Genomic DNA, 57,059 nt, shown 5'->3' with positions numbered 1-57,059 from the left:
CGCTCAGGATCCGTTTCACGTCGTCTGCGGTGAACGCCGATACGCCCTCCTGATAGGTGACGATCGAGGCGTTTGATGCCGCAAAGATCGGTTCGAGGTCGGCACGGGAGACGGTTTTGCGGATCTCAAGGTGATTCTCGTCAATCTGGATGACGTCCACCTCGAGGGTCTTCTGCAGGTTCTCTACGAGGTCTTCGACCGATCCGTCGGTCGAATATGCCACGACGACGGACTGGAACTCCATCTGCAGCCAGGAGCCGCCTTCAAGGTCGAGGCCGAACTGGAGGTTCCCCTCAAGCCCCTTCTCGGGGTTCGGGGGGGTGAGGTAGATGCCGACGAGGGAGCCGATCACAAGAAGGAGCAGCAGGGCCACCCGCCAGTCTTTGACGAGGTTGATGAGGGTTTCTCGGTTCATTTCTTACCCCCCCGGAGGATGTATGCTTTGAGAATCCCGGCGTTCAGCATCCAGGCGTTCATCATGTCGACGAGGAGCCCGATGATGAGGACGCTTGCGATCGCGCTGATGATCTGGATCTGCCCCAGCGTCGTGACGACCCACATGGCGGCGATGGCCGCAAGCGTCGTGGTCGTCATGATGATCCCGGTCCTGAAGGCCCCGGAGAGTTTCTCGTCGAGTTTGCCCTTACGCTTGAGGAGGCGGGTGGTCAGGAGGACGTTGCTGTCCGCAGAGTAGCCGATCAACATCAGCAGGGCTGCCGTCGTCCCGAGGGAGAGCGGGATGCCGAGGACCTGCATCGCTGCGGCGGTGATGACGATGTCCGATATGGCCGCAAAGACGATCGCACCCGACGAAATCGGGTTTCGGTAGGCGAGGAAGATCACGAGGGCCACCCCGATGAACGAGAATATCAGGGCGAGAAAGGCCTGACTCTGGAGGGTCTTTCCGAACGTTTCACCGATGTGATCCACCTTTGCATCGGGGTAGTTCGTGTTGACGAGCGCGATGAAACTCCGGTACTGGGTGTCGTCCATGGGGCCGAACTGGAGGTATTTCCCGTCGCCGACTCCTTCACCCACCGATAAGAGCGGATAGTCGGCAAAGGTGGTCTCTATCGTCTCTCTGCTGTCAGGGGTAAATATCGTGACCGCCGTTCCTCCCGCAAAGTCGATGCCCGGTGTCAGGGGCAGGCCGGTGGTGAGCGTGGTGAACCCAAGCACGGCCACGGCAAGGAGGAGAAGAACGAGGGGCAGTGCTACCATCTGCCGCGGAGAGAATTTGTTGATATCATATCTGGCAAATTCCATGCTGTATCAATGTACGATTGTGAAGGGTTAAAGGGTTGCTCATGGATATAAGGCGGGAATCGGGATCCGCCCGGATAGCAGTGCAATGTCGATACCCTGGAGAGCGGTTCCGGGGGAGTGCCTCAGGGGAGAGTTCCTCCAGGGCGTGTTCCTCCCGGGAGAGGCCCTGGAGAGCACCCCGGCACCTGCACCGGAGCGTTCCCGGGCGCGAGGGTTACCGTGACGATCCGGGGGTGAAACGGATATCAGGGCGCGTATAACCATATATTTTCAAATATCCAAGTTTATAAAGCCCCTGCTCCGGTTTCGTCAGACAATTGTCGTCCTCCTGGCAGAATCTCCATTTAACGATGGAAAAGAAAAGATATATATAAAATACCGAATCACAAGCACATATGAGATCGCCCTATGAGCTCAAAGCAGAGATAGAGACGCGACTCAAAGGTTATCTCTCGCGAGACCGGGATGGAATCCGGCATGAGCTCCTCAATCTCTTCGTTAAGGTAAAATCTCTCACCATACCCCAGATCTACGGGAAACTGCAGGAGCAGTTCTCCATCAGTTACCACTCCGTCGCATCCATGGTGGGCACGATTGCATCCCGGATAGGCATCCTGCGCGTGAGACGGAACGCGGAAGGAACGAACACCATCTACGAGTTGAAAGAGCAGTACGTGGATGTGGTGACGCGTATCCTCGTAGCCACCTGACACCCGGACACCATACCTCTTTTTTTACACTCAAAACCAACATGAATGACTACCATGCAGAGCGATATTGGGCAGTCAGGACCATCACGAAGCATATCCGTCACAGAAGACGTCCGGGCGTACATCCTCCAGAGGAAACGTGACTTCCGGGTGAGCACGTCTTGCAGCGGCGCGATCCTCCTGCCGACATCGGTGAAACCGCCGAAGGCGACCGATCTGCAGGTCCCGGTCGGCGATTATACCGTCTACATCTCGAAGTACCAGGCCCGCCACATCGATACCATTCACCGGGGCATGATTCCAATCTTCTACGAAGATATTCCTGACCATGAGTTTTGAGGAACTGGATCATACCGCCGATGTCCTCGTACGGGTGCGGGGCGCGACGATCGCCGAACTCTTCGCCGAAGCAGGCCGGGCCCTGTTTCACGTGATGTATGGTCCCTGCGAGGACCGCGGCATCGACCGGCAGGTTACCCTTGAGGCGGAGAACCTCGAGACCCTCCTCATCGACTTCCTCTCGGAACTGCTCTTCATCACCGACGTCGAGAACAACGTCTTCTGCACCTTCGACGTCGATATCCAGGGCACCCGGCTCTCCGCCGCCCTCAAGGGCGAGCCTTTCGACCCCGCGCGGCACTCCGGGGGGTCGCTCATCAAGGGAATATCCTACTTCGGGCTCGATATCGTTAAAGAAGAGGAGTCCTATGTGGTGGAGATCATCTTCGATATCTGAGGGATCCCTATGCTAGAAGGAATCAATACGGTCGGAGACCTCGAATGGGAGGTCCCCATTGGATATGTCCCGAACATGCGGGTACCGGGACGGTTCTTCCTCTCCCGGGCGCTGGCGGAGACGCTCGAAGAAGGGGCGGTCCGCCAGCTCGCCAACGTTGCCACCCTGCCGGGAATCGTGAAATATTCGCTTGCGATGCCCGACATCCACTGGGGGTATGGGTTTCCCATCGGGGGTGTTGCAGCGTTCGACAGGACGGAGGGGGTCATATCCCCCGGCGGGGTCGGGTTCGACATCAACTGCGGCGTCCGGCTGATCACGACGCCCCTGACGGAAGCAGATCTCGCCGGCAAGAAACGGGAACTGATCGAGAGGCTCTTTTCCGCCGTGCCGACCGGTGTGGGTGGAAAGAGTGCTATGCGGGTCTCGAACAAGGACCTCTCCCGGGTCATGGTCGACGGCGCCCGGTGGGCGGTTGAGCGCGGGCTCGGCACCGCCGCCGACCTCGTCCGGTGCGAGGAAGAGGGCGCGATGCCGGGCGCGGACCCGGGTGCCGTCAGCGCCAAAGCACGGCAGCGGGGCGTGCCGCAGATCGGGACGCTCGGAGCGGGAAACCACTTCCTGGAGGTCCAGGTGGCGCGCGAGATCGTCGACCCGGAAGCGGCCAGGGTCTTCGGCATCAGCGAGGGGCAGGTCTGTTTCATGGTTCACTGCGGCTCACGGGGTCTCGGCCACCAGATCGCCACCGACTACATACGGACGCTCGAGGGTGCGCTCGGGAAGTACCGGATCGAGATTCCCGACCGGCAGCTTGCCTGCGCTCCGCTGGACTCCCCGGAAGGCCGTGCCTACTTCGGCGGTATGGTCTGCGCTGCAAACTACGCCTGGGCGAACCGGCAGGTCATCATGCACGAGGCCCGGAAGGTCTTTGCAGAACTCTTTGAGATCGACTACGAGGAGATGCGGCTCGTCTACGATGTCGCGCACAACGTCGCCAAGTTCGAGCAACACGAGGTCGACGGGGCGGCACAAGAGGTCTGTGTCCACCGCAAAGGTGCGACGCGGGCGTTCGGCCCGGGCGTCCCCGGTATCCCCCGCGAGTATGCCGCCGTCGGGCAGCCGGTGATCATCCCCGGGAGCATGGGGACCTCCTCCTTCCTCCTCCACGGCACGACGGCCGCGATGCAGAAGACCTTCGGGAGCACCTGCCATGGCGCGGGGAGGGTGCTCAGCCGGTCGAAGGCGAAGAAAGAGGTCCACGGCAAAGAACTCCGGGAGCGCCTCGCAGAAGAGGGGATCCTGGTGCGCGCTCACAGCGACCTGGCCCTCGCGGAGGAGGCGCCCGAGGTCTATAAGCCGAGCCGGGAAGTGGTCCGGGTCGTGCACGAAGCCGGTCTCTCGGGGATCGTCGCCCGGCTGGAGCCGCTCGGGGTGATCAAGGGGTGACGTGCAGGACCGGGCTGCTCTGGGATCGGCCGCTTATGTTCTCGCGGCTCATCGAGGACTGCGGCGCCTGCTGCGAGGCGGTCAATCCCCATATGCTCGCTTCCCCCTTCTGGCGCGGGAGGTTCGTCTCGCTCATCGTGCCGACGGGGTTTGCAAACCCTGACTACTCAAACCTCCTCCCCGCCCTCCGGGCCGCGGCACCACGCATACGGCGTTTCGTCGAGAATGGCGGAAGGTTGCTGGTCTTCGGCGCAGGAGGGCCGCGGGAGGACGCCTACGACTGGCTCCCGTTCCCGGCGACCTATACGTTCTCGTACGGGCCGCGTGCGGTCCGGTTTACCACCGGGAGTGACTACACCTCCCTCTTCTCCGGGTACGACCTTGCCGCCGTCGAGTGCGACGGCTCTTTTTCAGCCCACGGCGGCGAGACACTTGCCGCCTCGGCTACCGGGGAGGCGCTCCTGGTCGAGAAGGCGATCGGCGATGGTATCGTCCTTTTATCCAGCATCCATGAGTATCCATCACGGGAATTCCTGAAGGAGTTCTCCTGCGGCGAGAGGGAAACCTTATTCTAGATAAACCATGATGGAAAGTAGGGAGACGACCATGGAACACTATATGATATCTGCGTCTTCGGGATCACGCGATCTCATTCCTATCATGATCACAATCCATGATCTGATCGGCCGCCTGCCCGTCACGGCACGGTCCCGGGACCATCCCGGAATCCGGATCGAGGACGGAAAGGTCATCGACGATGCCTATACGGGCCCCATCCTCGAGGAGGTCCTGGTGGAGAACGTCATAAAGCGAGTCAGACCCCCGGGAGGGCCGTATAAAGGCATCCCGGTCGCGGTGGCACCGGTGCGGGACAGCGAGGGCCGGGCTATCTGCGCCATCGGTATCGTCGATGTGACCGGCATCTTTGATCTGGCGGGTTTCATGGAGCAGAACGCGGAGATCCGGCGGCAGGTCTGCGGCCAGGATCCATGTCCGCTCCCGACCGAGTCGCCTGCAGCGAAAAGGTAATGGACATGAAGGATACGGCAATCAGCGTCTTACAGATTCTCGAAAAGTCGCCCGGCCCGGTCTCGGGCGAGCGCATCGCAGAGCAACTGGGCATCACTCGATCGGCTGTCTGGAAACAGGTACGCGAACTCCGGAGGCTGGGATACGGTATTTCGTCGTCGCGAGCGGAAGGCTACCACCTCGAAGCGACGACCGATCAACTCCTCCCGTACGAGATCCAGAAACGGCTCCGCACCCGGGTCATCGGGAAGCAGATCCGCCACTTCGAGCGCACCGCCTCCACGAGCTGGATCGCGAAGAAACTCGCCGACGAGACCGATCCCGCGCTTCTCCACGGCATGGTGATCATCGCCGAAGAGCAGACCGGCGGGGTCGGAAGGCTCGGGCGCGCCTGGGTCTCCCCTGCAGGGGGTATCTGGGCCACCATCATCCTGAAACCGAAGATCCCGCTCGACCACCTCTTCATGATCACGATGGTCGGGTCGATCGCGATCGCCCGTGCCATCCGGAAGGAGTATGGCATCAGTGCGCTCATCAAGTGGCCCAACGACATCTTCATCGGGGACAAGAAGGTCGCCGGACTGCTCCTGGAACTCGCCGCTGAGGCGGATAACGTCCATTACGGCCTCCTCGGGGTCGGGATCGATGCGAACATAGCCCTCGACGAGCTCTCGCCGCTCCTGCAGGAGACGGTCACCTCGCTCGAGGCTGAGGTCGGCCGCCCGGTCGACCGTGTGGCACTCCTTGCCCGGGTCCTGTGGGAGTTTGAACTGCGCTACCAGCAGCTCGAAGACGGGGAATACGATTCCATCATCCGCGAGTGGAAGAGCCTCTCCCTGACACTCGACCGCCGGGTGGCCATCAAGACGATCAACAAGACCTTTGTGGGAGAGGCCATCGATATCGACGAGCACGGAGCCCTGATCATCCGGAAAGACAACGGGAAGGTGGAGCGGGTCATCGCCGGCGACTGCTTCCAGCTCTAGGTCCCTGTCAACCCGTCAAAATTTTTTGGTTGACAATGTTCTTACCGTCAGCCTGCGAACCTATAGTCGACATGATGCACCGCGCCCGGATTCTTGCCAGCAGCGGCACGTTCATCGCGTTGATCGCCGCCGGGAGCTGGATATCCATCCCGCTGCCCCCGGTCCCGCTCACGCTCCAGACCCTCTTTGTCCTCCTCGCCGGGATCGTCATGAAGCGCTACGCGGTGATCCCCGTCGCTCTTTACGTCCTCCTCGGGGCGGCGGGCCTCCCGATCTACCACAACGGCACGGCGGGCCTCGGGGTGCTTCTCGGGCCCACGGGCGGGTTCCTGGTCGGCTTCATCCCCGCCGCCCTCGTCGCCGGGCTCGCCTATGAGCAGGAATCACCGGAATGGCGTATAGGAGGCCTGATCACGGCCTGTGCAATCTACCTCTCGGCCGGCGCCGTATGGCTCTCATACTCGGCCTCGCTCTCGCTTCTTCAGGCGGCCCTGCTTGGGGTCGCCCCGTTCATCGTCGGCGACGTCGTGAAGGTCGTAGCGGCATACACCATCGGGAAGCGGGTGACGTGATCCAGATCACCGGTCTTTCGCACCGGGTCCTCGAGATCCCCGATCTTGCGCTGGACGCCCGGCACATCGCCGTGATCGGAGAAAACGGGAGCGGCAAGACGACTCTTCTCTGGGTCTGCTCCGGGATCGAGGAGCCCGAAGCGGGAACGGTCCGGCTCCTCGGGAGGCCGCCGTCGGCCGTGAAGGTCGGGTGGGTGGGGGAGTTCCCCGACCGGACGCTCCTCTTCTCCCGGGTCTACGACGAGATCGCATCGACCCCCCGGTTCCACCACCGTCCCTGCCGTGAGACCGACGAGCGGGTTCGGGCGGCCGCTGAACGGGTCGGGATCCCGCACCTCGTCGGGAGGACGGTCACGGAGCTCTCCGGGGGCGAGAAGGCCCTGGTCGCGCTTGCCGCCGCCTCTGCCGACGATCCCGAGGTCTTCGTCCTGGACGAGGCCGACTCGCACCTGGACGCCGGGACGGCAGAGCGTCTCCGCGCGGTCGTGGAGGCGAGCACGGCGGCTCACGTGCTCTGGTGCACGCAGTCGATGGACACCGCGGCCGGGGCGGACTACCTTCTCTTCATGGAAAATGGCGTGGTCCGATACCATGGCACACCCGAGGAGGTCTTTGCCCGCCTCGAGGAGACGTGCTTTTACCCGACGCTCTGGAGGGTTCGCCGGTGAAGGTGGCTCTCGAGGACGTCTCCTTCTCCCGGGGTCCGTTCGCCCTCCGGGGCAGCGGCACCTTCGATCCGGGGGTGCACCTGGTCAGCGGACCGGTGGGGAGCGGGAAATCGACGCTCGCTCTCCTGCTCGCCGGGCTCCTCCGTCCCGGGGGCGGCGCCATCCGGCGGGACGGCGTCTCCTCGGCCCTGCTCCTGTTGCAGTTCCCTGAGCACCACGTCACCAGCCCGACTGTTGCCGAAGAGGTCCGGTCGTGGGGGCTTGCCCCGGACGACGTCCTTGCCCGGGCGAACCTCTCGGCGCGTGCAAACGACGATCCGTTCCACCTCTCCCGCGGCGAACTCAAACGGTTGACCCTGACCTGCACGTTCATGCGGAATCCCGACCTGTTGATGCTTGATGAACCGTTCAGTTCCCTGGACTGCACCGCAAAATGGAAGACCTGCCGGATGATCGAGGAACGCGATGCGGGTATCACCATCCTCTTCTCGCATGAGCGCGCGGTCCTCCCCCGGGTGGATGCCCTCTGGGAGATCGAGGCCGGGACCCTGACTGCCCTCGGTCGCGTCCCGGACGCAATCCCCCTCTGGCGGCACGCCCCGCCCTACCTGCGCTACGCCCTGGACCGGGGCGCCCGCCCGGAGAATATACGGCTGACCGATGCCCAGGAGGCGTTATGCAGGATCCGCGGCTGAGGCTGCTCTCCGTTGTGGTTCTCTCGCTCGCTGCATTCTCGAGCATGGCAGGCGCCGTTGTCGCCCTCGCCTGGTGGCTGATCTTCACCCCGCGTACGAAGGCCCTCCCGCGGCCGGGGGTGTTCCTCTCCTTCATCGCGATGATTGCCCTAACTGCCCTCCTCTCTGCATGGAACGGCGGGCCGGGGCTCTCCTATTTCATCAGGATGACAGTGGTCCTCCTCCTCGCCGCCTGGGCATATAGCGAGACGAAAGAAGGAGAGGCCCTTGCCGTGGCGGCCTGGGCACTCGGGGACCGGGTGGGGTTCGAGATCGGGCTCATCGCCGAGATGGGGCTCTCGGGCCTCGCGGTGATCGGGGAGGAGATCAGCCAGATGCGGGTTGCGATGGCGTTGAAGGGGATCCGGCCCGGCATCCGCTCGGTCGTGCCGCTCGCCGTCACCCTCATCGTCACCCAGATCCGGAGGTCCGAGGATATCGCCAGACTGCTGGTGATACGGGGCTACACGCTCGGCGGGCGGGTATGCCCCCGGTTTAGAACGGACTGGAAAGACGTTTTTGCATCCTTTTTGGCGGTTTCATTCGGTATTTTATCGATTTTGCCCCTACGCGACGTTTTTATATTATTAGGACGAATTTTGTAGAGGCTTTATTGATATTCTTTCAGCCCTTCGAGGTGCAAAATTCGATGTGTGCTGCCAAATTTGATACACTCAATATCACCGATACCACGCTTAGGGACGCGCATCAGTCGCTCATCGCCACGCGGCTCAGGACTGAAGACATGCTCCCTCTTGCCCGTGCCATCGACGAAGTGGGATTCTTCTCCGTCGAAGCCTGGGGCGGGGCGACCTTTGACAGCTGCATCCGGTTTCTCAACGACGATCCCTGGGATCGTCTCCGGGAACTGAAGGCTGAGCTCAAGCGCACCCCCATCCAGATGCTTCTCCGGGGTCAGAACCTCGTCGGTTACCGGCACTATCCCGATGACGTGGTGGAGAAGTTCGTCGAGGCGTCCGCACGGAACGGTGTCGATATCTTCCGGGTCTTTGACGCCTTGAACGACATCCGGAACATGAAGAAGGCGATGACCGAGGTCAAGAACGTCGGGGCGCACCTGCAGGGCGCGATCTCCTACACGACGAGCCCGGTCCACTCCGTCGCGACCTTCATCGATATGGCAGAGGAGCTCTACTCGCTCGGCTGCGACTCGATCTGCATCAAGGACATGGCCGGCCTGATCATGCCCCACGATGCTCGCGACCTGATCACCGGGATTAAGAAGGCGGCGGACGTCAAGGTCTGCCTCCACTCCCACTGTACGAGCGGTGTCGCGCCCCTGAGTTACCAGGCGGCGATCGATGCGGGCGTGGACATACTGGACACGGCGATGTCGCCGTTCGCCCTCGGGACCTCCCAGCCCCCGACGGAGAGCGTTGTCGCAAGCGTCGCCGGGACACCGCGCGACACCGGCATCGACCTGCTCCCGCTCCGGAACGTCAGGAACATCTGCCGGGAGCTGCGGGAGAAGTACGGGCCGCTCTTCTCCGAGATCGCGGACCGGGTCGACTCGGACGTGCTGATCTACCAGCTCCCGGGCGGCATGATCTCAAACCTCGTCTCCCAGTTGAAGGAGCAGGACGCGCTCGACCGCATGGACGAGGTGCTCCGCGAGATCCCGCGGGTGAGGAAGGACCTCGGCTACCCGCCGCTCGTGACCCCGACGAGCCAGATCGTCGGCACCCAGGCGGTCTTCAACGTCCTGATGGACGAGGACCGCTACCGGAACGTGACGACGGAGGTAAAAGACTACGTCCGCGGCCTCTACGGCCGCCCTCCGGCCCCGATCAGCCCAGAGGTGCAGAAATTGATCATCGGCGACGAGGAGCCAGTGACGGGCCGCCCTGCGGACCTGCTCGAGCCCATCTACGACCAGATGCGCAAGCATGCGGAGGATCAGGGGCTCGTCACCCGCGAGGAGGACGTTCTCACCTACATCCTCTACCCGAACATCGCGCCGACGTTCCTCCGGGGCGAGTGCAAGGCCGAGGTGATCCCCGAGAAGGCGGCACCCGCGCCCGCCGCGGTTGCGGAGATCCCCCGCTCCATGGAGGTGGAGGTGGACGGCGAGATCTTCTCGGTCCGGATCGTCACCGTGGACGGTGGTGCGGTCTCGGGCCCGGCGCCTGCTCCGTCGGCAAAAGAGAGGATTCCCCGCGGGGAGGTTGCCGGCGGCGTCAAGAGCAACATGCAGGGCATGGTCCTGAAGGTGATGACCGAGCGCGGGAGCACCGTCAGGAAGGGAGATACACTGATCGTCCTTGAGGCGATGAAGATGGAGAACCCCATCCGCAGCCCGCGTGACGGCACCGTAGAAGAGATCTTCGTCGCCGCCGGCGATGTCGTCCAGAACGGCGATGTGCTGATGGTCGTCAGTTGAGGCCGGCAGATGGGAAGTTTTGCGCGATGAAGTACTTTGACAAGATCCTGATCGCCAACCGCGGCGAGATCGCCATCCGGATTATGCGGGCCTGCCGGGAACTCGGCATCGATACGGTCGCAATCTACTCCGATCCCGACAAGAATGCGCTCCACGTCAAGTACGCCGACGAGGCGTTCAACGTGGGCGAGGCGCACCCCTCCAGGAGTTACCTCAACAAGGAGCGGATCTGCGATGTGGCAAAGAAGACCGGGGCCGAGGCGATCCACCCCGGTTACGGGTTCCTCGCCGAGAATGCTTCATTTTCAAAACTGGTCGAGGACGAGGGGCTGACGTTCATCGGGCCGTCATGGAAGACGATCGAGATGTTGGGCTCGAAGATCGGGGCGAAGAAGATGATGCGCGAGGCCGGCGTCCCGGTCCTCCCCGGTACGCCGGAAGGCGTCACGAGCGTTGATGCGGCAAAGGAGGTCGCCGCCGATATCGGCTACCCGGTGATCGTGAAGGCGAGCGCAGGCGGCGGCGGTATTGGCATGCACATCGCCCAGAACGAGGCGGAACTCGAGGAGGCGCTCGAGAAGGGAAGCCGGATCGCGGGGTCTGCGTTCGGGGACCCGACGATCTTCGTCGAGAAGTACCTCACGAAACCGCGCCATATCGAGATCCAGGTTCTCGCCGACGCGAAAGGGCACACCCTTCACCTCTACGACCGGGAGTGCTCCATCCAGCGCCGGCACCAGAAGTTGCTCGAGGAGGCGCCCTGCCCGATCATGACGCCCGATCTCCGGGAGCGGATGACGGCGTCGGCCATCACCGCCGCGAAGACGGCGAACTACAAGAACGCCGGCACGGTGGAGTTCCTCTACGCGAACGGCAACTACTACTTCATGGAGGTGAACACCCGGCTGCAGGTGGAGCACACGGTCACGGAGTGTATCACGGGCCTCGACATGGTGAAGCAGCAGATCGCCGTCGCCGCCGGCGAGGACCTCGCGATGGACCAGGAGGATGTCAGCATCCGGGGGCATGCGATCGAGTGCCGTATCAACGCGGAGGACCCCCTGAACGACTTCGCTGCCGATCCCGGCAAGATCGTCCGGTACCGGTCCCCGGGAGGACCGGGGATACGGGTCGACTCCGGCATCCACATGGGCTACACGATCCCCCCGCACTACGACTCGATGATCGCCAAACTCTGTGCCCTGGGCTCCAGCCGCGAGGAGGCGATCCAGCGGATGCGCCGGGCCATCTCCGAGTACGTCGTCCTGGGCGTGAAGACGACGCTCCCGCTCCACTACGCGATCATGCACGACGCCCACTTCATCGCCGGCGACACGCATACGCACTTCCTGCAGGAGGAGCATGTCGTGAAGGACCTGCGCCGCTACCTTCGCGAGGAGGAGGCACGTATGCAGACGCTGGCCGCCTCGCTCCGACAGGGAAAGGAAGTGGCGGCGATTGCCGCGGCGCTCAACGTGTATCTCCGGAAAAACACGGAATAACCCCCCTGTCTATTTTTTGGGGTGAGTCATAAGGTTTATTTGGCAATACGTCATTGTTATACTGCACTTTGTGCGCTGCGGTGGCCTAGTCGGTTAGGGCGCCAGACTCATAGGGTTTACGAGTGAACGGTGCGTCCAAGCCTGGGACATCTGGAAATCGTGGGTTCGGATCCCACCCGCAGCACTTTAACGGGATGTTTGGAATCCAATTTTAAAAAGAAGTCTTTTCCTTCGAGATTATATTCTCACGGTCCTGCTCAACTTCTAAGCATAAAGGGGTTATTCTGCAGGCTCCATGTGCCTGACCGATCACATCTAGGTGGTAGCCTCTGCCATCGTACCTGAGGATCCCGGATCCCTTCCGTCGCGGCGCCGTGTAACCTCCAAGCAGAATTGCCAGATGATATGATTATATTAACTTATACAACTAAAAGTCACTCATGCCAGGGTGTAACCAGGGATCACACAGTCCCCAGCTCAACACGATCCAGATGGTTGAAGAGTTCATCCAGGAGCACAGCGGCGAATACAAACGGCGGGCCTTGTGGGAGAACCTGCCGAAGAAAATGATGTACCAGACATTCAAGACAATCATCGAGTACCTCGAGGAGTCAGGGAAGATAGCAAGCGATTCGCGGGGGACAATCTGCTGGATTCACGACCCAGACATGGTCCGGAAGTATGCAATGCGCGAAGACTTGCGGTTCCGATGAAATGCCGAATCTATTTTGCAGACGAGCAGGTGCGGGAGGCCTTCCTGGCTCTTCAGGCCTCCCAGGATCCCGGGGACCGTCGGCTAGCTGAACTGCTGGTCCGGGCTCTCGGCAGAATCGCGGCAGATGCCTTCTGTGGGCTCCAGGTGCCAAAGAAGTTGATCCCGAAAGACTACCACAAGAAATACGGGCCACTGAAGAATCTCTGGAAGTATAATCTCACCCGTTCGTGGCGGCTCATGTATACCGTAGCCCGTGATGACGGTGTGAACGCGGTCATCATCGAGTGGCTGGACCACACCGACTACGATCGCCGGTTTGGATACTGAGTGCAACATACCGGAGGATATGTATCCTCTCCTCGGTTTCGAAGAGTTCTGTCAGTACCGATTTCCCCATATCGTTTCCGCCCTGTGAACAGATAGTTTCCACTTCGGAAACATCTGCGGGAGAGAGATTCACCGGGATAACTATTCTAATGGGTCAGTAATATATTCGGCGCACCGCTCCCGGGCGGATCTCTCCTCCGGTACTGCAACGCCGCCTTTCGTGAGAAGGGGCAGGGAGGTAGCAACTTTCGTTGGCCGGGGCAGATCGAATGCATTGTAACCCTACACCTCACGTATTTTCAGCAACAAACGACAGATCTTGTGCCAGCCCGGGATCGTACCTCGTTGCATTCTCAAAACACGCCCCCGCCTCGTCGGTCATATTCATGTTCGTCAGAATGACTCCCTTCAGGTACCAGGCCAGCCCGTACTCCGGGTCCAACTCAAGCGCCTTATTGCAACTCTCCATTGCCTCGGCGTACTGGTTGTGGTGATTGTTGTAGTACATCCCCCGGATGCACCACGCCTCAGCATTGTTCGGCTCCGCTACAACCCGGTTGTCGTAGTCTTCCTGGCTTCCGGTATAGGTTATGCAGCCGCTAGAAAAGAGCATGATTGTCAACACACAGCAGAGGCACGCGGTCGGCGACGGAGCCTTCATAGGGCCGTATTGAACCCGGCGGTTAATCAAAGCTATGCTGTTGTTGGAAGGTGAGGGCGACTGTCACCGAGATGCACCGCGCCTTCGAGGAGACCATATACGCCCCGGTCAGGCTTATTCTTCTTGCACCGAGCCTGAGCTGCCTGCCGTGCCTCATCAAGATAGGATTGGGCGAGGATCAACGATTCGTTCGCTTTCTCCTCGGAAGGTGCGACCCTGCGGAGCATCTTCTCCCTGAAACAACCCTCAATCGTTGTCAATTGACGAACCTCCCGGGGTAACGCTTGACCGGATGAGGCCGGTGTAGAACGGCTGATCGGTCTCTCTCAGGTCCGACAGCCCCTCCGGGGTGAGGGTGAGCAGTTTTGTCTCCATCCCTGCTGCCGCACTCGCGCCTTTCTCGACTCTCGCCGCAAGTATATCGAGATCCGGTGTATACTCATCGACAAGCACCCAGAGGTCGAGGTCGCTATCGGCCGTGTTCGCCCCTTCTGCATAACTCCCGTAGATCCCTATCCCACGGGCCCATTCGGGAAGCGGAACCGCTGCCGCAGGGAGATCGATGTTGAGCAGACGTTTGACTGCCAGACTTCGGACGTTCTCCTTCCAGGAGTATGTCCGGCCATTTTGTGTGCAGAAATCGCTCCCAGTCTTATGTTCCCCGGTACCGCCCCGGCCCCCCTCATCGCGGTCGGTCTCACCTGGAAAAAGGCTTTTTATAGGTAGGTCATGTTATCCGCCATACCAGCACCGGATGAGATTCAATGCCCTGCAGCCCCCTCCCTATGGGCGGGCACCCCGCGGCCCCCCCGGACCTGCCCGGACTCCAGAAGAGCCCTGCCCCAGGCGGTGACCGGCCGTGACGCCCCCCGACCCCCTCCTGGATGCCGCAGCCGCCGCCCTTTTTCTCCTCCTCGTCACCGGAGCGGCGCTGCTCTTGAGCGGCTACATCCACCGGGTCTTCTCCGGGGGCGTATCCGCGGGCCTTCCCGGCGCGATCGAGCAGGCGATCTACCGGTTCATCGGGACCAGCCCCGGCGAGGAGGAGGGATGGCGGGGCTACACCCGGGACCTGCTCGTCTTTAACGGCATCGGATTTGTCGTCCTCTTCGCTCTCCTCCTCCTGCAGGGCATCCTCCCGCTCAACCCGGAGGGTGTCGGCGCATTCGATCCCCTGACCGCACTGAACGCCGCCGTCAGTTTCGTCACCAACACGAACTGGCAGGTCTACAGTGGAGAGGTCTCGGCGAGTTACCTCTCCCAGATGGCGGGGTTCACCGTCCAGAACTTCCTCTCGGCCGCCACCGGGATCTGCATTGCGATCGCGGTTATGCGGGGGCTCACCCGCCGGTCGACCGACCGTATAGGAAACTTCTGGGTGGATATGACCCGCTCTGTCCTCTACATACTGCTCCCAATCGCCCTCGCCGCCGCCCTCCTGCTCGCCTCGCAGGGGGTCATCCAGAACCTGGACGCTCACGTCACGGCCGGGCCGCAGACGATCGCCATGGGCCCGGTCGCCTCTCAGGAGGCGATAAAACTCCTCGGCACAAACGGCGGCGGGTTCTTCGCCGCCAACTCCGCGCACCCCTACGAGAACCCGACCGCCATCAGCAATCTCATCGAGGCCTTCCTGATCCTGCTCGTTCCCGCCGCCCTCCCCTTCGTCTTCGGCCGGATGACCGGGGCCATGCGGCAGGGATGGGCCATCTATGCCGTTATGCTCACGATCTACGTCGCAGCCTTCGGCGGCCTCTACGCCGCGGAACTCGCCGGAAACCCTCTGGTGGGCGAACTCGGTGTTTCGGGGATCTCCATGGAGGGCAAAGAGGTCAGGTTTGGCCTTCTGGGCACGGCGCTCTTTGCCACATCGACGACCGCGACGTCCTGCGGCGCAGTCGATGCCATGCACGACTCGCTCACCCCGCTTGGAGGTATGGTCCCTATGCTCCTGATCCTCCTCGGTGAGGTCGTCTTCGGCGGGGTGGGTTCGGGGTTCTACACCATCACCGGTTTCGTGGTGGTCGCCGTCTTCATCGCCGGGCTGATGATCGGGCGGACCCCTGAGTTCCTCGGCAAGAAGATCGAGGCTGCGGAGATGCAGATGGCGGTTGTCACCGTCCTCGTCCCGGGTGTGCTCGTGCTCCTCCTCTCCGGCATCACGCTTGCTCTCCCCTGGGCGATGGGAAACCCCGGCCCGCACGGGCTCTCGGAGGTGGTCTACGCCTTCGCGTCCATGTCCAACAACAACGGGAGCGCTTTTGCCGGGCTTGACGCCACCGGTCCCTTCTACGTGATCGCCGGCGCGCTCGCGATGGCCGTCGGGAGGTTCGCCCCGGCCATCGCCATGCTGGCCCTCGCGGGATCGATGGCAGAGAAGAAGGCCATTCCTCCCGGGCCCGGGACGCTCTCCACCGCCTCCCCGGCGTTTGTGGCCTGGACGACCCTTATCATCCTGCTCGTCGGCGGGCTCACGTTCTTTCCGCTCCTGGCGATGGGCCCGGTTGCAGAATACCTGCTGATGGCGGGCGGAGTGTGAGCCGGTGGCCCGAAAACGATACCCCGGCGTCGCCGCGTTTGACCCTGAACTGATCCGCGGCGCCCTCGCCGGCGCTGTGCAGAGGCTGGACCCCCGCATGCTGGCTGGAAACCCGGTGATGCTCCTCGTTGAGATCGGCGGCATCATCACGACCCTGATCGCTCTCGCGGGCGGGGGCTTCTTCCCCGGCATGGTCTCGCTCTGGCTCTGGCTGACTGTGCTCTTCGCGAACTTCGCCGGGGCGCTCTCAGAAGGCCGGGGGAAGGCAAGGGCCGCGTCGCTCCGGGAGTCGAGGGGCGGTGTGCCCGCCCACAAACTCCGGGAAGAGGCATTCGGCACCCCGGTCGACGAGGTGCCGTCCTCTGACCTCAGACCCGGCGACCTCGTCCTGGTGCGGACAGGCGAGGTCGTCCCGGGCGACGGCGAGGTGGTGAAGGGCGCCGCCCTGGTCAACGAAGCGGCCATAACCGGGGAGTCCGCCCCGGTGGTGCGTGAATCAGGCGGCGACCGGAGCGCCGTGACCGGGGGGACCACCGTGATCGCAAACGAGATCATCGTCAGGATCACCGCCGAGCCCGGGCAGACGTTCCTCGATCGCATGATCGCCATGGTCGAGGGGGCAGAGCGGCGCAAGACCCCGAACGAGGTCGCGCTCGACATCCTGCTCCTCTCCCTGACCGCCGTCTTTCTTCTGGCCGTCGCGAACATCTATCCGGCCTCCGCCTACAGCGCGGCCGCAAGCGGCACGGGCGCCCCGGCCAGCCTCGTGGTGCTCGTCGCACTCTTCGTCTGCCTCGCCCCCACGACCATCGCGGCACTGTTGCCGGCGATCGGTATCGCGGGGATGGACCGGCTCTTCCAGCACAACGTCGTCGCCCTCTCAGGAAGGGCAATCGAGGCCGCAGGCGACGTGAATGTTCTGCTCCTCGACAAGACCGGGACGATCACCCTCGGCAACCGGCAGGCGACCGAATTCGTTCCGGTGGAGGGGCAGGCCCGGACCGACCTGGTGGAAGCCGCTCTCCTCTCCTCTGCCGCCGACGAGACGCCGGAGGGGAGGAGTATCGTCGCCCTCGTCCGGGAGAAGACCGGGACTACCATCACCTGTCCTCCCGGGGCGAAGTTCATCCCCTTCTCGGCTGCAACCCGGGTGAGCGGCGCGGAGTGCCACGGAACGACCTACCTGAAGGGCGCTACCGACGCGATAGTGAAGGCGGTCCGGGAACACGGCGGGACCCCTCCCCCGGATCTCGCGGCGAAGGTGACCGGGATCGCATCGGCGGGCGGCACGCCGCTGGTTGTAGCCCGGGGCCCGACGATCCTCGGCGTCATATTCCTCAAGGATATACTGAAGACCGGGATCCGGGAACGGTTCTCCGACCTGCGCCGGATCGGCATCCGGACGGTGATGATCACCGGCGACAATCCGCTCACCGCTGCTGCTATCGCGGCAGAAGCAGGCGTGGACGACTACCTGGCCGAGGCGAAGCCGGACGACAAACTCCGGCTGATCCGCGGCTACCAGGACGAAGGTTACATGGTCGCCATGACCGGCGACGGGACCAACGACGCGCCCGCCCTGGCCCAGGCGGACGTGGCGGTTGCGATGAACAGCGGCACCCAGCCGGCCCGGGAAGCGGCCAACATCATCGACCTGGACAGCGACCCGACGAAGCTCCTGGATATCGTCGAGGTCGGCAAGGAGATCCTGATGACCCGGGGCGCCCTGACCACCTTCTCGATAGCAAACGATATCGCCAAGTACTTTGCCATCATCCCGGCCGCCCTGAGCGGGGTCTACCCGCGGCTTGCGGTCCTGAACATCATGGGCCTGGCAACGCCCGGGTCGGCCATCCTCTCGGCAGTCATCTTCAACGCGCTGATTATACCGCTCCTGATCCCGCTCGCACTCGCCGGGGTCCGGTTCAGGCCGATGCCGGCATCGCAACTCTTCGCCTACAACCTGACCATCTTCGGCCTCGGGGGCGTCGTCGCGCCGTTCATCGGCATCAAGGTGATCGACCTCGTAATCTCCGGCATCCTGCCGATATAGGAGATAACGATGAAGGAACCTCTCAGGCGCGCCATACTCCTCTTTGCCCTGCTTGCGACCGTCACGGGGGTCGCCTACCCCCTGACGGTGACGCTCATCGCCGGGGCCGCTTTCCCCTTCCAGGCACACGGGAGCCTTGTTGCCGGCGACGACGGCCGGATTATCGGATCGGTGCTCATCGGCCAGAACTTCACCGCACCGCTCTACTTCCAGGGCCGCCCGTCGGCGACGCCGCTGACCGCATACAACGCCTCGCACTCAGGCGGGTCAAACCTGGGACCGACGAACCCCGTCCTCCTCGAGCAGGTTGCAGGAAGAGTGCAGGCGCTCAGGGAGGCCGGCGTGGCCGGCCCGATCCCTGCCGACCTGGTCATGACGTCAGGGAGCGGGCTTGACCCGCATATCAGCCTTGACGCGGCGCTGGTGCAGGTCCCGGCGGTTGCAAAGGCGCGCGGTCTCCCGCAAGATGAGGTCCGGGCGCTCGTCATGGCTGAGGCCGTCGATTCGCCGTATGCAGGGACGTATGTCAATGTCCTCTCGCTTAACCGGGCGCTGGACCGCATGGAAGGGGGGATGCATGAAGGCCGGTGAAGATGAAGGACGGCCCCTGCCCGAGGACCTGCTCGGCATCGCCCGCCGTTCGGAGGAGGGGAGAGGGCGACTGACGATCTACCTCGGCTACGCAGCTGGTGTGGGGAAGACCTATACGATGCTCCAGGACGCCCTCCAGCGTCGGGGAGAGGGGGTCGATATCGTCATCGGCTACGTGGAGACGCACGGCCGGCCGGAGACCGAGGCCCTCGCCGCGCGACTTGAGGTTGTTCCTCCAGCAATCATCGGCTACCAGGGTCTCGACCTCCGGGAGATGGACCTTGATGCCATCATCAGGCGGCACCCGGAGGTCGCCCTCGTCGACGAACTCGCCCACACCAACGCGCCGGGGAGCCGCCATGTCAAGCGCTACGAAGATATCGAGGAACTCCTCCGTGCCGGTATATCAGTCTATACGACCGTCAACATCCAGCATATCGAGAGCCAGAACGATGCCGTCGCCCAGATCACCGGCATCCGTGTTTTAGAGACCGTGCCGGATACGTTTCCCTCCGGCGCCGATGAGATCCGGCTCGTCGACGTCACCCCGGAGGAACTACGGCTCCGCCTCAGGGCAGGGAAGGTCTACGTCAGGAATATGGCCGAAGCGGCCATACACCGGTTCTTCAGCACCGGGAACCTTCTCGCTCTCCGGCAACTTACCCTGCGCTATGTGGCGACCGCCACCGACCAGCAGATGATCGGCCATATGCGGGCCCGCGCTATCCCGGGCCCCTGGCCGGCAGCAGAACGACTCCTGGTCGGGATCCGGCCGGGCCCGGCGGCCGGGCAGCTGGTGCGGGCGGGATACCGGCTTGCCGTCCGGCTCGATGCCGACTGGGTAGTGCTCACGGTGGACCTGGAGAGCGATCGCCCGCTCACGCTCAAGGAGCGCGTCTGGCTTACGGAGGCCCTGGAGGCCGGACGGAGGCTCGAGGGCCGGATCGTCCGCCTCCGCGGCGAGGATGTCGCCGACGAGATCCTCCGCTATGCCCGGCGGAACAATGTCACCATGATCATGCTCGGAAAGCCCCGGGGGGTCGATATCCTCTTCTCTCCGGTCTACAGGATCCTGCGGCGGTCCCGGGGCATCGATATCTTCCTCTATGAGCCCAAAGGTGACCTCGTGCGTATCCCCATCCGCCGGCAGGTCCCGCACTTCCTCTCCTGGGACTACGCCGCAAGCCTCGTCCTGATAGCCGCCGCCTGGTCTGCGAGCGTCCTCCTCCGGGGGGTTATCCAGCCGGAGTTCCTCCTGGTCTTCCAGCTCCTGCCCGTCGTGGTGACCGCGCTCTTCTTCCGGCGGGGGGCCGTCCTGTTTGCAGCCGTCGCAAGCATCCTTGCATTCGACCTCATCTTCGTCAAGCCTTACTACTCCCTGACAATAGACGACTGGAGCTACTTTACCGCGTTTGCCGGTTATGTCGTCATTGCCCTCGTGGTCAGCAGGCTTGCTTACCGGCTCCGTCGCACCCTCCCCCGGATCAGGGAGAGCGAGGCTGAGGTTGAGGCGGTCGCCGGGCTCTCTCGTGACCTTGCCCGGGCCGGCACACGACAGGATGTCTTTGATACCCTTGCCCGCCACATGCAGGGGTTTGAACCCGGTTCGTTTGCGGTGCTCGTGCCCGGCCCCGCCGGGCCGCATGTCCAGGCAGGCGATGCTGCCTACCCTCTCCCTGCAAAGGAGCGGTCGATCGCCCAGTGGGCCTACGACAACGGCGAGGCTGCTGGCCGGGGAACCGATAACCTCCCCTCCGGGACGGGACACTACGTCCCCGTCAGGGCCCACAGGCTCATCTTCGGCGTCATGGCGTTCGCCTTCGACGACCCTGAGGGGGTGCTCACCCCGGAGAATAAAGAAGTCTTCCAGACGATGGCGCTCCTTGCGGCGCTGGCCCTGGAGCGGATGGGCTGACCGTGTACAGAAAAATGGGATGGTAAGTTAATCGATGGCGATGAAGGCCCGTTTCCTCACCCGGGTATGTGAGGAGTGCGCAAGCTGGCCCTGCAGGTCCTGGGGTTCCAGGGAACGTGGAAGGACCGAAGAGAGTCTCTCGCGACCGGAGCCCACGACCTCTCTCATTGCAGCACCGCACAAAGGTATTTCATGTAGGACGACAGATTAAATGAGGTAAACGGGGCGCGAAAGCGCAACCGGTGCACCTTCCATCTCTGTTCATGGACAGAGTGCATTCTTCCTCATATCCGGGCGAGGGTTGCCAAGCCAGGTCAAAGGCGCCAGGTTGAGGGCCTGGTCTCGTAGGAGTTCGAGCGTTCGAATCGCTCCCCTCGCATCCGTTTTTCCAGAATTTATCTCTTTATGCCCCCTTTAACCATTAAGGTGTTTTTAGTGCCCGGACAATGTCGCCGGACCAGGCCTCGATATAGTCCCAGTTGCGGAAGTCCCCCTCGGGAAGGAGCGCACGGCCGGCCGGCAGCTTCCGGAGCGCCCGGTGCGCAAAACCGAGTCTGCGCGGGTCCAGCGCACCGAAGAAGACGCGGTGGTCCCGGGGGTGGATGACCTCCCGGAACTCGCCGATCTCCCTGGGCTCCAGTCCCGGATCGCCCGGGCTCGTTCCCGGTTCGAGTTTAAGCGGGCCGCTGCTGAACAGCCACACCGGCCGACCGGCAAGGACCGCCCGGTTCTGCCGCACAAACTCCACCGCCCCCTTCATCCAGTGCTCCATATACACGGCACTCCCGATCACGACGGCGTCATACTCCCCGGGGTTCGGGCCCGCTTCAACGCTCCGGGCTTCCGCCTGCACGCCGTGCGCCCGCAGTTTTTCAGCGATGAACTCCGCAATGCCTTTTGTAGACCCGTATCTGCTTGCGTAGACAACGATAACGTTCATGTGCGCCCGCTCTAGAAGAGACCTGATCCTAGCACCTCATAAGTATAACTGCTCGATCGGGCCCGGGATGCCGCGGGGGTTCGCTCCACGATCACCGGTGTGTCCAGGCGACCCGGCACCTCCCTCCCTCCCTCTACGGCCTCCTCTTCCACCCGGAGGTCAGGGACGGGCGGATCGTCGAACGGTTCCTCGGGCTGACCGCCCGTCACCGACCGTAGCGGTTGATGGTGTTGATCAGGGCCGAGAACCCTTCCATCTCCTGCTGGAGGACCTCATTCCGGGTCATGCCCATGCTCGTCTCCGCATCGGCCGTCAGCATCTCGGGGCCGCGCACCACCTCGCGGTCGACACCGTCGGCGGAGAGGATCGTCCGGGCCTCGGCATCGTGGACGAACGCCCGGCCGGGGATGATCACGACGTCCTCGAGCCTCCGGAGGTTCACCTCGGCGAGGTCGTCGGCGGTGATGAGGTCCGCGATCTCCTTCCTGACCCTGACGACCCGGGAGGTCGAGCCGCGGATCGAGAGGACCCGCTGGATGAAGGGGGCCGCGATGCTCCCGGTGATCACGGTCGCACGCTTCTGGACCCGGGGGAGTTTCTTCAGGAGATCGGGCTCGTGGAGGATTGCAAACGGCGACCCGATCGAGGGGTCCCCGAGCGGGGTCCCGCTGATCTTCATCGAGAACCGCTCGTTTAAGTCGGTGACGAGGTCGTGGAACTCATCGACGGTATGGACCTGCTGCCCCTCGACGAGCGGCGCGTTCTCCAGGATGAGCCCCTGGTCGGTCCGGTTTGCAAACCGCATCAGGATCAGCCCTTTTGCGCCCCGCTCCTCCAGCCACGCGCAGGTCTCTTCGAGGGCCTCGCCGTCGTTGACGCCGGGAATGACAACTGCTGCCGCGTAGACGTCGATCGCGCCGCAGAGCCGGTCGAGGATCGCAAGGGAGGCCTCCGGCGTCGGGTCGTGCATCCACTGCCGCCGGAGGTCCGGGTCGGCGGCGAAGACAGTGTAGGAGACCTCAGAGAGACCGTTATCGATGAGGAACCCGGCTATATCCGGGTCGTCGAACCCTTTCCCGCTGGTGTAGCCGATATGGAGCGGCGCCTCCATGCTGCCGAGCAGTTCGATGAGGTCGCGGAACTCCGGGTAGCAGCTCGGGTCCCCGCCGCCGCTGATGGTGATCCGGTCGATATCGTCGCTCATCACCTGGAGGTTTGCCAGCGTCTCGTCGGCGACGGTCCGGAGGCTCTTGAACCCCGCGTACTCCTCCCGCACGCCCCGGGTGCAGTAGTCGCAGCCCTTCTGGAAGGGGAGGCAATATTTGCAGCCGAACGCCGTCGTCCCCTTGACGTGTTTGAAGTAGCAGTACGAACAGAATCCCCGGCAGTCGAGGCCGGGCCGGCCCCCAAGATCGACGGTGAGATGCGACATCCTGATGATACTTCTGTGCTCCTCGGTTATGAACGTTGCAGGCCCGCCTTCCGGCGGCATCCTGCACCGTTATGCTCAACCATTTGCCTTGCGGTTACCTCTCACCGGTTCGGAGGGGCTCCTGCACGTTATAAGCGACCTCTTCGGTCGTGAGCACCGCCCAGGGGGAGGCCTCGTCCCCCCAGGCAATCGCGACGGTCCCGGGGAGCAGCCGCCCGTCTATCCTGCTCCATTCCCTGACTTCGTTCAGCCACAGGATCTTCTTCTCGCTCTCCTCGCCCTTGTAGCGCATCGACTGCATCTCCTGCATCTCCTGCAGCAGGGCGGTCTTCGGGTCGAAGCGCAGGATGATCCGCTCCTCTGTATTGCCGAACGGGACCACCAGCTCTGCCGTATGCTCGTTCACGGGCTCGAAGTGCACTCGCGGATCGGTGATCCACACAGCCGGCATCCAGACGGCCTCGGCCCACAGGGCAAGATTGGCGCCCTGGTCGATCTTCGGCCCCCGGGCGACGCCGAACGGCAGTTCCAGGCGGGCGGTGCCGTTGGTGTAGTACTCGTTGACCTTCATCACCGGCAGCCCGAAGAGCGTGTTCTCGATGTAGTGGTGGTAGTTCCGCCCGATCTCGTGGGTAAACCGGAACCGCACCGGGAAGGTGATCCCGCCGATGCGCATAGTGCCGCGCCCGCTGATCACTGCCGACTCGATCAGCGGCAGATCGTTGCCGTAGAGGGTGCGGTAGAAACGCTCCACGGGTGAAGGCAGGCCTTCCGGCAACGGGACCGTCTCCGGTGCGGCCACCGGCCCCGCCGGTGGTGGAAGGGGAGCGGGTTCTACCTGCAGTCCCACCCAGCCCACGAGGAGGAGGGCGAGAAGAACGGCCACAATGGCGATTATCGTAGTTACGAGGTTCATCTTCTCACACCTGCAATGCTCATCCTGTCCTTTCGGCCCCTGTTCGGACCGGCGCAGCGTGCTCCTCCCATGGTCAAGGAGTACCTGCAGAACTGCCGTTTGTCTGCGGAGGGTTTTATACCATATGAACTCGCTCTAACCAGAGATGAGAACGAGCCACCGGCTGCTGCTCCGGCTCTATCACGATCCAGGCTACGACTTCTCCCGGGTCGAGGTCGAGTACGCCGACCGCGGGGCGCCCGGCGACCGCTCGAGGGTTCAGGGCGAGCGGGTCCTCGCGCTCGATGCGCAGTATCTGGAGGTGGACGCCGGGACGCATGTGGCCTGTATTCCGTATCACCGGATCCGGCGGGTGCTGTATGATGGGGAGACGGTATGGGCTGGTGGGACCTGAGATACACAGGGGATTCTGGAGGGGCATGAGAATTTGGGCGCCACCTTTTTTAGCGCAGACGACCCACATCATAGGGTATGCCCCAGTGGCTTAGCTGGCAGAGCGGCTGACTTGTAATCAGCAGGTCCCGAGTTCAAATCTCGGCTGGGGCTTTTCTCCTTTTAGTTCATAAGCCCTTACGAGGAGATTGATCAATACTCTGAATAGATAGGGTTTGAGTTTCAGTCGCTTATCTGCTTGGGTAATGTGTATCCATCTCCAAGGAGGACCACTATGGAGGTGTAATATCCCGAAAAGGTGACTTATTATGTCTGGCAATGTCTTTTGATTAACATCACCTAAGTTGTCGCGCTCGCCGATGCCTAGGGGGATATGTGATGATCTCCTTCCTGACTGGCTGTGCCAAGGTTTATTGTCTTATACCGGTTGGTTTCTCGTTGGGGCTGAAGGCTCATGATGAATTTCTTTTTCGAAATTCTCTTATACGTCTAGGCACCATATTCGCTTCTGGCTGCTTTGAGAGGGAATATTAATGGCTGACTATTTTAAATCGAACCGATCAGAAGAGATAACTCTTGGAGCAAGTGTTTTTGAAAAGAATACACGATTAAATCTTTTCATCAGTTATTCGCATAAAGATAATACCCCTGATAACCCAAATATTGAGGAATTTGTAACTCATATTGCTCCGCTAAAAGATAATGGTTCAATCGAAGTATGGTATGACCACTCAATAATAGGTGGCGAAAAATTTCGCGAAAAAATTGATTATAAACTAGAAGATGCTGACATTATTTGTTTGTTTGTCTCAGCAAATTTTTTGGCTTCAGACGAGTGCAAGCGTGAAAAAAAGAAAGCGTTTGAATTTAGAAATAAAATGGGAGTTGCAGTTGTTCCAATTATTTTGTCTCACTGCGGATGGCAAACTGATCCAGATATTGTAGAGTCGTTGGCTTTGCCTACAGATGGAAAACCAGTTTCACGGTTTTGCGATAAAACGGAAGCCTGGCAAGATGTTTACGAGGGATTGATTAAATTAATTGAAAAAGAACAGAGAATAAGACAATTAAAAATAAATAATGAATTTGAGGAGTTCTTATACGATGCAGAATTGTTGGCAAAAGCCCACCCCAAAAAAACGAATGTTTGTTTAGATGATATCTATATCTGCACTGAATTGATAAAATATGATAATTTAAAAAGAAACCACAGTACGGTAGATTCTGATGAGTTATTGGACAGCCTCTTTGATGATGGAAAAATCATTATTGCTGGAGAAAATCAATCAGGCAAAACAACCTTGTGTAAGAGGATATTTGTTGAATTGAGAAGACGTAACTTTATTCCGGTTTATGTATCTGATAAAAGAAACTCTTTTTTGGGTAAGATGGAAAATATCATCTCAAAATCTCTTCATGAACAATACTGCATTAATGAGAAAGATGTTGATATAGAGAAGATAATACCAATAATTGATGATTTTCACCGGGCCAAAGATAAAGAAAAGCATGTAAAGAGTTTAGTTAAGTACTCTCACTGTGTCATCGTCGTTGATGATATTTTCAGTTTAAACATTAAAGATGGAACGCTTATTTCTTCATTTACAACCTTCAGAATGAAAGAACTTAAACCCTCATTAATTAATTCATTAATTAAAAAATGGGTGAATATAACTGATAAAGAGGCTATAGATTACTATAAGGATATTGACAAAAATACCGATTTTATATATAACACTTTAGGGCGGAATATGGGAAAAGGGTTAATGCCAGCATATCCGTTTTTTGTTTTGTCTACCCTGGTCACATATGAAACATTCGAGATATCACTTAATCAAGACATCACTACACAGGGCTATTGTTATCAGGCATTTATAGTTTATTACTTAAGAAGGCATGGTGTAAGAAGTGACGAGATTGATACCTATATGAACTTTTTGACGGAACTTGCTTCCTATATGCATAAAGAAAAACAGGAGGAATTATCTTATGATAACTTTTCCTCTTTTATGCAGTTTTATTCGATTAAATATAATCTTCCAGTAGAAGAAGATATCTTACTTACAAATCTAAACGAAATTGTAGCACGTGATAGTTTCAACAATTATTCATTTAGATATTCATGTTTCTATTACTATTTTGTCGCAAAATATCTTTCTGAGCATATTGGAGAACCCGATGGGATGGTGACAATTAAGGGCGTGTTAGATAATCTTCATGTGGATGAAAACGCGTACATTGCAGTATTCCTTACTCATCACTCTAAAAGCAACATTATCCTCGAAGAAATCGAAAGGATTGCATCGTCTTTATTTGATAAGTACGGGCCAGCAACGTTGACAAAAGGTGAAATGAAGTTTTTTGATGAACAAGCACATATTATTGTGAAGGCAGTTTTGCCTGCGGCAAATGTAACACCTGAAATGAATAGAGCAGAAAGATTAAAGTTTCAAGATGATCTGGAACAATCTCTAGAAGATAAAGAAAATGAAGGGTATATTGATGAAAATGATTCATCTGAAAAAGATTTGAGGAAGGCTATCAAAACTGTAGAAGTTATGGGGTGTATTACTCGAAACCGAGCGGGCTCATTAGAGAAAGACAAACTACGGAAGATATTCTCAGATGGTATGAATGTTCATCTAAGGATATTGTCTTCGTTCTTTGAAATGATACAGAGTGAAGATCAACAAAAAGATATTGTTGAAGTTATATCAAAAAAATTGAGCAATTTTGAAACAGAAAAAGGCCCCTATAATGGATTAAACGAAGAAAAAAGGAGAGAATATGCCAAAAACATTTTTTGGAATTTAAGCTTCCTCTTTACATATGGGATCATTTCCAAGATTGTTCGCTCATTAGGTTCTGACAAGTTTACCGCGATTACCAATGAAGTTTGTGATAATGTTGACAATCCGGCCTCCTTTCTGATCAAACAGGGGATCTTTATGGGGTATGTAAAGAATGTCCGGCCAGAGATTGTTGCAAAAAGGATTAATAAAAACGATTTTTCTGAGATAGCAAAGAGAGTTATATTATTTATGGTTGTAGAACATTGCTCTTTAAATCCTGTTAGTTATCAGGATTTACAGCGAATAAAGGTGCTTTTAAAAGTCTCAGTACCTCCTAGATTGCAACTGAATTGAATAGGCTGAACTCTCGTTGTCCAGACATGACTGCACTATTGCCAACTCAAACAGGAGTGGTTCCCATAACACGGTCGAGTGTAGTATCCGACCATTCGAACCCACTGGTGCGATAGAGGTTGCTGTCTTGCATATCGATTCCAAAGTGTTGCGCGATCAGTCAGTTGAGATCTCCATCTCCTCATGGTACAGGCCGCAGCTTAAGATTCCCAAACGTGATTATTTGGCAAGGACTTTGGAGGCATCCTCAACCCCACCTGGATCCCTCTTCTAACCCAACTGCACACTCTCATCCCCACCCCATCGCAGCTCTTTTCACCCGATCGCACCCATATATATACATGGCCTCTCACGTCCACCGGATAGAGGTACACTATACCCACGATCCACGCTTGCAGACGCGTACCGAGAGGTTCCGCTCGCTCGGCATCCCTTTGCGCGAGCTGCATCTCGTCGACGTCTACACCATAGCGACCTCTCAGAGGGACTTTTCCCCCGACGAGCTCTCGCAGATCGGCGCGCAGCTCAGTAACCCCGTCGTCCAGCGTTACTCCGTAGACCGGCCGACCGAGGCCGACTGTGATTGCGCGATCGAGGTCGGGTTCCTGCCCGGGGTCACCGACAACGCCGGGACGACCGCAAAGCAGACCATCGAGGACTACTTCGGGTTCCGGTTCGGCGAGGGGGAGGCGGTCTTCTCGTCGCAGCTCTACCTCGCCGCCGGCGACCTGACTCCAGGATCCCGCGAGAGACTCACCGCTGCCCTCGCAAACCCGCTCGTCAACCGCGTCCATGTCAGGAGCCGGGCGGAGTACGACGAGAAGGGGATGGACCCGGTCACGCCCTTTGTCCGCCTCGACGACCTGCAGGCGGCCGGGACCGTCGACCTCGACCTTCCCGACACGGACCTCGCCCGCATCGGAAAAGAGGGTATCCTCGACCCCGAGACCGGGGAGCGGCGGGGACCGCTCGCCCTCGACCTCGCCCAGCTCCACGCAATCAGGGACTACTTCCGGGCCCTCGGCCGGAAGCCGACGGACGTCGAGCTCGAGTCGCTCGCCCAGACCTGGAGCGAGCACTGCAAGCACACGATCTTTGCTTCAGCGATGGACGACGATCTGCCAAGAGGGCTCTACAAGACCTGCATCCAGGCAGCCACCAACACCATCCGCGAGGCGAAGGGCGATAAGGACATCTGCGTCTCGGTCTTCACCGACAACTCCGGCGCCATCGTCTTCGACGACGAGCACCTCGTGACCTGCAAGGTCGAAACGCACAACTCCCCATCGGCCCTCGACCCCTTCGGCGGTGCCCTCACCGGGATCGTCGGGGTGAACCGCGACACGATCGGGTTCGGCCTCGGGGCAAAACCCTGCATCAACATCTACGGCTACTGCGTCGGCGACCCCGAGACCGAACCGCCCCTCTTCCGCGGAAAGAACCGGGAAAACCCCATCCTCCCTCCCCGGCGGATCTTTGAGGGCGTGGTCCGTGGTGTCGATGTAGGCGGCAACTGCTCAGGCATCCCGACGCCACAGGGGTGGTGCTACTTCCACGACCGTTACGTGGGTAAACCCCTCGTCTTCGCAGGCACCGTCGGCGTGATGCCGCGCGCTCGCGACGGGAAGCTGCTCCACGAGAAGCAGGCCCTCCCCGGCGACCTCATCGTCATGCTCGGCGGCAGGGTCGGCAAGGACGGCATCCACGGGGCCACCTTCTCCTCGGAGGCCCTCGACCCGGCAAGTCCCGTGACCGCGGTCCAGATCGGCGACCCGATCACCCAGAAGAAGTTCTCCGACGTCATCGTCAAGGAGGCCCGCGACCTCGACCTCTACCGGAGCATCACCGACAACGGGGCAGGAGGGATCTCCTGCTCTGTTGCCGAGATGGCGAGGGAGTCCGGCGGGTGCCACGTCCTCCTCGACCGCGTGCCGCTCAAGTACCCCGGCATGGCGCCGTGGGAGATCTGGATCTCCGAGTCGCAGGAGCGGATGACGCTCGCCGTCCCGGAGGGGAAGGTAGACGCGTTCATGGACCTGATGGCGAAGAGGGAGGTCGAGGCCACCGTCATCGGGAGATTCACCGATACGGGGAGATGCGTCGTGGAATACAACGGCGAGACCGTCATGGACGTCGACCTCGAGTTCCTCCACGACGGTCTACCAAAGAAGCACCTCCGGACTGAGCCCGTGACGACGACCTATCCCGAGCCCGGGTTCACGTGCCCGGACCGGCTCGACGACCTCCTCCTTAGCCTGCTCAAGAGAAAGAACATCTGCTCGAAAGAGTTCATCTCGACCCGGTACGACCATACCGTCCAGGGAGGCCACGTCCTCGGGCCCGTGCAGGGGAGCGGGCGGGTCCAGGCCTCGGCCACGCTGACGAAGGTCGTGCTGGATTCGATGAAGGGCGTGGGACTCTCGCAAGGACTCTTCCCGTCCTACACGGAGCTCGACCCCTACCGCATGGCGATTGCCGCGATCGACACGGCGATCCGGGGCCTGATAGCGATAGGCGTTCCGATGGATACCATCGCGCTCCTTGACAACTTCTGCTGGTGCTCCTCCGACGAGCCCGAGCGGCTCTGGCAGCTCAAGCGCGCTGCGCTCGGGTGCCGTGACGGCGCGATCGGGTTCGGGACGCCGTATATCTCAGGGAAGGACAGCATGTTCAATGACTTCTCCGGCTTCGACGCGGACTCAAACCCGATAAAAGTCTCCGCCCTCCCGACCCTCCTCATCTCCTCGATAGGCGTCCACCCCGATGTCACCACCGCGGTCTCGATGGACGCGAAGTTCGACGGCGACCTCGTCTATGTCGTGGGGGAGACCGGGGAGGAACTCGGCGGGTCGGAGTATCTTGCGCACCTCGGCATCGAGGGAGGTGCGGTCCCGTCGCTCTCGATCGAGACCGCAAAGGCGCGCTACGACAGGATGACCGACGCGATCGAGAAGGGGCTCGTCGCGTCCGCCTTCCCGGTCACCCACGGGGGGCTCCTCGTCGCCCTCGCGAAGGTCGCGATCGCCGGGAGGGTCGGCATGGATCTCGCCATACCCGGCGGGATGCGCCCGGACCGCTACCTCTTCTCGGAGTCGCTCGGCCGCCTCATTGTCACGGTCGCCCCCGCTGACCGGGAGGCGTTCGAGGAGATCTTCGGCGGCGACGCACACCTCCTCGGCCGCGTCGACGGCACGACGTTCCGGGTCTCGGCGGGAGAAGAAACCCTCATCGAACAGCCCATCACGACGATGGAAACAGCATATAAGGCGCCTTTCGGAGGGTACTGAGATGGCTACTATCAAGACCCCGGCAAAAGCCCTCATCATGAGCGGCTACGGGCTCAACTCTGAGATGGAGACCCGGGAGGCCCTGATGCGGGCCGGCATGGCGTCCGATATCGTCCACATCAACGACCTCATCGCGGGGGAGAAAGCCCTCTCCGACTACCGGCTGATGGTCTTCCCCGGCGGGTTCTCCTACGGCGACGATACGGGCGCCGGGAACGCCTACGCAAACCGCGTCAGGAACAACCTCTCAAGCGACCTCAAAGACTTCCTCGCCGGGGACAACCTCGTCCTCGGGATCTGCAACGGGTTCCAGATCCTCGCAAACCTCGGCCTCGTCCCCGCGTTCGACCAGGACCGTCCCCGCGAGATCGCCCTGATGCCGAACCGGAAGGGCGTGCTGGAGTGCCGCTTCGTCACGCTGAAGCCCGCGGCGGAGAACCTCTGGACGAAGGGCATCACGCACCTCTACTGCCCGGTCTCCCACGGCGAAGGGAACTTCTCCTGCTCGGAAGAGACCTTAAAGCGGATCGAGCGCGAGAACATGGTCGCGTTCCGGTACTGCCGCGACGACCTCTCCCCCGCGGGAGGGGAGTACCCCTACAACCCGAACGGGGCGCTCGCGGACATCGCCGGGATAACCTCGGCTGACGGGAAGGTGCTCGGGCTGATGCCGCACCCCGAGCGGGCGATGGAGTTCGTGAACCTCTACGACTGGCCGACCCAAAAAGAGCGGCTGAAGCGCGAAGGAAGACCGCTGCCCACAGAGTCGATGAACCTGCAGTTCTTCCGGAACATCGTTGCGTACTTCGGGGAGTAGCCCCGTTGAGAGTCTACCCCGGAGCCTCGACGAGACTCCGGTGAGGGGGGCGGAGACGGACCGGGCTCCCTTCGGCCCGGGTCCTCTGCCCTTTCAAACCACGAACAACTGCCCGAGCTCCACCTTCTGCCAGTCACGGTCCACGACCTTCATCCAGAGCGTACGGGTCGCCGGGGCAAAGACCACCTGGTGATCTGACGAGTACGGCATACCCTCAAGCATGCTGTGTCGGAATGTCGCTCCCCCGTCCTCCAGCAGCACGTCGCGGATTGCCACCATCCGTTCGCCGTCGATCGACCCCTTGCTCTCCTCGGCGAGGCGGAGCAGGTTTTCGTACCGCGAGGTCGAGTGCTCCGCCGGAGGCGCCGCAAGCCGCCACGACGGGTCCACGAAGTGGTTTGCGGCCGCGATCACGCCCGTGCCCTCCCGGCGCTTGATATCGTAGACGGTCTCCTCGTAGGAGTAGGCCCGGTCCGGTCCTGCCGCGTTCACGATCCAGGCGCAGTCCGCACGGGTGGTCATGATCCCGGCATCGAGCCCGTCCATATCGGAGTAGTCGAGCATCAGCCGGAAGAACTCCCCAATGAGGTCGGGTCTCCCGGCAATCTCAAGTTCACCGCCGGAATCCGCCGCGTTATCGTCGGCGACAAAAAGCCCCGCGCTGTTCATCAGCGTCTCGGGGCGCGCCCCGGCCGGGCCGAAGGTCGCGACACCGTTGCTCCCGTCGGTCGGGTTGTAGATCGCGAGGGTGTAGTAGGGGTAGAAGACCGAGAAGACGTCGGGCAGGTCGTAGTTCCGGGAGAGAACCACCGAACCGTCCGGGGTGTAGTTGCCCCATACCGCCATGAAAGAGCACCCTGCCTTCGCCCCGTAGGTTATGAGGTAGACGATCGGGCCTTCGTAGAGGATATCGACCTCATCCCGGGTGAGGCCGGACGTCTCTGCGATGCCGGCCCGGATCTCCTTCATGCGCTTCGCCTGGAGCGCCGTTGCCGTTGTAGCGAACTCGCCGATCTCCGCCTCCGTGTAGCCTGAAGCCGTGAAGTGGGAGCGGAGCATCGTATACTCTTCCTGGAGTTCGTCCTTCATCAGGGCGCCGTACTGCCGCCCCATCTCCCGGTAGGTGCCGGAGAGGACGACGACATGATACGCTCCTGCCTCGTAGCGTGTGCCGTTGCCGGACGTGGCAACCTGTTTCAGCCCGGTATCGGCCGCCCCCGCATCTTCCGAAGTGAGGACGATCGCCGTCGCCGGGACCACAAGCGCCAGTGCGATGAGAAGATGCAATAGTTTCATGAAGAAGCATCTTTGCCCGGGCGGATAAATCTGCTGAAATAAGTTGTGTGCGACTATTTTTTACATTGCAAGCAGTTCGTCCGCCGGATCGTTCTATTGCACCTCCCGGCGGACGAGCCGGGATACCCCTCGAATCCCGACCGGTGTCCGCTATCCGAAGAAGACCTCCCGCGCCCCGGCATAAAACTATATCATTTCCCGGGAGAATGTCCCGCCCGGAACACCACTCGAAGGAGGAGCAGCCACGAAGATCAGGGTCACCCGCTGTTTTGCAGAAGAGGGCGCCGATACGCCCGCAGTCCTGGATGTCGAGGTGAGCCAGGGCGACGTCCCCTCGGCAGATGAGATCCTCTCGTTTGCATCCGTCCATGGTGATTTCGTCTGCATCCCGGACCGCATCTTCCACCGGTTCGAGATCATCCTCCCGCTGGAGAGCCGTCTTGAGGTCTTCAAAGATGCGCTCCTCCAGGTCGTATACCTCGAGCGTGAGAGTTCCGGGGGCGGGGGGCTCAGCCCATACGAGGTTGAAGACTTTGTCGACGCGCTTGAGCGGACACGGCAGAAGTTACTGGGCGGCGATGCCACGCTCTGACCGGTTGAAGTTGGTGTCCCTCCCGGGTCATGGAGAACGAACCACGACCTCTCTCTGGCGATCCCGATCGCGCTCCCGGCGGCGTTGCCCGGTCAGGCAGTCTTCTGAAGCAAGTTCCCGCGGCAATCTGCCACTATTCATCAAAAATCCCGCCTGGACCACGTATATTATATAATTCGGGTGATATGGTGTCCCTTGCCAGAGGGGAATAAGAATGGATATCGACTATGTATCAACGACATGCCCGTACTGCGGCACCGGGTGCGGGTTCAACCTTGTCGTCCGGAACGGCAAGGTCTTTGACGTGGGGCACTGGCAACGCGCCCCCGTCAACGGGGGCAAACTCTGCCCCAAGGGACGCTATGCCCACGAATTCATCAACAGCCCGGACCGCCTCACGAAGCCGCTCATCAAGAAGGACGGCACGTTCGTCGAGGCGACCTGGGACGAGGCCTACAACCTGATCGCGGAGAAGTTCGGGTCCTACAAGCCCGCGGAGATGGCCTGTCTCTCCTCCGCCCGGACCTCAAACGAGGAGAACTACCTGATGCAGAAGTTCGCCCGGGCGGCGCTCAAGACCCCGAACATCGACCACTGCGCCCGGCTCTGCCACTCGTCCACCGTCGCGGGCCTTGCAGCGGTCTTCGGCTCCGGCGCGATGACCAACTCGATCAAGGACATCGCCGACTCCAGGTGTATCTTCGTCCTCGGGTCCAACACCTTCGAGCAGCACCCGCTCATCGCGCGGAGCATCGTCCGGGCGAAGCAGAACGGCGCGAAGGTGATCGTGGCCGACCCGAGGTATACCCCGACCGCCCGGCAGGCCGACCTCTACATGCCGTTCGTCTCCGGGACCGACGTCGCAATCCTGAACGGCCTGATGCAGGAGATCATCAGGAACGGTTGGGAGGATAAGAAGTTCATCACACACAGAACGAAGGACTACGAGAAACTCAAGGAAGTCGTCATGAAGGAGGCCTACAGCCTTGAGAACGTCTCGAAGATCTCCGGTATCCCGGCCGAGAGCCTCAAGCAGGCCGCCGAGTGGATAGCAACCGCCGATGTCGCCGCGCTCATCTACTCGATGGGTATCACCCAGCACACCACCGGCGTCGACAACGTCAAATCGACGGCGAACCTGATGATGCTCACCGGCAACCTGGGCAAGCCCGGCAGCGGCGTGAACCCGCTCCGCGGCCAGAACAACGTCCAGGGCGCCTGCGACATGGGGGCTCTCCCGAACGTCTACTCGGGTTACCAGAAGGTCACCGACGAGGAGACCCGGAAGAAGATGATGGAGATGTGGAGCGTCGACGATCTCGCCGAGGGCAGGGTCGGCTACACCGTCACCGAGATGATCAACGTCCTCGCCGATAAGCCCGGTGAGATCAAGGCGATGTACATCATGGGCGAGAACCCGATGCTCTCCGACCCGGATCTCCAGCATGTCGAGGAGGCCCTCCGGAACCTCGAGTTCCTGGTCGTCCAGGACATCTTCATGACCGAGACGGGCGAACTCGCCGATGTCGTCCTGCCTGCCGCCTGCTACGCGGAGAAGGACGGCACCCAGACCAACACCGAGCGGCGCGTCCAGCGCTGGAGGAAGGCGCAGGACCCCCCGGGCGAGGCGAAGCCGGACTGGCAGATCCTCTGCGAACTCGCGGCAAAGATGGGGTATGAGAAGCAGTTTACCTTCGAAAGCCCCGAAGCGGTCTTCAACGAGGTCGCCGCCGTCACGCCCTCCTACCACGGCATGTCCTACGCCCGCCTCGACCCGGACGGCCTGCACTGGCCCTGCCCGACCGCGGAGCACCCGGGAACGGCGATCCTTCATAGGGAGACGTTTGCAATGCCCGACGGCCTGGGCGTCTTCTCGCCCATCGAGTGGAAACCCGCCGCTGAGGTGCCGGACGCCGAGTACCCGTTCGTCCTCACGACCGGCCGCACGATCTGGCAGTGGCACACCGGCACCATGACCCGCCGGTCGTGGAGCCTGGAGAAGGAGGCGCCGATCGGCTGGATCGAGATCAACCCCGAGGATGCAGAGGAACTCGGGATCAAGGACGACGAGGTCGTCCGGGCGAGCACCCGGCGGGGCTCGGTCGATATCCCCGCGAAGGTGACGGACGAGATCATCAAGGGTGTGATGTTCATACCGTTCCACTACAAGGAGCATCCGGCGAACAGGCTGACCCACAACGCGCTCGACCCGATCGCAAAGATCCCTGAGTTCAAGGCCTGTGCTGTGAAGGTCGAGAAGATTGCGGAGGTGTGAGAGATGGCGGGAAAAGGCGATTTACTCTATGCATGGACGACAGACGAAAACCTCCGCGAGAAGGCGGAGACCGGCGGAGCGGTGACCGCGCTGCTGCGCCACGCTCTTGAGAGCGGTATGGTCGACGGGGTCTTTGCGGTCAGGAAGGGCGCGGACGTCTACGACGCAATACCGGCGCTGATCACCGACCCCGCCGAGATCGCACAGACGGCCGGCTCGCTCCACTGCGGCACCCTGCTCCTCCCCAAACAGATGCGGCGGTGCCTCCTCGCGACCGAGCCGAATATGCGGATTGCGACGGTCCTCAAAGGCTGCGACGTCAAGGCGATCTACGAGATGGCGAAGCGCGGGCAGGTCAACCTGGACAACATCATCGTGATCGGCCTCAACTGCGGCGGCACCATCCGGCCGGAGGTGGCGCGGACTGTCGTCCGGGAGAAGCTCAATCTCGACCCCGACGATGTCGTCAAGGAGGAGATCGACAAAGGAAAGTTCATCGTCGTTACAAAAGATGGCGAACATGCCTCCATCTCGATCGACGAACTCGAGGAGGGGGCGGAAGACCTCCTCGGGAACGAAGGCCTCGGCCGCCGCTCGAACTGCCGCCGGTGCAAGATCAAGATCCCGCGCCAGGCGGACCTCGCCTGCGGGAACTGGGGCGTTATTGGTGAGCGAGCCGGCAACGCCACGTTCGTCGAGGTCTGCTCCGAGAAGGGCGCAAACCTCCTCAACAGCGCTCTCGAGGCCGGCGCCGTAGCGACGGAAGCAGCAAACCCGAAGGGGGTCGAGATCCGCGGTAAGGTCGAGAACGCGATGCTGAAACTCGGCGATAAGTGGCGTGAACGCTACTTCGGGGCGCTCGGTGAGGGGACGGAGCGCTTGAAGAAGATACGCGAGCAGACGAGCCGGTGCATCAAGTGCTACTCATGCATCGAGAACTGCCCGATCTGCTACTGCATCGAGTGCAGCGCGAAGAAGGCCTACCTGGTCGAGCCCGGCGTCATCCCGCCCCCGTTCATGTTCCACCTGATCCGGTTCGCGCACATCTCGGACTCCTGCGTCAACTGCGGCCAGTGCGAGGAACTCTGCCCCGTGGAGATCTCGAACTCGGTCTTCCTCCACGCCATCCAGACCGATCTCGAGAGGCTCTTCGGGTTCCATCCCGGAGAGGATATGACCCCGCCGGTGCTCGCGCTCGTCGAGGAGAGCGCGGAGCGCGACCGGCTCATCGCCACCGGGAGCGACCAGATCTTCGATGTGTTCAAGTGAACGACGCGTGCCCCAACGGGGGCAGGCGGAGTTCGAGAAAACGCGAAGCGTTTTCGAGTAACGACGGGCCGAAGGGCCAGGAGCGTGAGCACCACAGGTGCGAGGTGCGGGTCCGGAAGCACGAGCACTACAGGGTGCAAAACGGGTGCCCCGGCCCCCATCCGGGAAGGGGCTCCCCCTCCTCGCTACCCTGTCCTCCCGGAGCCCGTGGCCCGGCTTCTTTGGGACGCCTGCCAATGCCCTGTAGCCCCGGATCTTCCGGGATCGACCTTTGGGGTTCCTGACGGGAAACCCGACCGCTGGAAGAAAGATATATACGTCTCGTCGGGGTATGATACCAGGCTGCGACGAAGATCACGAGGGTTATGGCATAGAGACCGCCCGGAGGTAAGGAACTCGAGTGAGGAAGGAGAAAACAAGCCTTGATGCTCGTGACCGATAACGCATCTGCTTTCCCGGGGCACCCCCGGAGTGTACCCCGCGGCAGGGGGCCGCAGGCGGATGGCAGGAGAGCCATCAGGCACCTTGATATGGGCTGGATCCCGGGACAGATACCATCTCCAAAACTTAAAGATATGTGCCTGCCCTCAAAAAATAGCCCCGTTTCTTCCGTTCCGGCACTGATCCTGGAGACGGGTTCCGACGCGCAGGCATCTATGGGTATTTTGCGGTGCGTTCGTCGACTGGCTTAAATATGCACGGAAATTAGACGATATACTCGCCTGTTCTCGCAGACCTCTCCGAACGTCTTCTCAAACTCACCTATATTCTGCGTGGTTTCAGGCGCAATGGTTAAAGCGCCGTTTCTTCATTTTCTAATGTTTACCGACAGGAATTAACTTGTAGGGGAGATAAATGCTTGAATCGGGATTCGATTCCCCGCTCGGGACGATCATTTCGAAACCTATTAATAGCACTCTTAAATTACTGATTAATTAGACCTATCCATTCCGATTATTCGGTGGTATAGGTAGGACGTTTAGAGAGGTGTATGAAAAATGGTATTCCATCCTCCAGTTGCTATCGTAGCAAAAGCAGGTGACGCCGGGAAGTACAAGGTCGGACTCCCTGCCTGGAACATGGTTCTGCGTGGCTTCCTGTCCGGAGCATTCATCGCGATGGGTGCTGCCCTGGCGACGGTCTGTTCGACCGGAATCCAGGCAACTGACGTTGCGATGCGGTTCGGTGCCGCGAGTCCCGGTATCTCCCAGCTCATTCTGGGTGCGGTCTTCCCTGTCGGGCTTATCATCACGATCATGACCGGTGCCGAACTCTTCACCGGCGACGCGATGCTCGCCCCCATGGCGGCGTTCATCCACAAGGTCAGCTGGGCAAGCGTGCTCAACCTCTGGCTCTGGGTGTACATTGGTAACTTCATCGGGTCGGTGGTCTTCGCGTACATCATGGCATACGGCCCGTTTGTCAGCTTCGATGCCGCAGGCGTTGCAACGGTCACCGCGTTTGGTTCAAGAGCGGTAGCTATAGCAACCGCGAAGACGAGTTACGTCGGCGGTATGGCGCTATGGTCGGCCTTCCTCAAGGGGATCGCCTGTAACTGGCTCGTCAACCTTGCTGTCCTGCTCGGTATATGCGCGGACGACGCGATAGGCAAGATCGTTGGTATCTGGTTCCCGATCTTCGCATTCGTTGCCAGCGGGTTCGAGCACAGCGTAGCGAACATGTACTTCATCCCGGCAGGCATCTTCGTCACGGGTATCGACCCCACGAAGGCAGTCGACACGGTCAACTGGGTTGCCATGTGGACCAACAACGTCATCCCGGTCACGCTCGGTAACATCGTCGGAGGTCTCTTCTTCGTCGGTGTCCTCTACTGGGTCGCGTTCAGAAAGGAAATTGCAGCCCTTAAGTAGATCTAAGTAGACCTGATTAACGATGCAGATCGGAGATATCAAAGTGAGGGTGACGGTCGTTACCGTGGCCGTCTTCCTCTTTTTTATGGTCGTGATTGCCGTCTACGTCCTCGCAACCGGGGATGTATACGCGCTGTATTGGGCGGTTCCTGCGGCAGTCATGATGCTTCTCATACCCATGGCGCTCAACTACATGAGCCAGAAGCAGTATGCGTCGCTGGTGCCGATGTATGAAGCGGAAGCAAAGAACGCCCGGATACGGGAGATCAACCTGAACCGGCTCGGTGAGGTGGTGCGCATAAAGGGTGTCGTCGAGCGGGTGTATTTCCAGTTCCTCAACCGGCCGCAGTACCTCGTCGCCGACCGGACAGGTGAGATATCGGTCAAGATGTTCACCTCGCCCCTTGAAGATGTGCAGAACGGCGACGTGGTCGAGGTGCTCGGCATCGTCGTCAAACGCTACATCATGACCGGGGATGCGGTCGTCAACTGTGTCTCCATACGGAAAATCAAGAACGATCAGCAATCCTGAGGCCCGCAGGGCTTCAAGCAATTCAGTGAAGGGACGGCGGAAACGGTACGGTTTCCTGCCAGAATCACCTTCGTGTTTGTATTCTAAAACGTCGCATCAAGCCCGTCGTCTATCGGCTTTGCTCTCGGCCGTCCGTTGAGGTCCTGGATGTAGTCCTCGAAGAGATGAATCCGGGTGCTCACGGGAAACGGTATCCCGATGGTGCTGATGACCGCTTCTCCCGGCTCAAGCGTCTGAATCTCGGTGTCCAGGCGCGAGAGGTCCTGTTTTGCGCTGCTTGCGATGATCTCGCGGTCCCCCCGGTCGGAGAGCCCCATCACCACGAAGGTGTTCAACTGGGCAAGAACCCGGGCATCGATGTTCTTCGGCTGCTGGGTGACCACGCAGAGCCCGACACCGAACTTCCGCCCCTCCATCGCGGCTTCCCGGAAGATCTGGGTGCTCCCGGGTCCTGACCCCAGCACCCGCTGGGCCTCCTCGATGGTGATCAGCACCTGTTTCGGCTCCTCCTCGCCCCCGGTCCCCTCCCCCTGGTGGTCGCGCATGATCTTGCGCGTGATGATCGAGAGGACGAAGAGTTCGCTCTGCTCGCTCATCCCGGGAATATCGATCAGGACGACTTTGTTCTCGTGAAGAGCCTTCATGATCTCCGGGATGGAGGAGCCCTGCTTCCGGAGGAACCCACGGTTCCGGTTCATCATGCCCATGATGCGCCGCTGCATCACCGAGAGCGTGCTCGGCGAGAAGTTCTTCAAGTCCCGGGCAATCCGGGGGTGCGGGCCGGTGTAGGTCTCGGCGTCGAAGGTTGCAAAATCGGTCTTCTGGAAGAAGTCGATCACGTCGGAGCCGGGCGTGCTCTCGAGCATCTCCACGACCTCGCGCTGGGGCGGGGAGTGCTCGTAGAGGAGGAGGAGGTCGGGCGCCCGGAAGTCGTCGTGGTCCAGGTAGAGCTGCTCCAGGCGGTACTTCTTCCGGAACTGCTCCGACCGGGTGGAGAAGACGGAGAGCCCCTCCCGGCCGGCCTGGTAGTGCAGGAGCCCCCGGGTGTCCTTGCCGCTCGATGACCGCCCGCCCGCCACGTACTCGCCGTGCGGGTCGACGATGAGCAGCCCGAACGCCCGGGCCTGCATGCAGGAGGCACAGAAGACCTTCATGAAGTTGCTCTTCCCCATGCCGGTGGTCGCAAATATGCCCATATGCTGGCGCATGACGGCCGAGGGGAGAGCGACCTGCACATCCTGCAGGACGTCCTGGCCGGTCTTCATCACCCCGACCTCGATATCGCCCATCACCTGCCGGAGGAAGGCAAAGTCATCCGAGCCCGGCCGTTCCACGCGGGAGAACTTCGCCGGGATCGTCCGGGGTTTCCGGAAGGTGCCGTCGACGCCGACGTAGCCGAGCGGGAGCGCCTCGACGAGGATGAAGACGTCCTCTCCGATACCGTAGAAGTGCTCGGTATGGGGGCGGGTGTCCCAGTTCGGGTCGGCGAAGTTGCAGTCGTGGAGGAGGTCGCTCACCTTGGCAAAGAACGTCAGCCCTTTCACGTTGTCGGTGATCTTCAAGATCTCGCCGAGAAAGAGCTCTTCGTCGTGGGGGACGGCAAACCGGTAGCTGAGCACCCGGTCCCCGATCAGGCGGTACTTCGAGGCGTCGCCGCTGTCAATATCGATCAAGTTCATCGTGGTAGTCTCCAAAGATGCCGGTGTAATCGGCAAAGGTCATACCGAGCAGGTCCATGTCCCGGATGATATCCCGGCGGACCTGATCGACCGCGTCCATCCCGATCTTCGTGGTGAGGTGGGCGTCGAGGAGCGGGTAGGGGTAGCCCGTGACCCTCCCGTCGTCGGCAAAGAAAGCCAGCGCCGAGAAGACCCGTTCGACGTTATCCGGACCGTAGTATTTCGGGATCTCCACCTTGAACGCCCGCTCTGCCCGCGGGTGCAGCCGCGTGACGTACTGCTCGCCCCGCTGCTTCCAGGGGCGTGCCTCCTGCCGGTCGATGAGGTCCCCGGCGGCGGAGACGCAGAGGTACCAGGGCTCATGGACGGAGAGTTCGCGGGCAAGCCCCTCCGCCGCCGGGACGATCGGGTGCCCCCCGCCCCAGGTGAGCGACGTCCGTTTCGTCACCGCGGCGATGAGCACCCCCCGGAGGTTGCAGAGGTTCAGGAGTCTCTCGATGACCTCGTCGTGGCTTGCATGGCGGACCTGGAGCGTGCCGTCGAGGACGATGAGGTCCCCGGTATCGAGCTCCGCGGCCATCTCCATCGCCGCCCAGTACTCGAGGGTGTCGCGTATGACGGCGGTGTTCCTGACCGGGTCGTCATGGTCGAGGTGCGCCTTTGGGGAGCAGCGGAAACAGTCGTAAAAGAGCGTGTCGAAGTCCTCGTTCCCGGCTCCCGGGTTGACCGTGACGATATGGAGGGGCGTCGTCCGGTGACAGAGGCGGGCGCTGCCGGCATACGCGCTGACCGATGCCCGGACGGCGGCAATGGTGAAACTGCCTGCGTCGAGGACGATGGTGTTGCTCCCGTCCACTGCGCAGACGGTCCCGTCGAACTCGGGCCGGCAGCAGCGGTATGATGACGCATCAAACCCGCTGCACGCCGAGAACCGCTCGACAAGATCCTCCGGAGCAGACTCCCGGATCCTCCCGGCGACCCGCCGGATGGCGTCCAGGTAGAGGGTCTTTGCGTCCATCACCCGACCTCCTGGACGCGGCTTGCCTGGTCCGCCCCCATCTCGACCATGAGCGTCGTCGAGAACTCATCCTGGACCTCGGTGATATGGGATATGAGGAGTATCTGAGGGAAATGAGCCTCCTGGGTCCGGAGCGCCCGCAGGAGGTTGTTGCGCCGCCCTTCGTCCTGGCTCCCGAAGATCTCGTCGAAGATCAGGAACGTGGAGTCGTGCACCCCGTTCACCTCGGCAAGGAACCGGGAGAGGGCGACCCGGAGGGCGATGGCGATGTCGTCCTGCTCTCCGCCGCTGAACCGGTCGGCCGGGTAGTCGTCTCCCATATCGTGGACGAGGACGGTGAAGTCGTCGTCGAGCATCACCGTCCCGTAGCGCCCGTCGGTGATCTCGGCAAGCACCCTCCCCGCCTCCTCCTCGATCCGGTCCCTGACCACCTGCAGGAGGTAGTCCGTGTAATCCTTGATGAGGGTGCGGGTCAGTTTCAGGCGCCCTATCTCCTCGGCGAGCGCCTCCTGCTGCCGGGAGAGGTCCTCCGCCCGGGAAAGCCTCCCGCTCTCTTCCTCGATATTCGCTCTCAGGCCGGCTACGCGGGCGCCGATTGCGTACCGCTGCTCCCGTGCCGCCACAACCTCCTGCTCGCACCCTGCGAGTGCCTCTTCTGCTCCCGTGACTGCCCGCTCGTCAAACCCGAGGTCGCCGATGGCCGCCCCGACCCGGAGCGCCTCGGCCTCCCTGCCGGTGAGGAAGTCCTGCTTTGCCTTGAGTCCCTCAAGGAGCCTTGGGACTTCCTCGAGGCGGACCCGGAGTTCAAGCGCTCTCCGGTGCGCCGCCTCGGCGCGGCCGCACTCCTCGCCGAGGCGCGCGAACCGTTCCGGGTCAAACGAGAGGCGGGCGAGTTCGTCCCGGGCGGCCTCCTCTCTCTCCTTGAGCACGCCGTTCCTGGCGACGACGGTTCTCAGTTCCGCTTCGAGGGCCGGCCGCCGCGCGAGGCGGGCCTGTGCCTCCGTGTAGGTGCGGTACGACCCTTCGAGCGCCTGCGCTTCGGCCTCCAGGCGCCGCCGGACCGCCGGGTCGAACCCGAGCCCTGTGATCTTCGCCTCAGTCTCCTCTTTCCGGGCGAGGTAGCCTTCGACATCGGCGATGAGCCGCTGCCGCTCCTCCTGGAGGGAGGGGAGGCGGCTGCACTCGCCCCGGAGGGTGTCGGCCGCCGCCCGCCTCTCCGCAAGAGCGCGGATCCGCTCCTTGAGGGTGGCATGCACCGCGGGATCGTATTCGTCAACGCCGAGCACCTGCATCGCGGCACGGTGTTCTTCGGCCTCGGCGCGCCATCGCTGCACGCTCCTGCTGCTCTGGTCGTGCCGGGACGAGTAGAGCGCGTGCTGCTCCTTCAAACGCTGGCAAGCGATGCGCTGCCGGGAGAGGTCCTGCAGAGCGGCGGTGAGGGTCTCGCGCTCGGAGGTCGCCCTCGTATACTCGTGCTCGAGACCGGCAAGCGTCTTCTGCATCGAGGCGGTAGCGGCTGCAAGGTCGTCGACCAGTTCCTCGTAGTGCTCGCCGAGGCCCTGGTGGCATGTCGGGCAGGAGCCTTCCGGGCCTGCGGCGAGAATCTCTGCCCGGTGTCCGGCCAGTCTCCGGATCTCGTCGCGGATCGCCTCCTGGCGTTCGGCACAGGCGCTGATCCGTGAGGTCAGGTACTCCTTCCGGCTCTCTGCCGACTCGATCTCCTCCTCGATGGCGCCCATCCCGGCGAGCTGTCGGGCAAGCCCGGCGATCTCGCTCTCGAGCAGGCTCATCTCATCCGCTGCGGCGCGGACCTCTCGCAGGCACCGTTCTTCCTGCCGGGAGTACTCCAGGGCTTTGAGATAGACCTCCTCCCGGGCCCTGAGAGGGTCGAGATCCTCGATCTCCTCCTCGATCGCGTGAAGGTGCCGCGTCTTCTCTTCGAGCGCTTCGAGCTCCTGTCGGTTCTCCCGGACACGTCGTTCCGTCTGGGAGAAGCGCTCGTCCATGCGGGCGAGTTCCTCACGGAGGGCGTCGTACTCCGGCTGGAGCGCTTTCATCGCCGTGATGCGATCACGAAGGGCCTGCCACTCCCCGATCTCCCGGGCAAGGCCGGCAACCAACTCTTCGTCCGTTGCAAGTGCGGCGAGTTCGGCCTCGATGCCCGCGCGACGTTCGTCGTACTCGCAGACCTGCTCGTGTGCGGCGTTCGCCTCGAGGGCCAGGCGGTCGGCTGCGGCCTTCGCCTCCGCCATCGCGGCGACCTCCGCCTTCAGGGGTTCGTAGCGGCCGGCGAGGGGCATGAGCCCGTCGAGATCGGCCTGAAATTGCTGCCGCTCTGCGATCTCCGCCTCACCCTCCCGGCACTCGGCGCGGAGCCGCGCGATCTCCGCCGCGAGCACCTCCTCCTCCTTTGCGAGGGAGCGGTATCGGTCACGCACCGAGAGCAGCCGGTCGCGCTCCCGCCGGGCATCCTCGAGCAGCCCGGCGGCCCTCTTCTCGGCGGCACCGGCCGTCGCCGACGCTTCTTCTGCACCGGCAAGGTCGGCGCGGAGCCCCAAAAGGCGGTCGCGGATACCGTCTGCATCGAGTTCCCGGAGCCGCCCGGAGGTCTCGAGCAACGCTCCTTCCCGGGTATCGATCACCGTCTTCAGGTCGTCCATGCTGTCTTTCCTGAGGTAATCGATGCCCAGCACCTGCATGAACCAGTCCTTCCGGGACCCAGCCCGGCTCTCGATCAGGGCGAGGAGTTCCTTTTGCCCGGAGTAGATGGTGTTCCGGAAGTCGCCCGGGCCCATGCCGACGATCCGCTGTACCTCCTCTCCCACCTTCTGGACGCTGCTTGCGAGGAGTCTCTGGTTCAGGTAGAGGTTTGCCTCGTGGAGGGTCGAGGAGGAGCGGCGCTTGAACCTGCGGACGACGGCGTAGTCGTTGCCGCCGACCTGGAAGTCCAGGCGGACCTCGCAGACGTCCTGTGGGCCGGCAAACGAGCTGACGATGTAGTTCCCGTCAAGCCCGGTCCCCTGGAGGCCGTAGAGGGCGAAGAGGATGGCGGAGACTATGCTGCTCTTGCCGGTCCCGTTGTTCCCGACGATGCCCGTGATCCCGTCCTGGAAAGCGATATCCTGGTCGCGGAACCGCTTGAAGTTCCGCATCCGGAGTCTATTCAGCAGCATGCTCTCCCTCTTTATGGCGCGCGATGACCGACCGGAGGACCGCGGTCCCGGTCCTCTTCACGAACTCCTCCTCGCCGGGTGCAAGGTGTTCCCGCTCTACGAACCGCTCGAACTCACTGATGTAGTCCAGGCCCACGAGCGAGTCCTCGCAGAATATCCGGGACGGATCGTCGGCGGTTATCACCTGGAGTTTGAGGTCCAGCGCCCGGCCCCGGACGTCCGCGAGCGCCTTCTGGTCGAGTGTGCGGAGCGTCTCACGGCGGATTCCGTCGAGCGTGACCTGGCAGATGGTGCGATCGACCCGCCTCCCGGCTCTCCCGGCCGCGTCGAGGATGCCCTCCACGACCTCGCGGGCCGAGAGGCCGTCACAGTTGATCCGACCGAGGTTGAGCATGGGGGTGCGCGGGAGGTCGACGTGCCTGACGTCCCCGGATGCGAGATCGACGACGAGGCCGCCCTTCTTCTCCGCGATCTCCCCGTAGTTGCAGTGCTCAAGCGACCCGCTGTACCAGGCGTTGTCGGCGACCTGCACCTGGCCGTGGAAGTGCCCGAGCGCAATGTAGTCGAACCGGTCGGAGAGGATCGTTGCGTCCAGTTCGTGCTCGGCGACGGTGTGCAGCCGCTTATCTTTCAGGATGGTCGCAAGGCCGTGGGTGACGAGCACGTCCGTGCCGCCGGAGTACTCGACCTCCGCAAACGCCGCCCGGTAGCCCTCGGAAAGGAGCATATTCGGTATCAGGTGAAAGACGGTCTCTCCCAGTTCGACCCGCCGGTAGCGGTTCTGGTGGGCGACGTAGAGGTCGCCTGCAGCGTAGCCTCCCCTCTCAAGCACCTCGAACGGCGATGCCGTATACCGTGTCTTGGCCATGCTGTGGTTGCCCGCGACCACGAGCACCGGGATCCCCGCGTCCCGCAGCCGGGAGAGGGCGTCGAGCGCCGTCGTATAGGCGCGGGTCTTCGGCTTGACCTGGTGGAAGAGGTCGCCTGCATGGACGAGCGCATCGGGACGCATCCCGATGATTTGGTCAACAGAGGCAAGGAAGTTCTCGTAGATGAGTTGCTCGCGCAGGTTCATCCCGGTCTCCGGATCTACCCGGTTAAACGCCGACAATCCGAGATGCGTGTCTGCTATGTGAACGATCTTCATGCCCACTAAATCTCCATGTCCCTAGAGTATAAATGCCTGTTCCGCGCGGTGCGAAAGTGTTCGGCACTGAGTTGGCGCTCAAAATACGCGTAATCTAATATACCCTCACCAATATTTGTATGGTGATCTCGTGTCAAAAAGAGCCGTTGACGCAGTTTTTCAGGCACTCTTCCTTCTGTCCGACATCCGGTTCCTCCTGCGGGAGACAGCCCCGCAGCACGACCTTGATGAGGCGGAGAAAGAGCGTGCCGCAACCACGCTCGATAAGGTGAAGCGGCAGATCGCAATCATCGAAGAGGAGCTGGTCAGGTGAAGTGCGCAGTCGATATCGAGGCCCGCGACGTCGAGGAGATGTACATCAACATCGACCCGATCCAGGCCGGGGGGCGGCTCACTGCCGAGGCCATGAAGGCGGCGATATCCTTCGGCGACGGCTACTCGGTCTGTGACAACTGTAGGAACCCGCCAAGACTCGATTATATCAAGAACCCCCCCATCGCGCAGTACCATGCGGACCTTGCCGCATGGCTGAATATGGATACCGCGCGGGTGGTCCCCGGGGCGCGCCGTGGGTTCCAGGCGGTCGCAAGCACCCTTGTCTCGAAAGGCGACCCGGTCATCCTCACGGCGCTCGCCCACTACACCGAGTTCATGGCGGTCGAGGCGGCGGGCGGGATCCCCCGGGAGATCCCGAAGAACGAGTTGAACCACATCACCCCTGATGCCGCCGCAGAGAAGATCGAGGCGGTGATCCGGGAGTTCTCGCGTGCCCCGCCGTTGCTCTTCGTCGATCACGTCGACTACCAGTTCGGGAACGTCCACGACGTCGCGGGCATCATCAAGGTCGCCCACCAGTACGACATCCCGGTGCTCGTCAACGGGGCCTACACCGTCGGGATCATGCCGGTCGACGGGAGAGCGCTCGGCGCCGACTTCGTGGTCGGGTCGGGGCACAAGAGCATGGCGGCCCCGGCCCCCTCCGGCGTCCTCGCGACGACGAATGAGCAGGCCGAGCGAGTCTTCCGGACGACGCAGGCAAAGGGTGACGTCACCGGCCGGACGTTCGGCTTAAAAGAGGTGGAGATGATGGGCTGCACCCTGATGGGCGTCACCGTCGTCGGGATGATGGCCTCGTTCCCCCACGTCAGGGAGCGGGTGAAACACTGGGAGACCGAGGTGGCGCATTCCCAGGCGGTTACGGACGCCCTCCTCTCCATCGAGGGGACAAAAGTCCTCTCTGACTATCCGAGACAGCACACCCTGACCCGGATAGATACCCGCGAGTCTTTCGATGCGGTGGCACTGCGGCACAAAAAACGCGGATTCTTCCTCGCAAGCGACATGAAGAAGCGGGGGATCACCGGGGTCATCCCCGGATCGACCAGGGTCTGGAAGTTCAACACCTTCGGGCTGACCGAGAAGCAGATCCGGCATGTCGGAGAGGCTTTCGTCGAGGTTGCCCGGGAAAACGGGCTGAATATTCTGTCAACTACTCCCTCCTCGCGTCGGGGCATGCTCCCGTAGATAGGAGTCTGCTCTTTCCAGGCTTGCGATTCCACCTCTTCCCCGGGGTTGGGGGAGTGGACCGCAATAGGCCGGTTGACAGCGGCCCGGGAAAAGATGCCGCTAAAGAACGGCAGGAGGACCTAACCCGGGGAAACTTATTTAGGTACTCCGGGAACACTTTACCATATTACGAGGGAAGAAAGATGGCAAAACCGATCGAACTTGGCCTTGTCCTGGAGGGGGAAGACGCCCGGCGGTTCCAGCGCTATCTGGACCACCCCATAGACACCGATGACGGCCGCGAACTGATCCGCGAAGCCGCCATCCTCGCCCGTGAGATGCGACTTTGAACGCGAAAATACCCTTTGATAACCTATCTTTTTCTCTTCTCAACGGAGACATCGACGTTTCGTTGTTCTGGTGCAGGGAGCCGGACCTGACGGAGTTCCTGATCGAAGACGCGCTTGAAAATCAGGCCGCCCGGCTGTCGGTCACGCGTATCGTATCATACGAAGGGCAGATTGCCGGGTTTTTCACGCTCACCAACGACTGTATCATCAGGAAAGGCATCGGTGACGACGACGGCGAAGAAGGGTATCCATATCCGCACTATCCGGCGCTGAAGATCGCACGACTGGCAACGCACCAGGAGTATGAAGGCCGGGGCGTCGGGCGGGCCATGCTGTTGAAGACGGTGGCCATCGCCATGCGGCTCTCGCGGTATGTTGGGTGCCGAATGCTCACGGTTGACTCTAAACAGGACTCGGAGGAATTCTATCTGAAATACGGCTTCCAGAGGGCTCTGACGAAAAAGAAGAAGGATATAATCCCTCTCTATCGTGACTTCCATCGATCCTACCAGGAGTCTGAGAAGGACATGAGTCCGCCGATGTCGGTTTTCGATGGCAGCGGCCGTCGGGGACCTTGATACGCCTCTGGAAGAGGACGCCGCGCTGGAGGGCGGTGACGAGGGGGAGGTCCAACCCTCAGGGACCTGAAGATGTCTATTTTGGGTCCCCGGGGGACAACATTCCCGGGTCGAAAACCCCTCACCTGCCCCCTTCCATCCCCCCGTTCTTTGCGCGGTAGCGCCGCACCGTCTCCGCCGCCCGGGCCGCGAGGCTCTCCACGTCGAGTTCCCGCTCGATCTGCGCGATCGTCGCCGCGGGTGCCGCTGTGGAGGGGTAACGGGGAGCAACCGTGCACCCGACATCACCGGGGTGTGCCTCAAACGTCCCGATGGCGCGGGCGCGTTCGACGATCTCCTCCTTGTCGAATCCGATCAGCGGCCGGAGCACCGGGACCGACGCCGCCGGGGCGATCACCGTCATGTTTGCGAGCGTCTGGGAGGCCACCTGCCCCAGGTTGTCGCCGTTGACGAGGGCGGCAGCGCCGCGCTCTCCCGCAAGGATGCTTGCCACCCGGAGCATAAACCGCTTGCAGAGGATGCACCGGTAGCGGGGCTCCTTCAAGGCCGTGATCGCCTCAAAGAACGGTTCCATGTCCACGACGAGGAGGTCGAGCGGGTGCCCCGGAACCCAGGCCGAGAGCCGGGCATGATTCTGGAGGACGTTCTTCTCGGTATCCGCACCCCCGAACCGCCCGCTCTTCATGTTGACGTGCACCATCCGGCATCCCCGCCGCATCATCAGCCACGAGGCGACAGGCGAGTCTATGCCCCCAGAGAGCAGGGTCATCACCTCGCCCTGCGTCCCGTAGGGAAGCCCACCCGGCCCGCCGATCCTCTCGTCGTAGACGAGGCCGCCGAACTCCCGGGCTTCCGCGAAGACCTCGTAGTCGGGCGCCGTCAGGTCCACCCTGGCCTCCGGGATCCGGTCGAGGACCGCTGAGCCGACCGCCGCCCCGAGTTCCTGGCTGTTGAACCCCGAAACACCTGACCGGCGCGCCCGAACAGCAAACGACATCCCCGGCCGGAGGCACCGTTCTGCGAGCCTGACGGCTGCGGCCGCGATACCGTCGATATCGGGGGTGGTCACCGTGCAGACGCTGACGCTCACCACCCCGAACGTCTTCGCGGCGATGGCGGCGATCTGCCGGGGTTCGTCGCCGAAGATCAGGATCCTCCCCCGCGGGGTCTCGATGCGATGAGCGAGCCCTTCGGCCTCCAGCGCGAGGCTGATATTTTCGGTCATCATCGATATGAACCGCCGTTTCACTGGCTCGCTCTTGAGAAAGATCTCGCCGTATCTGATCATCACTACTTCCAGATTCACACCTCCCTCGCGCCCCTCCAGGGGTCAGAGCGGTATCGTCGCCGATGCCCATGGTCCGGGTTCTGTATCGGCGGGTTTTGCGCCGCGACCGGCTTGCAGGATTCGAGGAGCGCACCCGGTCCGCGAACCCCTACAATTCTCTCTTCTTATGCTCTCTCGTCCTACATGAATCTTCGTGAATCGCGCTAATTTAAGCCTTCTGCACCGGAAGCAAATGGTTTTTAACAGAGGCACTCCGAATGTGTACTGATATGGCAAAGAAAGCGAGTGCCAAACAGGCAGAACCCATGAAACTCTTCTATATTTTTTACAATCAGGAGCGCTGGGACAACTGGATAAAAACGCTTGAGGAGGCGAACTTTGAGCCCGCCGAAGGCGAGGAGGTCTCCGAGGGCGAGCAGTTGCTCTATGGTTTCACCGAGGACATCACCCTCTCGGTCTTGAAGATCATCCGTCTCTACCAGAACGGTCGATTCACGAAGGAGGAGACCGTCGCGAAACTCGACGACGTGGAGTTGATCGTCATGACCGGGCTTCCCGAGGGAGAACTCGAGGATATCATCGGATCGCTCCAGCTCTCGCTGCTGGTGCTCTTCACCGCCGCCCGGAAGTACCTCGAGGGCGAGTTCGATAAGGACATCAAGACGCTCGTGAAGAAGGGCCGGGGAATCGACGAGGAGAACCTCGAGGAGGCGCTCGAGGTTGCGGCGAACATTGGGGCCGCCGTGATCGACGGCGCCACCTGCTGCGCGAAGTACATCAAGGACGACGCGGAGAATCCCGGGCTCTTCGATGAGTGGCTCATCGAGATCGAGAATATGAGCAACGCCATGAAGTCTCTGGCGAAGTTTGACGAGGAGCCCGGAGAAGCGTCGTGATTGCGGACAAGGCCCGGTTCCGGGCGGCACGGAAGCTGGAGCGTGCTGCAGGGTTCCGGCTCCCGGACCATGTCTTCTCGGGTGCCTTCCTTGAGTCTCTCGGAAAGGCAATCAACTTTGAGAACCTCGACCGCCGGATGCACGAGCAGCTCCTCGCCTTTTTCCGCGACTTCATGGACTGCAAGTGCAAGAACGCTCCCTTCTGCGGGTGTCCGGAGAGGAAGTTCACCCTCACCATCATCGAGTTCCGGGAGATGGGGCTCGATCACCGCCAGATCAGCGCCCATCTCCTCGACGAATACGGGATCGACCTCTACCCTGCCGACATCCTGAGTTTCCTCGAAGACTCCGTCCATATGCTCGAGGCGATACGGGACGTCGCCGAGCTGCAGGGGCGCGAAAAACTCGCGGAGAACGCCATCGAGCATATCAAGAAGATCGAGCACTAGGCCCGGTCCCCGTGTTTGTGGCAGGGGTTTTCATCGCCATCATACACCCGGGTACGAACGCCCGCCTTTTTCCGTAATCGGATCTCGTGCGATCTATCTGGCCCCACCGGGGTTCCGCATCATGGGGGCGACGTTGCACCCCTCCATCTGCCCGAAGCAGAAGAGGAACCGCTCCCTGATGCTTGCCGGCAGTCTCGCCTCCGGGATGGGTTCAAAACCGAGGCTCCCGTAGAACTCGATCAGGGGGAGGGTCGAGTGGATGTAGATCGTCTCTGAACCGCATTCGTCGAGGAGCTTCTTCACAACCTCTCTTGCATACCCGTGCCCGCGGTGTTCGTCGAGCGTGAAGACGCAGTCCATCTCGAGACCTCCCGAATGGCGGGTGCAGCGGGCTGTCGCTGCAAGGGCGCCGTCGACGAAGACGCCGTATATCCTCTCCCGTTTCGGGTCGGCCTTCTGGCCGCGGTACTGTGTCCAGACCTTCTCTGCAAGCGGGAACTCTTCCTGTTTCAGTTCACGGACCTCTTTTGCCATCGTCTTCCTCGTGTATATCTACAAATTACCGCATCCTGTATTAAACCAGACGGGGAGACGGACGGCAGCCCGTCAGAGGATGTCGGGCCAGGGGATACCGAGTTTCCCGGCGAGTTCCTTTAATTCGTCGTGGATGCCCCGGTCTATCTTGAGGAGAGTCAGAAGGTAGACCACCCCGCCGAGAGCGACCGCCCCGAGGACGAGGAGAACGTTTGTGAGCGGGAGAAGGTACGAGCAGACTATGATGACAGCGCTCATCGCGAGCGCGGCAAGGACGATGTTCGCCACGGCCCGGGATTCTATCCGCACCCGGATCATCCGGGAGAGGGAGCGGTTCGCGAGTGCCGCGTTCAGCACCATGGTGACGAGCGTGGCCGCCGACGCCCCGACGATGCCGTATGCCGGGATGAGGAAGAGGTTCAAGATGATGTTCGCGGCGACCGCGACTGCCGTCACCCGGAACGAGTCGCGCGGCCGGTCGAGGGCGTTTAAGCACATCGTCTGGAGGAACATGAAGACGTGGGCCACCTGGACGAGCAGGAGTATCGAAAGGGCTCCTGTCCCGGCGGTGGCCGATGCTGTGTAAAAGAAGTAGAGGAGCCGCTCGCCGAGGAGCCAGCCCCCGAGAGCGACCGGGACCGCGAGGAGGAGCGAGTAGGTGAAGGCGCGGGCAAGCGCGCTCTCCACTGAAGCGAGGTCGTTCTGCTTCCCCCAGTAGCTGATCTTCGGGTAGAGGGTGGTGTGGAGCGCTACGGTGACAAACGTCGCGATCGAGGTGAGCTGGAGCGCCACCCGGTATATGCCGACGTCAGCCTCGGTCATGAAGTGGCCGATCATGATGGTATCGGCGTAGGAGAAGACGAGATAGCCGCTTGCGCTGAGGAAGGTCCAGAACGAGAAGGCAAAGAGGCTCTGGATGTGGGACCGGCCAAACGGCGCTGGCCTGAGGTCCAGGAAGCGGAAGTTGAAGAGCCCTGATGCGAGGAGCCCGGCAACGAACCCCCCGGCAAGCCCCGCGACGCCGTAGCCGAGGACGACCGCGACGACCTGGACGACTATCCGGACCAGGGTGTCGAGCAGACCGCCGATCTGGTTGATGCCGACCTTCCCGCTGCCGTAGACGCTGTTTGAGGCGATGTTCACAAAGACGCTGACGACCAGCGCGACGACCAGCCAGGGGAGCATTCCCGATGAGGTGAGGTCGACGAGGTATGGCTGCGCGATGAGGAGAAAGCCCAACGAGACGGCCAGCAGCATCACCCGGAGGAGGGTGAACGCGGTGAAGTATGCGTTCTGGTCGTTGCCCTCGCTGATCCGCTTCACCGCGGCGCCCCCGAATCCGCCGTCGCCTATCAGGTTGAAGACGCTGAAGTAGGCGACAAAGAGGAAGTAGGCGCCCAGTGCCGATAGACCGACGGTGTGGGTGAAGAACATCGTAGAGAGGAACCCGATCGCGGTCAATCCCAGCGTTGAGGCGAGGCTGATGATGCTCTGGCGCTGGACGGGATCGATGCGCATGACACGGGCGAGATACCCGGAGGGACGGAACACGAGGATTGGTTTCGCCGTGAAAGGCCTTATTGGTTGTCAACTATCCCGGGCTTTCGGGGGGAGGCTCCTTTCAGGGCCGGTTAAATCGGAGCAGGAAGAGTGACCGCGGTCACCGGGCACCCCGGGAAGAGGGACGCGATAACGTCATAGCAGAGTGATGCGAACGTATATTACCACTCTCGCAGGAGAAGGCACGTAGGATATCGGCGGTGAGATCTTGGATGTCGGGGTAATCGGTGTTGGAATGATGGGCAGAAACCATGCCCGCGTGTACTCGGAGTTAAAAGCGGTGGACTCGCTCTACCTGTACGACGTCAACCAGAAAGCGGCAGGCGACCTTGCCGGAGCCTTCGGGGCAACAGCCTCCCCGACCGTTGAGGGTCTGCTCGGAAGCGTCGACGCGGTGAGCGTCTGCGTCCCGACGCCCTATCATTTCTCCGTTGCGGAGCAGGTCATTAACGCCGGGGTGCCGCTGCTCATCGAGAAACCCATATGCGCAACGGCAGAAGAGAGCCGGCGGCTTATCGAGAAGATCCCTGAGGGCCTCGTCGCCGGTGTCGGGCACATCGAGCGGTTCAACCCGATCGTGCCTGAGATCAAGAAGATCGTCCAGAGCCCTCTCTACATCGAGATGAAGCGGCACAACCCGGCGTCGTCCCGGGTGAGCGGCTCCTCGGTCGTCGAGGACCTGATGATCCACGACGTGGACATCATGCGAAACGTCCTCCTCCCGGATGGCGGGTACAGACTCGCCGGCAGCGGCAACCAGGACGTCTGCAGCGCTCTCTTCTCCTTCGACGGGACCCCGGTCTACCTCTCGGCGAGCAGGAAGTCTTCAAAGAAGATCCGGATGATCTACATCGAGGAGGAGGAGTTCACCATCGAGGGGGACTTCATGGCCCAGGAGATCTACATCCACCGGAAGCCCGGCCAGTATGCGGTCGAGGACGAGCGCTACGTCCAGGAGAACATCATCGAGAAGGTGCTCGTGAACAAGCAGGAGCCGCTGAAACTCGAGCTCTCGACGTTCCTCGACTGCGCGGCGCGCGGCCGGGAGTTCCCGGTCAGCCCCGTGCAGGCGCTGCTGAATATGGAGATCTGCGAGGACGTCGCGCGGTGTTTTACAGGCTAGGATGGTTTTTACATGAGCAATACGTTACAAGCGATCATCAACGCCAGGGGCCCGATCAGAAAGATCGGCGTCGTCGGGATGGGCTATGTGGGGATCCCCGCAGCGGTGCTCTTTGCGGATGCCCCGGAGTTTGAGTCCGTTCTCGGGTTCCAGCGGGCCTCCGCTTCATCCGGCTACAAGATTGATATGCTGAATCGCGGTGAGTCGCCGCTGAAGGGCGAGGAGCCGGGGCTTGAGGAACTCCTGAAGAAGGTCGTCGATGTAGAGAGGTTCCGGTGCACCTCGGACTTCTCGGAGGTCGCGGGGTGCGATGCGGTGACTCTCGCCATCCAGACGCCGTTTGCCGACCCAAAAGACCTCATCCCCGACTTCTCGGCGCTGATCGAGGGGCTCCGGAACGTTGGGAAGCACCTAACGGAAGGCACGCTCGTGGTGCTCGAGTCGACGGTCACCCCCGGGACGACTGCCGGGATGGCTCGCGAGATCCTCGAAGAAGAGTCGGGGCTCGTCGCCGGTGAGGAGTTCGCCCTCGCCCACGCCCCCGAACGGGTGATGGTCGGGCGGCTGCTCCGCAATATCCGCGAACACGACCGGATCGTCGGCGGGATCGACGAGGTCTCGACGGCACGGGCGGTCGAACTCTACCAGCCCGTCCTCACGACGGGAAAGATCATCCCGATGACCGCGACCGCGGCCGAGGTGACGAAGACCGCCGAGAACGCCTTCCGTGACCTCCAGATCGCCGCAGCGAATCAGCTCGCGCTGCACTGCGAGGCGATGGGCGTCAACGTTTACGACGTCCGGGCGGGGATCGACTCCCTCAAGGGTGAGGGGATCACCCGCGCCATCCTCTGGCCGGGCGCCGGGGTCGGCGGCCACTGCCTCACGAAGGACTCCTGGCACCTTGAGCGCGGGGCACAGGTCCTCGGTGGGGACCTCTGGTACCCGCACGGGTCGGAGTCGATCTTCGGGGTCGCCCGGAAGATCAACGAGTTCATGCCCCGGCACATGGTCCACCTGACTACCGAGGGGCTCAGGCGGGCGGGAAAGCCCCTTCTTGGCGCGAAGGTCGCGCTCCTCGGGTGGGCGTTCATCCAGAACTCTGACGATACCCGGAACACGCCGGCAGAGCCCTACCTCGCGGCGATGGAGGAGGCGGGCGCTGAGGTCCGGGTCCACGACCCGTATGTGGATACGTATCCGGGGATCGAGGTCTCGCACGACCTTGACGCGACCCTTGCGGGAGCCGATGCCGTCGTCGTCTTCACCGGCCACCACCACTACGCCTCCCTTGAGGCGGCACGGGTGAAGGAGTCGTCGGGGAAGGAGCACCCGGTCATCGTCGACGGCAGGAACGTCGTCGACCCGGACGCGTTCATCCGGGCGGGGTTCATCTACAAGGGTATCGGCCGGGGCGACAAAAACAACCATCCCATTCGGTAAACCATGAAGATCGTATCGATAGTCGGCGCCCGGCCGCAGTTCATCAAGTGCGCTCCCGTCTCGCGTGAGCTCCGGAAGGCGCACGAGGAGATCCTCGTCCACACCGGCCAGCACTACGACCACGGGATGTCGGAGGTCTTCTTTGAGGAGCTCGGTATCCCAAAACCCGACTACAACCTCGGCATAGGCTCCGGAACCCACGGCCGCCAGACCGGGGCGATGCTCGGTGCGATCGAGGACGTCCTCCAGAAGGAGGAGCCGGACGTTGTGCTCGTCTACGGCGACACGAACTCGACCCTTGCTGGCGCGCTCGCGGCGGCAAAACTCCACATCCCGGTGGCGCACGTCGAGGCGGGGCTCCGGAGTTTCGATCGCCGGATGCCCGAGGAGGTGAACCGGGTGCTCACCGACCACGCATCGGATATCCTCTTCTGCCCGACGGAGACGGCCGCGAGAAACCTCGCGGTTGAGGGGGTCACGGAGGGCGTCTTCCTCGTCGGGGATGTGATGTGCGACGCGATGGAGTACAACTGCGTGATTGCAGAGGAACGCTCCCGGGTTCTCGAAGAGGTTGGGGTCAGACCGGGGGAGTACCTCGTCGTCACCGTCCACCGCCCCTCGAACACCGACAGCAGGGAGAATATGGCTGCTATCTTCGGCGCGCTTGGGGAGGCCGGAAGACCGGTCGTCTTCCCGGT

General features: G+C 61.4%; 53 protein-coding genes and 3 tRNA genes (1 of these 56 running past the window's edge). 40 read left to right on the top strand and 16 right to left on the bottom strand.

Translation table 11 applies throughout. From position 1 onward, the window contains the following. Both V6K60_RS03710 and V6K60_RS03705 read right to left on the bottom strand, forming a co-directional pair. Positions 1–415, bottom strand: the 5' portion of a protein-coding gene (locus tag V6K60_RS03710) for a preprotein translocase subunit SecD (RefSeq protein ID WP_332449169.1). 1,046 nt of this gene lie to the left of the window's left edge; 415 of the gene's 1,461 nt are visible here — the first part of the coding sequence; the start codon lies at positions 413–415; the stop codon falls past the left edge of the window. Next, complete coding sequence (locus V6K60_RS03705) at positions 412–1,266, bottom strand: protein translocase subunit SecF (RefSeq protein ID WP_332449168.1); 855 nt, start codon at positions 1,264–1,266, stop codon at positions 412–414. Before V6K60_RS03705 ends, V6K60_RS03710 begins: the two co-directional genes overlap by 4 nt. Positions 1,267–1,661: 395 nt before the next feature. Between V6K60_RS03705 and V6K60_RS03700 the strand changes: the two genes are divergently transcribed. The 16 genes from V6K60_RS03700 to V6K60_RS03625 all read left to right on the top strand — a co-directional run bounded on the left by V6K60_RS03700 (position 1,662) and on the right by V6K60_RS03625 (position 13,092). Continuing rightward, on the top strand, positions 1,662–1,976 hold the full coding sequence (locus V6K60_RS03700) for a DUF2551 domain-containing protein (protein ID WP_332449167.1): 315 nt from the start codon (positions 1,662–1,664) through the stop codon (positions 1,974–1,976). 45 nt (positions 1,977–2,021) lie between these two features. Then, positions 2,022–2,315 carry a hypothetical protein gene (locus V6K60_RS03695; RefSeq protein ID WP_332449166.1) on the top strand — a complete coding sequence of 98 codons (294 nt, stop codon included), beginning with the start codon at positions 2,022–2,024 and terminating at the stop codon, positions 2,313–2,315. Further along, positions 2,305–2,712: an archease gene (locus V6K60_RS03690; RefSeq protein ID WP_332449165.1), complete on the top strand. Its 408-nt coding sequence runs from the start codon at positions 2,305–2,307 to the stop codon at positions 2,710–2,712. Before V6K60_RS03695 ends, V6K60_RS03690 begins: the two co-directional genes overlap by 11 nt. 9 nt (positions 2,713–2,721) lie before the next feature. Next, a complete protein-coding gene (locus V6K60_RS03685) occupies positions 2,722–4,158 on the top strand; it encodes an RtcB family protein (RefSeq protein ID WP_332449164.1) in 1,437 nt (478 codons plus the stop codon). Continuing rightward, the gene (locus V6K60_RS03680) at positions 4,155–4,733 is read left to right on the top strand and encodes a hypothetical protein (RefSeq protein ID WP_332449163.1); all 579 of its coding nucleotides are present in this window, start codon (positions 4,155–4,157) and stop codon (positions 4,731–4,733) included. The genes V6K60_RS03685 and V6K60_RS03680 overlap by 4 nt, the downstream gene beginning before the upstream one ends. 85 nt (positions 4,734–4,818) lie before the next feature. After that, a complete protein-coding gene (locus V6K60_RS03675) occupies positions 4,819–5,187 on the top strand; it encodes a DUF2111 domain-containing protein (protein ID WP_332449162.1) in 369 nt (122 codons plus the stop codon). 5 nt (positions 5,188–5,192) lie between these two features. Continuing rightward, a complete protein-coding gene (locus V6K60_RS03670; protein ID WP_332449161.1) occupies positions 5,193–6,173 on the top strand; it encodes a biotin--[acetyl-CoA-carboxylase] ligase in 981 nt (326 codons plus the stop codon). Between the two features lie 71 nt (positions 6,174–6,244). Beyond that, positions 6,245–6,745 (top strand): biotin transporter BioY, encoded by a 501-nt coding sequence (locus tag V6K60_RS03665; protein ID WP_332449160.1) that lies wholly within the window; start codon positions 6,245–6,247, stop codon positions 6,743–6,745. Further along, on the top strand, positions 6,742–7,413 hold the full coding sequence (locus tag V6K60_RS03660) for an energy-coupling factor ABC transporter ATP-binding protein (RefSeq protein WP_332449159.1): 672 nt from the start codon (positions 6,742–6,744) through the stop codon (positions 7,411–7,413). Before V6K60_RS03665 ends, V6K60_RS03660 begins: the two co-directional genes overlap by 4 nt. Beyond that, positions 7,410–8,108: an ATP-binding cassette domain-containing protein gene (locus tag V6K60_RS03655; protein WP_332449158.1), complete on the top strand. Its 699-nt coding sequence runs from the start codon at positions 7,410–7,412 to the stop codon at positions 8,106–8,108. Before V6K60_RS03660 ends, V6K60_RS03655 begins: the two co-directional genes overlap by 4 nt. Further along, the gene (locus V6K60_RS03650) at positions 8,090–8,752 is read left to right on the top strand and encodes an energy-coupling factor transporter transmembrane component T (protein ID WP_332449157.1); all 663 of its coding nucleotides are present in this window, start codon (positions 8,090–8,092) and stop codon (positions 8,750–8,752) included. Before V6K60_RS03655 ends, V6K60_RS03650 begins: the two co-directional genes overlap by 19 nt. A gap of 44 nt (positions 8,753–8,796) precedes the next feature. Beyond that, positions 8,797–10,548: a sodium-extruding oxaloacetate decarboxylase subunit alpha gene (gene oadA, locus V6K60_RS03645; protein WP_332449156.1), complete on the top strand. Its 1,752-nt coding sequence runs from the start codon at positions 8,797–8,799 to the stop codon at positions 10,546–10,548. A gap of 26 nt (positions 10,549–10,574) precedes the next feature. Next, positions 10,575–12,050 carry an acetyl-CoA carboxylase biotin carboxylase subunit gene (locus V6K60_RS03640; RefSeq protein ID WP_332449154.1) on the top strand — a complete coding sequence of 492 codons (1,476 nt, stop codon included), beginning with the start codon at positions 10,575–10,577 and terminating at the stop codon, positions 12,048–12,050. Between the two features lie 74 nt (positions 12,051–12,124). Next, positions 12,125–12,234, top strand: a tRNA-Met gene (locus tag V6K60_RS03635). Positions 12,235–12,490: 256 nt separating this feature from the next. Further along, positions 12,491–12,763, top strand: coding sequence for a hypothetical protein (locus tag V6K60_RS03630; protein WP_332449153.1), 273 nt, complete (start codon positions 12,491–12,493; stop codon positions 12,761–12,763). Further along, positions 12,760–13,092 (top strand): hypothetical protein, encoded by a 333-nt coding sequence (locus V6K60_RS03625; RefSeq protein WP_332449152.1) that lies wholly within the window; start codon positions 12,760–12,762, stop codon positions 13,090–13,092. Before V6K60_RS03630 ends, V6K60_RS03625 begins: the two co-directional genes overlap by 4 nt. Positions 13,093–13,381: 289 nt before the next feature. Here V6K60_RS03625 and V6K60_RS03620 read toward each other — a convergent pair whose 3' ends face one another. Beyond that, complete coding sequence (locus tag V6K60_RS03620; protein WP_332449151.1) at positions 13,382–13,753, bottom strand: tetratricopeptide repeat protein; 372 nt, start codon at positions 13,751–13,753, stop codon at positions 13,382–13,384. A gap of 246 nt (positions 13,754–13,999) precedes the next feature. Then, a complete protein-coding gene (locus V6K60_RS03615; protein WP_332449210.1) occupies positions 14,000–14,263 on the bottom strand; it encodes a nucleotidyltransferase domain-containing protein in 264 nt (87 codons plus the stop codon). Positions 14,264–14,612: 349 nt separating this feature from the next. On the opposite strand from V6K60_RS03615, the gene kdpA reads away from it, so the two are divergent. From kdpA to V6K60_RS03595, 4 genes are read left to right on the top strand one after another with little or no spacing between them, the layout of a single operon-like run. Continuing rightward, positions 14,613–16,292: a potassium-transporting ATPase subunit KdpA gene (gene kdpA / locus V6K60_RS03610; RefSeq protein WP_332449150.1), complete on the top strand. Its 1,680-nt coding sequence runs from the start codon at positions 14,613–14,615 to the stop codon at positions 16,290–16,292. Positions 16,293–16,296: 4 nt separating this feature from the next. After that, positions 16,297–18,345, top strand: coding sequence for a potassium-transporting ATPase subunit KdpB (gene kdpB / locus V6K60_RS03605; protein WP_332449149.1), 2,049 nt, complete (start codon positions 16,297–16,299; stop codon positions 18,343–18,345). A gap of 9 nt (positions 18,346–18,354) precedes the next feature. Beyond that, positions 18,355–18,936: a potassium-transporting ATPase subunit KdpC gene (gene kdpC, locus V6K60_RS03600; protein WP_332449148.1), complete on the top strand. Its 582-nt coding sequence runs from the start codon at positions 18,355–18,357 to the stop codon at positions 18,934–18,936. Continuing rightward, positions 18,923–20,851: a DUF4118 domain-containing protein gene (locus V6K60_RS03595; RefSeq protein WP_332449147.1), complete on the top strand. Its 1,929-nt coding sequence runs from the start codon at positions 18,923–18,925 to the stop codon at positions 20,849–20,851. Before kdpC ends, V6K60_RS03595 begins: the two co-directional genes overlap by 14 nt. 27 nt (positions 20,852–20,878) lie before the next feature. On the opposite strand, the gene V6K60_RS03590 is transcribed toward V6K60_RS03595, so the two are convergent. After that, positions 20,879–21,019: a hypothetical protein gene (locus V6K60_RS03590; protein WP_332449146.1), complete on the bottom strand. Its 141-nt coding sequence runs from the start codon at positions 21,017–21,019 to the stop codon at positions 20,879–20,881. A gap of 126 nt (positions 21,020–21,145) precedes the next feature. Between V6K60_RS03590 and V6K60_RS03585 the strand changes: the two genes are divergently transcribed. After that, a tRNA-Leu gene (locus V6K60_RS03585) sits at positions 21,146–21,230 on the top strand. A 42-nt stretch (positions 21,231–21,272) separates the two neighbouring features. Here the strand turns inward: V6K60_RS03585 and V6K60_RS03580 are convergent. The 3 genes from V6K60_RS03580 to V6K60_RS03570 all read right to left on the bottom strand — a co-directional run bounded on the left by V6K60_RS03580 (position 21,273) and on the right by V6K60_RS03570 (position 24,139). Continuing rightward, positions 21,273–21,791 (bottom strand): flavodoxin domain-containing protein, encoded by a 519-nt coding sequence (locus tag V6K60_RS03580; RefSeq protein ID WP_332449145.1) that lies wholly within the window; start codon positions 21,789–21,791, stop codon positions 21,273–21,275. Between the two features lie 205 nt (positions 21,792–21,996). Further along, positions 21,997–23,223, bottom strand: a complete 1,227-nt coding sequence (gene mmp10, locus V6K60_RS03575) for a methyl coenzyme M reductase-arginine methyltransferase Mmp10 (RefSeq protein WP_332449144.1) — start codon at positions 23,221–23,223, stop codon at positions 21,997–21,999. Positions 23,224–23,317: 94 nt separating this feature from the next. Further along, positions 23,318–24,139: a DUF6544 family protein gene (locus tag V6K60_RS03570; protein ID WP_332449143.1), complete on the bottom strand. Its 822-nt coding sequence runs from the start codon at positions 24,137–24,139 to the stop codon at positions 23,318–23,320. 145 nt (positions 24,140–24,284) lie between these two features. On the opposite strand from V6K60_RS03570, the gene V6K60_RS03565 reads away from it, so the two are divergent. The 5 genes from V6K60_RS03565 to V6K60_RS03545 all read left to right on the top strand — a co-directional run bounded on the left by V6K60_RS03565 (position 24,285) and on the right by V6K60_RS03545 (position 31,782). Further along, the gene (locus tag V6K60_RS03565) at positions 24,285–24,533 is read left to right on the top strand and encodes a DUF504 domain-containing protein (RefSeq protein ID WP_332449142.1); all 249 of its coding nucleotides are present in this window, start codon (positions 24,285–24,287) and stop codon (positions 24,531–24,533) included. 79 nt (positions 24,534–24,612) lie between these two features. Then, a tRNA-Thr gene (locus V6K60_RS03560) sits at positions 24,613–24,685 on the top strand. Positions 24,686–25,065: 380 nt separating this feature from the next. Beyond that, positions 25,066–27,678, top strand: coding sequence for a TIR domain-containing protein (locus V6K60_RS03555; protein WP_332449141.1), 2,613 nt, complete (start codon positions 25,066–25,068; stop codon positions 27,676–27,678). A 392-nt stretch (positions 27,679–28,070) separates the two neighbouring features. After that, the gene (locus tag V6K60_RS03550) at positions 28,071–30,965 is read left to right on the top strand and encodes a phosphoribosylformylglycinamidine synthase subunit PurL (protein WP_332449140.1); all 2,895 of its coding nucleotides are present in this window, start codon (positions 28,071–28,073) and stop codon (positions 30,963–30,965) included. Between the two features lies 1 nt (position 30,966). Continuing rightward, positions 30,967–31,782 carry a phosphoribosylformylglycinamidine synthase subunit PurQ gene (locus tag V6K60_RS03545; RefSeq protein WP_332449139.1) on the top strand — a complete coding sequence of 272 codons (816 nt, stop codon included), beginning with the start codon at positions 30,967–30,969 and terminating at the stop codon, positions 31,780–31,782. 93 nt (positions 31,783–31,875) lie between these two features. Here the strand turns inward: V6K60_RS03545 and V6K60_RS03540 are convergent, their stop codons facing one another. Then, positions 31,876–33,078 (bottom strand): C45 family peptidase, encoded by a 1,203-nt coding sequence (locus V6K60_RS03540; RefSeq protein ID WP_332449138.1) that lies wholly within the window; start codon positions 33,076–33,078, stop codon positions 31,876–31,878. A gap of 313 nt (positions 33,079–33,391) precedes the next feature. Between V6K60_RS03540 and V6K60_RS03535 the strand changes: the two genes are divergently transcribed. The 5 genes from V6K60_RS03535 (at position 33,392) to V6K60_RS03515 (ending at position 39,617) form a co-directional block, all read left to right on the top strand. Continuing rightward, positions 33,392–33,670 carry a hypothetical protein gene (locus V6K60_RS03535; RefSeq protein ID WP_332449137.1) on the top strand — a complete coding sequence of 93 codons (279 nt, stop codon included), beginning with the start codon at positions 33,392–33,394 and terminating at the stop codon, positions 33,668–33,670. A 214-nt stretch (positions 33,671–33,884) separates the two neighbouring features. Further along, on the top strand, positions 33,885–35,945 hold the full coding sequence (gene fdhF, locus V6K60_RS03530) for a formate dehydrogenase subunit alpha (RefSeq protein ID WP_332449136.1): 2,061 nt from the start codon (positions 33,885–33,887) through the stop codon (positions 35,943–35,945). A 3-nt stretch (positions 35,946–35,948) separates the two neighbouring features. Beyond that, positions 35,949–37,214, top strand: a complete 1,266-nt coding sequence (locus V6K60_RS03525) for a Coenzyme F420 hydrogenase/dehydrogenase, beta subunit C-terminal domain (RefSeq protein ID WP_332449135.1) — start codon at positions 35,949–35,951, stop codon at positions 37,212–37,214. A gap of 998 nt (positions 37,215–38,212) precedes the next feature. Then, positions 38,213–39,085 carry a formate/nitrite transporter family protein gene (locus tag V6K60_RS03520; protein ID WP_332449134.1) on the top strand — a complete coding sequence of 291 codons (873 nt, stop codon included), beginning with the start codon at positions 38,213–38,215 and terminating at the stop codon, positions 39,083–39,085. A 22-nt stretch (positions 39,086–39,107) separates the two neighbouring features. Further along, entirely contained in the window at positions 39,108–39,617 is a 510-nt protein-coding gene (locus tag V6K60_RS03515) for a nucleotide-binding protein (RefSeq protein ID WP_332449133.1), read from the top strand. 83 nt (positions 39,618–39,700) lie between these two features. Here the strand turns inward: V6K60_RS03515 and V6K60_RS03510 are convergent, their stop codons facing one another. The 4 genes from V6K60_RS03510 to V6K60_RS03495 are packed head-to-tail and all read right to left on the bottom strand — an operon-like array spanning position 39,701 to position 46,634. Then, positions 39,701–41,296, bottom strand: coding sequence for an ATP-binding protein (locus tag V6K60_RS03510; RefSeq protein WP_332449132.1), 1,596 nt, complete (start codon positions 41,294–41,296; stop codon positions 39,701–39,703). Then, positions 41,277–42,314 carry a DNA double-strand break repair nuclease NurA gene (locus tag V6K60_RS03505; RefSeq protein ID WP_332449131.1) on the bottom strand — a complete coding sequence of 346 codons (1,038 nt, stop codon included), beginning with the start codon at positions 42,312–42,314 and terminating at the stop codon, positions 41,277–41,279. The genes V6K60_RS03510 and V6K60_RS03505 overlap by 20 nt, the downstream gene beginning before the upstream one ends. Continuing rightward, positions 42,314–45,487: an SMC family ATPase gene (locus tag V6K60_RS03500; RefSeq protein ID WP_332449130.1), complete on the bottom strand. Its 3,174-nt coding sequence runs from the start codon at positions 45,485–45,487 to the stop codon at positions 42,314–42,316. The genes V6K60_RS03505 and V6K60_RS03500 overlap by 1 nt, the downstream gene beginning before the upstream one ends. Further along, positions 45,474–46,634, bottom strand: coding sequence for a metallophosphoesterase family protein (locus V6K60_RS03495; RefSeq protein ID WP_332449129.1), 1,161 nt, complete (start codon positions 46,632–46,634; stop codon positions 45,474–45,476). The genes V6K60_RS03500 and V6K60_RS03495 overlap by 14 nt, the downstream gene beginning before the upstream one ends. A 130-nt stretch (positions 46,635–46,764) precedes the next feature. Here V6K60_RS03495 and V6K60_RS03490 point away from each other — a divergent pair, with 130 nt between their 5' ends. The 4 genes from V6K60_RS03490 to V6K60_RS03475 all read left to right on the top strand — a co-directional run bounded on the left by V6K60_RS03490 (position 46,765) and on the right by V6K60_RS03475 (position 49,068). Beyond that, entirely contained in the window at positions 46,765–46,947 is a 183-nt protein-coding gene (locus tag V6K60_RS03490; protein ID WP_332449128.1) for a hypothetical protein, read from the top strand. Then, positions 46,944–48,158 (top strand): O-phospho-L-seryl-tRNA:Cys-tRNA synthase, encoded by a 1,215-nt coding sequence (gene pscS / locus V6K60_RS03485; protein ID WP_332449127.1) that lies wholly within the window; start codon positions 46,944–46,946, stop codon positions 48,156–48,158. The genes V6K60_RS03490 and pscS overlap by 4 nt, the downstream gene beginning before the upstream one ends. A gap of 185 nt (positions 48,159–48,343) precedes the next feature. After that, positions 48,344–48,490 carry a hypothetical protein gene (locus tag V6K60_RS03480; protein ID WP_332449126.1) on the top strand — a complete coding sequence of 49 codons (147 nt, stop codon included), beginning with the start codon at positions 48,344–48,346 and terminating at the stop codon, positions 48,488–48,490. Then, positions 48,487–49,068, top strand: coding sequence for a GNAT family N-acetyltransferase (locus V6K60_RS03475; RefSeq protein WP_332449125.1), 582 nt, complete (start codon positions 48,487–48,489; stop codon positions 49,066–49,068). Before V6K60_RS03480 ends, V6K60_RS03475 begins: the two co-directional genes overlap by 4 nt. 121 nt (positions 49,069–49,189) lie before the next feature. Here the strand turns inward: V6K60_RS03475 and thiI are convergent, their stop codons facing one another. After that, positions 49,190–50,356 carry a tRNA uracil 4-sulfurtransferase ThiI gene (gene thiI / locus V6K60_RS03470; protein WP_332449209.1) on the bottom strand — a complete coding sequence of 389 codons (1,167 nt, stop codon included), beginning with the start codon at positions 50,354–50,356 and terminating at the stop codon, positions 49,190–49,192. Between the two features lie 269 nt (positions 50,357–50,625). On the opposite strand from thiI, the gene V6K60_RS03465 reads away from it, so the two are divergent. Then, positions 50,626–51,252 (top strand): DUF2150 family protein, encoded by a 627-nt coding sequence (locus V6K60_RS03465; protein ID WP_332449124.1) that lies wholly within the window; start codon positions 50,626–50,628, stop codon positions 51,250–51,252. Continuing rightward, positions 51,249–51,701: a DUF5814 domain-containing protein gene (locus V6K60_RS03460; RefSeq protein ID WP_332449123.1), complete on the top strand. Its 453-nt coding sequence runs from the start codon at positions 51,249–51,251 to the stop codon at positions 51,699–51,701. The genes V6K60_RS03465 and V6K60_RS03460 overlap by 4 nt, the downstream gene beginning before the upstream one ends. A 93-nt stretch (positions 51,702–51,794) precedes the next feature. Here V6K60_RS03460 and V6K60_RS03455 read toward each other — a convergent pair whose 3' ends face one another. Both V6K60_RS03455 and V6K60_RS03450 read right to left on the bottom strand, forming a co-directional pair. Then, positions 51,795–52,235: a GNAT family N-acetyltransferase gene (locus V6K60_RS03455; RefSeq protein ID WP_332449122.1), complete on the bottom strand. Its 441-nt coding sequence runs from the start codon at positions 52,233–52,235 to the stop codon at positions 51,795–51,797. Positions 52,236–52,307: 72 nt separating this feature from the next. Beyond that, entirely contained in the window at positions 52,308–53,753 is a 1,446-nt protein-coding gene (locus V6K60_RS03450; RefSeq protein WP_332449121.1) for a flippase, read from the bottom strand. A gap of 250 nt (positions 53,754–54,003) precedes the next feature. On the opposite strand from V6K60_RS03450, the gene V6K60_RS03445 reads away from it, so the two are divergent. The 3 genes from V6K60_RS03445 to wecB form a co-directional block, all read left to right on the top strand. Continuing rightward, entirely contained in the window at positions 54,004–54,918 is a 915-nt protein-coding gene (locus V6K60_RS03445) for a Gfo/Idh/MocA family oxidoreductase (protein WP_332449120.1), read from the top strand. Between the two features lie 12 nt (positions 54,919–54,930). After that, positions 54,931–56,361, top strand: coding sequence for a nucleotide sugar dehydrogenase (locus V6K60_RS03440; protein WP_332449119.1), 1,431 nt, complete (start codon positions 54,931–54,933; stop codon positions 56,359–56,361). Between the two features lie 3 nt (positions 56,362–56,364). Continuing rightward, a partial coding sequence (wecB, locus tag V6K60_RS03435) for a non-hydrolyzing UDP-N-acetylglucosamine 2-epimerase (protein ID WP_332449118.1) occupies positions 56,365–57,059 on the top strand: 695 nt, incomplete at its 3' end.

Source organism: Methanoculleus sp., assembly GCF_036677455.1.
Classification (GTDB): Archaea; Halobacteriota; Methanomicrobia; order Methanomicrobiales; family Methanoculleaceae; genus Methanoculleus.
The sequence above is the reverse complement of the archived record's forward strand: the minus strand, read 5'-3'. Positions and strand labels throughout refer to the sequence as shown.

Excerpts from the sequence above, each read along its gene's own strand:
- V6K60_RS03595 (WP_332449147.1), top strand. The coding sequence starts at position 18,923 with ATGAAGGCCGGTGAAGATGAAGGACGGCCCCTGCCCGAGGACCTGCTC.
- oadA (WP_332449156.1), top strand. The coding sequence starts at position 8,797 with ATGTGTGCTGCCAAATTTGATACACTCAATATCACCGATACCACGCTT.
- V6K60_RS03640 (WP_332449154.1), top strand. The coding sequence starts at position 10,575 with ATGAAGTACTTTGACAAGATCCTGATCGCCAACCGCGGCGAGATCGCC.
- V6K60_RS03495 (WP_332449129.1), bottom strand. The coding sequence starts at position 46,634 with ATGAAGATCGTTCACATAGCAGACACGCATCTCGGATTGTCGGCGTTT.
- V6K60_RS03620 (WP_332449151.1), bottom strand. The coding sequence starts at position 13,753 with ATGAAGGCTCCGTCGCCGACCGCGTGCCTCTGCTGTGTGTTGACAATC.
- V6K60_RS03505 (WP_332449131.1), bottom strand. The coding sequence starts at position 42,314 with ATGGACGCAAAGACCCTCTACCTGGACGCCATCCGGCGGGTCGCCGGG.
- V6K60_RS03665 (WP_332449160.1), top strand. The coding sequence starts at position 6,245 with ATGATGCACCGCGCCCGGATTCTTGCCAGCAGCGGCACGTTCATCGCG.
- V6K60_RS03455 (WP_332449122.1), bottom strand. The coding sequence starts at position 52,235 with ATGGCAAAAGAGGTCCGTGAACTGAAACAGGAAGAGTTCCCGCTTGCA.
- V6K60_RS03555 (WP_332449141.1), top strand. The coding sequence starts at position 25,066 with ATGGCTGACTATTTTAAATCGAACCGATCAGAAGAGATAACTCTTGGA.
- V6K60_RS03450 (WP_332449121.1), bottom strand. The coding sequence starts at position 53,753 with ATGCGCATCGATCCCGTCCAGCGCCAGAGCATCATCAGCCTCGCCTCA.
- V6K60_RS03705 (WP_332449168.1), bottom strand. The coding sequence starts at position 1,266 with ATGGAATTTGCCAGATATGATATCAACAAATTCTCTCCGCGGCAGATG.
- V6K60_RS03675 (WP_332449162.1), top strand. The coding sequence starts at position 4,819 with ATGATCACAATCCATGATCTGATCGGCCGCCTGCCCGTCACGGCACGG.
- V6K60_RS03580 (WP_332449145.1), bottom strand. The coding sequence starts at position 21,791 with ATGAACGTTATCGTTGTCTACGCAAGCAGATACGGGTCTACAAAAGGC.
- V6K60_RS03650 (WP_332449157.1), top strand. The coding sequence starts at position 8,090 with ATGCAGGATCCGCGGCTGAGGCTGCTCTCCGTTGTGGTTCTCTCGCTC.
- V6K60_RS03670 (WP_332449161.1), top strand. The coding sequence starts at position 5,193 with ATGAAGGATACGGCAATCAGCGTCTTACAGATTCTCGAAAAGTCGCCC.
- V6K60_RS03520 (WP_332449134.1), top strand. The coding sequence starts at position 38,213 with ATGGTATTCCATCCTCCAGTTGCTATCGTAGCAAAAGCAGGTGACGCC.
- V6K60_RS03630 (WP_332449153.1), top strand. The coding sequence starts at position 12,491 with ATGCCAGGGTGTAACCAGGGATCACACAGTCCCCAGCTCAACACGATC.
- V6K60_RS03515 (WP_332449133.1), top strand. The coding sequence starts at position 39,108 with ATGCAGATCGGAGATATCAAAGTGAGGGTGACGGTCGTTACCGTGGCC.
- thiI (WP_332449209.1), bottom strand. The coding sequence starts at position 50,356 with ATGATCAGATACGGCGAGATCTTTCTCAAGAGCGAGCCAGTGAAACGG.
- V6K60_RS03625 (WP_332449152.1), top strand. The coding sequence starts at position 12,760 with ATGAAATGCCGAATCTATTTTGCAGACGAGCAGGTGCGGGAGGCCTTC.
- kdpC (WP_332449148.1), top strand. The coding sequence starts at position 18,355 with ATGAAGGAACCTCTCAGGCGCGCCATACTCCTCTTTGCCCTGCTTGCG.
- V6K60_RS03565 (WP_332449142.1), top strand. The coding sequence starts at position 24,285 with ATGAGAACGAGCCACCGGCTGCTGCTCCGGCTCTATCACGATCCAGGC.
- V6K60_RS03570 (WP_332449143.1), bottom strand. The coding sequence starts at position 24,139 with ATGAACCTCGTAACTACGATAATCGCCATTGTGGCCGTTCTTCTCGCC.
- V6K60_RS03480 (WP_332449126.1), top strand. The coding sequence starts at position 48,344 with ATGGCAAAACCGATCGAACTTGGCCTTGTCCTGGAGGGGGAAGACGCC.
- V6K60_RS03545 (WP_332449139.1), top strand. The coding sequence starts at position 30,967 with ATGGCTACTATCAAGACCCCGGCAAAAGCCCTCATCATGAGCGGCTAC.
- V6K60_RS03685 (WP_332449164.1), top strand. The coding sequence starts at position 2,722 with ATGCTAGAAGGAATCAATACGGTCGGAGACCTCGAATGGGAGGTCCCC.
- V6K60_RS03590 (WP_332449146.1), bottom strand. The coding sequence starts at position 21,019 with ATGAGAGAGGTCGTGGGCTCCGGTCGCGAGAGACTCTCTTCGGTCCTT.
- mmp10 (WP_332449144.1), bottom strand. The coding sequence starts at position 23,223 with ATGTCGCATCTCACCGTCGATCTTGGGGGCCGGCCCGGCCTCGACTGC.
- fdhF (WP_332449136.1), top strand. The coding sequence starts at position 33,885 with ATGGATATCGACTATGTATCAACGACATGCCCGTACTGCGGCACCGGG.
- V6K60_RS03690 (WP_332449165.1), top strand. The coding sequence starts at position 2,305 with ATGAGTTTTGAGGAACTGGATCATACCGCCGATGTCCTCGTACGGGTG.
- V6K60_RS03500 (WP_332449130.1), bottom strand. The coding sequence starts at position 45,487 with ATGCTGCTGAATAGACTCCGGATGCGGAACTTCAAGCGGTTCCGCGAC.
- V6K60_RS03525 (WP_332449135.1), top strand. The coding sequence starts at position 35,949 with ATGGCGGGAAAAGGCGATTTACTCTATGCATGGACGACAGACGAAAAC.
- V6K60_RS03540 (WP_332449138.1), bottom strand. The coding sequence starts at position 33,078 with ATGAAACTATTGCATCTTCTCATCGCACTGGCGCTTGTGGTCCCGGCG.
- V6K60_RS03440 (WP_332449119.1), top strand. The coding sequence starts at position 54,931 with ATGAGCAATACGTTACAAGCGATCATCAACGCCAGGGGCCCGATCAGA.
- V6K60_RS03465 (WP_332449124.1), top strand. The coding sequence starts at position 50,626 with ATGGCAAAGAAAGCGAGTGCCAAACAGGCAGAACCCATGAAACTCTTC.
- V6K60_RS03695 (WP_332449166.1), top strand. The coding sequence starts at position 2,022 with ATGACTACCATGCAGAGCGATATTGGGCAGTCAGGACCATCACGAAGC.
- V6K60_RS03510 (WP_332449132.1), bottom strand. The coding sequence starts at position 41,296 with ATGAACTTGATCGATATTGACAGCGGCGACGCCTCGAAGTACCGCCTG.
- V6K60_RS03700 (WP_332449167.1), top strand. The coding sequence starts at position 1,662 with ATGAGATCGCCCTATGAGCTCAAAGCAGAGATAGAGACGCGACTCAAA.